The following is a 44,293-nucleotide window of genomic DNA, read 5'->3' on the forward strand; positions in this document are numbered from 1 at the left end:
TCGCGCGTTCGAGTTCGTCGACCAGGTCGTCGCGGACCGTCTCGTGCCACACCCGCATCGTGGGGTGGGTGTCGATGACCAGAACCGCTTCCGTGGGTTCGGGCCCGCCCGGCTGCCCACCGAGCCGGCTCAGGACTTGAGCGGCCTCACGGCGTGCCCGCGCGGACTCTCCCGGTCGCTGGCCATCGTCATCATGCATGCGTGCCCTCAAGGCGTCGTAGTGACGATGAGCGGGTGGCGGAATCCCGCACACCCCCGGCATGCGTGACAGCCACGAGCAAAGCCTTGCAGCGGTTCCGCTCGTGAAGCAAGTGCGCACGGGGGCTCGCGGCGGGTGTACGCGAAAGCATGACGGAAGCACTGGGGCCGACCTGAAACACAGGCGGGCGGTTACGCGCACGCTCGTTCAATTCGGGTCACCCTTCGGCTCGCGGGCGGGGGGTCCGTGCACCTCGGGCCCGGCCGGCCGGTCACCGCGCGCACGGTCGGGCCCCGGGGGCACGGGTCTGCGTTCCGGGTCGTCGAGCAGGATCGCCAGATGGCGCCCCACGTGGTTGTCCCACCCCTCGGGCCCGACGGCCAGCGCTTCCTTGCGCCATCTTCCGGTCCGCTCCATCAGACCGGCCAGCCCGCGGTCCTGCACGATGTCGGCGACGGCCTCCTTGAAGGCCGGGTCGGCGCAGTCGCCGCGGTGCCAGATCATGGCCGGGACACCCGCCCGCAGACCGGCGAGATACGCCTGGCGGCTGGTGGGCGAGTCGGTGCCCGGCGGTTCACTCAGCACCAGGCAGACGGCGTGCTCGTCCTCCTTCAGCTCCCGCTCCAGATGGAAGTGGGAATGGCCGGGCCGGTTCCAGTACGGGTGGGTGTCGGCGGGGCGCTCCTTGAAGTGCCGCCACTTGTTGTGCCAGGGGCGGTGCCAGGAGGCTCTGCGCAGCCGCTCGAAGCTGCGCACCAGGACGGCGTAGTCCATCACCAGCGGGGTCGGGGAGGACGAGTCGGACTCCTTGTGCCACCACTCGACGGGCTCGCCCAGCAGTTCCCACGGGAGGATGAACTCCAGCACCACCGGCTGGCGCAGATCCGACCAGCGTTCCTCCGTCTGCTCGATGAGCTGTTCGACCTCGGCGGGGAGTTCGTCGCGGTGCAGGTGCACGGTCTCACCGGGCACCGGATGCCAGCCCTCGGCGTCCGACTGCCGCCAGTGGGACAGGTAGTAGCGGTCGCGGTCCACGCCGTCCGGCTCGAACTGGATCATCAGATACGCCGGCATCAGCGAGGACGTCACCGGTTCGGCGACGGCGCCGCCGCGCTGCCACTCGGCCATCTTGTCCTCCAGGCCCCACGTGCGGGCCTGCCGGCGGTTCCAGCGGCGCAGCAGCTCGGCGGTGTCCAGCTGCCCGTCCTCGACCAGCTGGTCGGCGGCCAGGGACACGAACGCCATGCTCACCGGCAGCTCCTTGGCCGCCGAGTTGTCACCTGCCAGGCGCAGGAACACCGTCCAGCCCGTGTCGCACCAGGACGGCAGCTCCTGGGTGCGCGAGCGGCTCGCCCGGCGGGCCATCGCGGCCAGCGTGGACGCGGAGCGGATCTCCTGGAGCAGCGGCCGCAGCTGATGCAGATCCGCCCCGTCGAAGAAGTCGACGGCCTCCCACTCGTCCACCAGCCGGTGCAGTGCCGTCACAGTGGCCGACTGCTGCTCGACGTACCCCAGGCAGCGCACCAGGCACGGCATCCCGTCCGGGACGCCCGCGCACTTCTCCACCAGGTGCAGCAGCCAGGGCCGTAACGCCTCGCCGCGAGGCGGCTCCACCGGGGTGCCGAGTTCTTGGCCCAGCATGGTCACCAGCAGGTCCGCGCTGCTCGTGTGCCGCATGGTCGCCGACTCCTGAAGGACGTCCACGACATCCGCCACCAACTCGTTGCGAACCCGCGCAGGGCTGCGCCCTTCCACCCCCGTGACCTCCCGACCGCCACCAGTCCCGCCTGAGTTACCACTGACAGTGCCGACCAGCGTACGGCCAGTCGTCCCCCCACGTCAGGGGGTCGAAACGAGCGTCCTGCGGCTCACCGTTCCCCTTCCGCCTCATCACCCGTGATGAGCACGTCGTGATGCGTGCCGTCCGGTGCCACGAGTTTCGGCTGGAGGGTCAGGCAGATCCGGTGCGTCCGCGACGACTCGACCCGCGCCTCACCACCCGCCTCCACCACCCAGAACCGCACCTTTCCCCCGGCCCCGCCGGTCCGCCCCACCGCGACGGTCGCCTCGATCTCGACCGGCCCCAGCTCGAACCGCACGGGCCCGTCGCCGCCACCGGCCAGGGCGGAGTTCAGCTCGTTCCTCAACTCCCGGATCATTTCGGCTAGTTCGACCATGCCGGGATCCTAGCGGGGCACCGGAGGCGAGGTGCCCGCTTACGGCCCGGTGACCTCAGGCGCCGCCCCGGCCGGCCCGCAGGACGGCGTGGCGGCCGCCGTCGGGGTACTCGACGACGCCGACCTCGTTGCGCAGCGTCGGCAGGGTGCCGGTCTTGCCCACGGGCGATCGCCACCGGTTACCGCGCACTCGTCCTCGGCGACGCCCTGCCCCCTGACCGCCGCGCCCTCCTCAAGGACTGGCTGGTGCGCAACACCACCGGGGACGCCCGCATCCGCGCGGGCGTCCCCCGAGGCTGGACGGTGGCCGACAAGACCGGCACCGGCGACCATCGGCCGCTCCCTGTGTGACTAGGCCAGGTGCACCTCCAGCGCCGCCCGTACCCCCGACTCCAGGGCGCCCTCGATCCAGGACGGCTTCACCGAGGTGTGGTCGCCCGCGAAGTGCAGGGGTCCCTCGGGCGCGCGGATGGCCGCGACGAGTTCGGTGTGCTGGCCGGGGAGGAGGACGGACGCCTCCCCGTACGCGTACGGGTCCCGCAGCCAGCTCTGTGTGCGGCCGGCGCCGGTGTAGAAGACCTCGACGCGCTGGCCGTACACCTGCTGGAGCCCTCGCAGGGCGTGCGGACGGCGGGCGTCGTCGTCGAGGGAGTCCCAGCGGGAGGCGTCGTCGGCCCAGCTGTAGGACGCGAGGACGACACCGCCCGCGCTGCCGGGCACCGGGTGCGAGGGGTTGATCAGGAAGCGGTTGGCGTTGTCCGAGATCGAGCCGCCGCCCACGATCCCCGCCGCCTCGGGCTGCTCACGGGTGGCCCAGCGGTTGGCGGCGTAGTGGGTGCGCTGACCAGGTGTGATGTGCCCGTCCGGCACGGACGGATGGGCGCCGAGCAGGCTGCCGTCGTCGGGCGCCCGGCCCTGCCGGTACTCCTCGTACAGCCCGGGGCGCACCGCGTCGAGCTCCCGCTTCCAGTCGTCCTCGCCGAACTCCCACCAGCGGCGGCTGAATTCGAGCAGCACCTTGGTGGCGCTGTCGTAGTGCAACTCGGCGACCGCCCGCCGCTTGCCGTACGACATCAGCGGCCGGACCTGCGTCTGGCGCAACCCGGAGAACGGCACGGTGACGATCGCGAGGTCGCCGGTGAACTGCTCGCGCACGACCTTGCCGTCGCGCCCCTCGGACACCGTGTCGATCCACACGTGCGGTCCGCCGGGCCGGACGTGGGCGAGGTCGCCCCTGCGGTCCGGGTCCCAGTACTCGATATGAGTGGCCCGGCGGTCCATCCGCACCACGTCGGCGACCTGGCGCAGCAGCGCGTCGGGCAGAGTCGCCGTCCCTCCGGCCAGCTCCCAGAACTCGGTGTCGGGGGTGATCAGCGACTGGCTGATGAAGCTGTGGATGAACGACAGCGGCAGCCGTGAGGTCAGGTTCTCCAGGGTGCCGACGAGGTCGAGGGTGCGCTCGTCGAAGCCGGCCTGTTCGGTCAGGAAGCGGTACATCGACCAGTCGCCGAACCGCTGGATCACCCGCGCCCAGCCCTCGACCCTTTCCGGCAGGGGCTTGTCGACCCGCCTGCCGTCCGGCCCGACCGTGCTGAACTCGTCGCGCACGGGGTCCAGGGCGGTGCGCAGGATCGTGCCGGACGGCGTGTCCCAGTGCTCGCGTGGCACCCCGAACGACCGGTTGATCCTGCGGGGGGACCGCGCGTACTCGGCCCGGCGCATCCGGACGCCGTTGACGTGCAGCCAGGCGCGGTTGACGGGCCGGCCCTCGCCGTCCACGTCGACGAGGTGGAACCGGCGCTTCTCCAGGCCGAGCCGCTCGATGAGTCCCATCACCAGCGGATGACTGCCGGGGATCCGCATCGCCCCGGCCTCGGCGTACTGCCGCGGATCGGCGAACGGCTGCGCCGCGTCCTCGTGCCCGCCGGTGCGGAAGGTCTTGATCCGGCCGCCGACCCGGTTGCCGTTGGCCTCCAGCAGCGTCACGTCGTGCCCGGCCCGCTTCAGCAGCCAGGCGGCCACCAGACCGGCCGGTCCCGCGCCGACCACCAGCACCTTCCTGGCACGCCTGGTCCGCGCACGGGGCAGCCCGTCGTCGAGGATTTTCCGGTACGCCGGCACCAGCGCCTCGTCGTGCTCGTCGACGACCAGCAGCGCACGGGCGACGGCGAGGCAGGTGTCCCAGTCGGCGGTGGAGCGGGGCGGGCAGGGGGCGGCCGGTGCCCGCGGGGGAGCGGCGGGCGTGGCGGCGGCCGGGTCCGCGCCGGCCGCTCCCAGCGCGGTGGCCGTCGCAGTGCTGCCGGCGACGGCGGCCGTGAACTGCCGTCTGGAGAACGGACGATGAGTGGCCGAGGTGGCCGAGGTGGCCGAGGTGGCCGAGGTGGCCGAGGTGGCCGAGGTGGCCGAGGTGGCCGTGATGGCTGTGGTGCCGTGGTCATCCATACGTCACTGGATACGGGGGACGGCACGGGTCCCACAGCGTGATCAGGCGGCGACCACCGGAACGTGCGAGCGCCCCGGAGCGCCGACGGCGAGCGCGGTCCGCCTGAGCGGACAGTTCACTTCCGTGCGCCGGGCGGGTACGGCCACGGGTGCCGGCCGGAAGGTTTGCGGGCCGATCGGGCAATGCGTCGGGGCCCGCACTCCGAAGAGTGCGGGCCCCGAATCTGCAATACGCGTCAGGCGGGAACGATGTTCTCGGCCTGCGGGCCCTTCTGGCCCTGCGTAACGTCGAAGGTCACCTTCTGGCCTTCCTGAAGCTCGCGGAAGCCGCTGGTGGCGATGTTCGAGTAGTGAGCGAACACGTCAGCGCCGCCACCGTCCTGCTCGATAAAGCCGAAGCCCTTTTCCGCGTTGAACCACTTCACGGTGCCAGATGCCATATTCAATCTCCCTTAAAACGAGTGCTCCTATCAAGCTAGCACAGTCCTGGGTATATGGCCTGGGCGATTCTCGTGCCCTCGTATTCTCTTTTGGCTACAGAAATTCTGCGCCCGCCGCGACAGATATTCAGCGGGCTTCGGGGTGGTGTCCTTTTCCCTGGCCCCTCAGCTGCCGTCGGGCCTCCGCGAGCTGGTCCTCCAGGCTGATGATGCGGCAGGCGGCGTCGATCGGGGTGCCCTGGTCGACCAGTTCCCGGGCGCGGGCGGCCATCCGGAGCTGATGGCGGGAGTAGCGGCGGTGGCCGCCCTCCGAGCGCAGGGGGGTGATCAGCCTGGCCTCGCCCAGGGCGCGCAGGAACGCCGGCGTCGTGTCGAGTACGGCGGCCGCCCGGCCCATGGTGTAGGCGGGGTAGTCGTCGTCGTCGAGGTTGTCGACCGAGAGGGCGGGCTCATCGGGCACACGATCAGGGGGCACACAAAAACCCTAGCCTGAGCGAGGGGCGATATCTGCGTCGGCTGCAACAGAATCGCCCCTCACCGGTGGCCCTGCGTTCAGCGAAAGGGCCTGCGCGGGATCAGAGGCCGAACTCCTGCGGAGACAGGCCCAGCACCGAGCACGCCTCCCGCAGCACCTGCTCCTCGGCCGGCGCGATGTAGCCGTCCGCCCCGGCGATGACGAAACCGGTCTGGACGACCGCCCGGGCCTCCGCCGGCTTCTTCGCCGCCTTGGCGATCTCCTGCATGACCTGCGTCTTGCCCTGCGGGAAGTCGAACGACAGCTGGTCGACGTGCTTGCTGAACCGCTGCCGCAGCTGCTCCGGCGGGAAGTTCTGCAGGACGTCGTTGTTCAGGATCAGCGACTCCATCTGCTGCCGCTCGGTCGGGTCGACATGCCCGTCGGCCGCCGCGACCAGGGCGCACATGGCCATGCTGGCGTCCCGGTAGGCACCGCTCTTCAGCTCCGTCTTCAGGGACGTGAGCTGGGACTTGAGCGTGCTCACCAGCTGGGCGCGCGAGCCGCCGGAGGAGCCGGAACCCGGCCGGCCGTGACCGCCGGGAGCACCGAACCCGCCCTGGCCGCCGTGTCCGCCCTGCCCGCCGTGCCCACCCTGTGCGCCGGAGCCGCGCGCCCCCTGGGCCTGCTGCTGCAGGCTCTTGGCCTGGTCCTTGATCCGATCCCACATAGCCATCCCGTGCCACCTCGGCTTCAGCCGTGTCGTTCCGGTCGTCGGTGTGCGTTCGCACACGTCGTCGTGGCAACGCCTGCCCGTTCGCCGAAGTTCCATGGCGGCGCCCGGACGGCCCAAGGCGGAGTGACGCGGATCACCCCGGCGGAACGACCACTTGCCCGCCCTGCGCCGGTCATCACCGACGGCGAACAACAGTGTTCCCCCAGCACAGAAGGACGTGACCGCCATGGCCGCACCCGTGAAGGGCCCCACCGCCTACTTCCCCTCGATCGAGAAGAAGTACGGCCGTCCCATAGCGGAGTGGAAGGAGCTGATCCGCGCCTCGCCCCTGACGAAGCACATGGAGCTCGTCTCCTGGCTGAAGACCGAGCACGGACTGGGCCACGGTCACGCCAACGCGCTCGTGGCGCACACCCTCGCCGAGGACTCCGGCAGGTAGCCGCCCGGCGGGTCAGGCGCGGAGCGGCGGCGCGGGCGAAGGCCAACGACGTTGACAGCAGCCCCCGCCGCCTTCCATCATCATTCCACTAATCAAGTAGTTAAATGGTGGTGGATGACGTGAGTGACGGTCAGTACGCCGGGGACACGGCGTTGGAGGCCTCCGGCGTGGGGGTGCGCTACCGACGGGGCTGGGCCCTGCGGGACTGCTCGTTCCGGCTGCCGGCCGGGCGGATCTGCGGGCTGGTCGGGCCCAACGGGGCGGGCAAGACCACGTTGATGGGCATCGCCGCGAACGTGCTGGAGCCGACCGCGGGCACGCTCCGGGTGTTCGGCGCGGCCCCGGAGTCGGCCGAGGCCGGCCGGCGTACGGCGTTCCTCGCCCAGGAGAAGCCGCTGTACCGCCGCTTCACGGTGGCCGAGATCCTGCGGATGGGCCGCGAGCTGAACCCCGGCTGGGACCAGCGGGCCGCCGAGGACATCGTGCGCGCCGGGAACGTGCCGCTGCACGCCAAGGTGGGGACGCTCTCCGGCGGTCAGCGCACCCGCGTCGCCTTCGCGCTCGCCTTCGGCAAGCGGCCCGACCTGCTGCTCCTCGACGAGCCGATGTCCGACCTCGACCCGGTCGTACGGCACGAGCTCATGGGCACCCTCATGGCCGAGGCCGCCGAGCGCGGCACCACCGTGCTGATGTCCACCCACGTCCTGGCCGAGCTGGAGAACGTGTGCGACTACCTCGTGGTCATCGCCTCGGGCGCGGTGCGCCTCGCCGGTGACGTGGACGAACTGCTCGCCGTGCACTCCCTGGTCACCGGCGTCCGCGAGGACGAGGGCCTGCCCCCCGGCCTCGCGCGACACACCCTCGTCGAAGCCCGCACCACAGGACGGCAGTTCACCGCCCTCGTACGTGCCGACGGGCCGGTCACCGGCCCCTGGGAGACGGCCGCCCCGACCATGGAGGAACTCCTGCTCGCCCATCTGCGCTCCGCCGACGCGCCCACGCTGATCACCCCCACCGCGCAGGTGCACGGCTCCCGGGCGGTGGCCGCATGAGCACCCTCACCGGCACGCCGGTCGCCACCGACGCCCCCGCCTCCCGCCGCCCCCGCCTCTCCGGCATGACCTGGCTGGTCTGGCGCCAGCACCGGGCCGCGTACCTGACCCTGCTCGGCGCGAGCGTGCTCCTGCTGGCGTGGATCGTCTTCCAGCGGCACCGCATGATCGACTTCCTGACCGGTTACGGCTGGCCCGCGAGCGGACTCGACGACCTGGGCACCGAGTTCGCGCCGTACGCCGCCGCTTTCGGCCCCGTCTCCGCCGCGCTGGGCCTGATCCCCGTGGTGCTCGGCGTGTTCGTCGGCGCCCCGCTGCTCGCGGGTGACCTGGAGCACGGCACCGCCAAACTGGTGGCCGCCCAGAGCGCGAGCCGCACCCGCTGGCTGGCCACCAAGCTGGGGCTGACCGCGCTGGTGCTCACGGCGAGCACGGGTGCGCTGTCGGTCGCGTTCGGCTGGTGGTGGGCGCCGGTCAAGGGGCAGACCACGGTGATGGACTGGACGAGCGGTGCCGCCTTCGACACCACCGGCCCGGTGCCGGTCGCCCTCACCCTCTTCACCGTCGTGTGCGGGGTGGCGATCGGCGTGGTCCTGCGCCGCACGCTGACGGCCATGGTGGTCACCTTCGGGTTCGCCGTCGCCGCCCAGCTCGTCTGGGGCGAACTGCGGCTGGCGCTCGGCGACGTGATCACGGTCACCACGAACAAGGGCGTCCTCGCGGAGGACTCGTTCCCGGTCCTGCCCGACGCCGCCCACCAGATCGACCAGTCGTACCTCACCGGCGGCGGGGAGCTGCTCGGCTGGAGCACCTGTGTCGAGTCGGAGACGGAGCAGGCCCGCGAACTGTGCCTGAAGCAGGCCGACGTGGTCGGCTGGTCGGTGGACTATCTGCCGATGTCCCAGATGGCCGGCATGCAGTGGCTCGGCGCGGCGATCCTGTTCGCCCTGACCGCGGCCGTCGTGGCGTTCCTCTTCCTGTGGGGACGCAAGCGCCTCGTCTGACACCCGGCCCGGGCAGGGCGCCTACCGGCGGGTGGCGCCCTGCTTCGGAATCAGCCGGGACGAGGAGTCCCGGTCGCGCGGGGTCCGGGAGGAACCGGCGGAACCCGGGGTCTCCCGGCGGCCCTCCCGCGGCGCGGAACCGCGCGGCTCCTCGGCGCCGGGCGAGGCGGCGGGCGGCCGCGAGCGGTGCCGGGGCAGCGAGCGCCGGGGCGGACGGGTCAGGGTGATCTGCCTTACGAGCTGCTGAAAGCAGGCAAGCGCCGCCAGCCCGGGCAGGGCAGCCGTCACGGTGTCGACGACCGTCCGGGGCGCCTGCGCGACACATAAAAGCATCGCCGCAGTCGAAAAAAGAAGAATCACACACCAGGAGTGCACTGCCCTGCGCTGATGGAGCGCGGCCCGCAGGACGGACAGCGAGGCCACCAGCCAGGGGCCGTAGATCAACAGGGGCCACAAGGAAACAATGCCGTCGTGTGTTCGGGAAACAGAAAGGCGCAGCGGTTCGTAGACGGCCATTCCGCCGAAGAAACTCACGCTGCACGCGATGACCGCCGCCAACGCGGCGAGAAACCGGCTGACCGCGCGCAACGCGTTGCGGCCGACGCGCGCACGGGGCTTGCGGTGACCTTTCGGGGAATCCCTCAGTGGCGGCAGCTCGGCAGTGATCTCCTGGAGGTTTCCGAGCGGCGAGCCGGGGACGGGATCGGTGACCGACGCGTCCGCCGGAGGGATGTAGGGAGGCTCCTCCGCCAGTGCGTCCTGGAGCATGAACGCCAGCTCCTCGGCGGGATCCCAGGCGGAGTCCGGGGGAACCAGGGGCTGTGGGTAGGCGTCGTCGGCCGGACCGCGGTGCCGGCCGGTGCCGTGGGTGCCATGGTCGCCATGAGTGCCATGGCTGTGGGTGTACATGGCGAGTCGCTATTTCGCCGCTGTGAAGCCGGCCGAGCCCTGGGGCCCGAGCCACCTTCGCGCAAGATCGTCTTCCAGTTCGGCCATGACGTCCAGGAAATTGCGGAGAATCGGCTCGGTGGCCCGGAGTGTGACCGGGGGACCGTCTTTGGTGAGTGTTCCGTTGACACTGGCCGAGCAGTGGGCCGGGGCCGGAATATAAGTGTAGGGACCCAGCGTCACCGCATGTCCCGCAGCCTTGCCCCCTCGCTGCTGACTCGCCAACAGGCCGAAAAAACCGTCCCTGGTTGCCTTGGTCATATCCAAACTAACGGCACCCCATTCCGCCGGATGCGCAGCAAACGGGTGAAGGATTAAGGTAATAAAACGGTCGCCGCGAGTGAAATAAAGTGATGACTGGTCTTACATTCCGCGTCGCGGTCGAAGACCGGATCCCCTGTCGATGTGACCCGGATCACCGGCAACGCGTGCATAGGTGTCAGGCGGGGACGATGTTCTCGGCCGTCGGGCCCTTCTGGCCCTGTGCGATGTCGAACGACACCTTCTGGCCTTCCTGCAGCTCGCGGAAGCCCTGGGTGGCGATGTTCGAGTAGTGGGCGAAGACGTCGGCGCCGCCGCCGTCCTGCTCGATGAAGCCGAAGCCCTTTTCCGCGTTGAACCACTTCACGGTGCCAGTAGCCATTTCAATTCTCCTTCGGAGGCGGTTTCAGGAATTAACCGAGTGTCAATTCCTTGTCGCCGTGATGATTACCCCGTCGGAAATGAATTCTTCTGGCAACCACACCTGCAACTGAGATCGACAGTAGCACGGTGCGATCGGCCCTGCACTGTCGATGATTTCGATCAGGCTGACGGCCCGGGAATACTCGCCGGGCCCCGCACCTATTTCTCATGCCGCAAGCACAGATATTGCCCTCCGTCGGCGCGGCCTTCCTGTCACGCACGGCGGTGCACAGCCCTGTGACCTCCGTGGATGGGGGACGCGCCACGGGCCCCGCCGCCGACGCCCGGCACCACGGCGCACACGCCAGGAATCCACCACCGCGACGAAGGTCACATCGCAGCGCGCCCCGGCCCGTGGCCTGTGACAGTGCTTCTGGGCCGGGCGGCGTGCACGTCGTGGGCGGGGCCGGCGCGGAGGCGACCTGCCGGTTCCGTGTGTCAACGACTGGTCGGCCGGCGGCCGCAGCCGCGTGAAGGTCTCCGACTACTGGGGCTCGTCCTACAACGACGTCGTGGGCGTGGGTGACATCACCGGCGACGGCGAGGCCGACTTCGTGGCCCGCGACACCGCCGGCAACGTCTGGCACCGGCACCGGCACCGGCTCCTTCACCGGCCGCACGAGGATCACCGCCGACCGGCAGACGTACAAGGGCTCGTACGGAACGGGTGGTTGCCCCCTCCGCACGCGACGCCACCCCCGGAGTCCATGACCTGGGGGTGGCGTCTCAGCGGCGGACCGGAACCGAACTCGCCCTTTCGGCCTGGGAGGCGACGGCGTGTGCAGGGCCGCGAGGATTCCGACCCGCACCGATCCCTCGTCCCGGACCGGCTACCGCCTCGGTCCCGCCAGGGCGTACGCCGCGGTGCCGGCGACGCAGAGGAGCAGGGCCGTCCAGGTGCCCGCCGGTGTGCCGGGCGGCAGCAGCATCCAGGTCGCCACCAGCATCGGCGTACTCGTGGCGGGCGGGCGGGCGACGAACGAGAGCGAGAGCCAGGCGAACGGCAGCGTCCACGCGTACCGGCCGCCCCGGAGCGCCGCGCCCAGCGCCGCCAGGCCCGTCAGGCCCGCGCTTGTCCCGGACGACGAACGCGGTGGTCGCCATGGACCCGCCACCGCCCATGGCCTGCAGCTCCGGCGCTGACCTGGGTGAAAGGTCAAAGCGCATACTGATTCAGGCTTGGCTGCTTTCACCGCCGTCTCCCCCGTTGTTGGTCGGTGAACTGGGCTGCAGGGGACGGAAACTGAGACGGCCCGTCCCACGCCCGTCGTCAGTGGCCTCGCCCAATCTCCGGCCATGAGCATGATCGGTGAGTACCTGCGTGTCACGGCTGCTGAGCTTGACCGAGCGATCCAGAACGCCGAGGAGGGTGCGGTTGTGGTGCGTCAGCCGCCCACCGGTCTGGACAACAAAGAACCCCCGGGCCGATGACCTGGGGGTTTCGCGTGGAGCGGGTGACGAGAATCGAACTCGCGCTCTCAGCTTGGGAAGCTGATGTTCTACCATTAAACTACACCCGCGTAAGACGCCGACCGAGGTCGGTGTCGGAATGCTCGCTTACTGTACCTCATCGCAGGCCCCCGGTGCTGAGACCGCGGGGCCTGCGGCTGTTCAGGGGGTGGGATACGGGTGCGGGGGGCGGGAGTTGGGGCATACGGTGGGGGTGTGGGAGAGGGGCTGGGCGGGGTCGGAGTGCCGCCTGGAGGGCCGTCCCATTCATCCCGTAATGTGGCCTTCCTCGTCAGGGCGTCAGCCAGACGCGGCTCTTTGGGGAAGGGACTTCAGGACTTGATGGAGCGCACCGTCGTCCGTTGTGCCGATGGGCACGTGTTCACCACCGCTTCGTTCCCGATGCAGAAGGCCGATCGCCTCGGCCCTGGTCGGCTCCTGCGCTGTCCGCGCTGCGCGCGGTTGCGCAGTGTCGTGCCGGTGAGTCTTCAGAAGCGGTAGAGACAAGCGGTAGGGACAAGAGAGATACCGAGAGACACAGGTCTCGCCGTGGGCGCGTGGAGCCGTCGCGATTGTCGTGGCTCCGCGCGCCTTGCGTATCCTCGGGGCGTGCTTCTCTCAGACAAGGACATCCGGGCCGAGATCGACGCCGGGCGGGTACGGATCGATCCCTACGACGAATCCATGGTGCAGCCGTCCAGTGTCGACGTGCGGCTCGATCGGTACTTCCGGGTGTTCGAGAACCACCGGTACCCGCACATCGACCCCTCCATCGAGCAGGCCGACCTGACGCGGCTGGTCGAGCCCGAGGGCGACGAACCGTTCATCCTGCACCCCGGCGAGTTCGTGCTCGCCTCGACGTACGAGGTCATCACGCTCCCCGACGACCTCGCCTCCCGCCTGGAGGGCAAGAGCTCGCTCGGGCGGCTCGGGCTCGTCACCCACTCCACCGCCGGGTTCATCGACCCCGGGTTCTCCGGGCATGTGACCCTGGAGCTGTCCAACCTCGCGACGCTCCCCATCAAGCTCTGGCCCGGCATGAAGATCGGCCAGCTGTGCCTGTTCCGGCTCAGCTCGCCCGCGGAGTTCCCGTACGGGAGCGAGCGGTACGGGTCGCGGTACCAGGGGCAGCGCGGGCCCACCGCCTCCCGGTCCTTCCTCAATTTCCACCGGACCCAGGTCTGAGCCCCGTGGCCGGTCAGTGGCTCCGCAGTACCTGAGTTCCTGAGTCGTGAGTCCCTGAGTGCCGTAGCCCTCTAGCCCTTACCCCGAGCGACAGAGTGACATCAGTTACATGAGTGACCTACGAGAGAACCTCACCTACGAGCAGTTCGGCGTCGCCGTGCGCGAGCTGGCGCAGGTCATCGCGGACGACGGGTACGAGCCCGACATAGTGCTCAGCATCGCCCGCGGCGGGGTGTTCGTGGCCGGCGGGCTGGCCTACGCCCTCGACTGCAAGAACATCCACCTGGTGAACGTCGAGTTCTACACGGGCGTGGGCACCACACTGGAGATGCCGGTCATGCTGGCGCCCGTCCCCAACGTCGTCGACTTCTCGGACAAGAAGGTCCTGATCGCCGACGACGTCGCCGACACCGGCAAGACGCTCAAGCTCGTGCGCGACTTCTGCCTCGACGCCGTCGCGGAGGTGCGCTCCGCCGTCATCTACGAGAAGCCCCACTCCCTGGTGCAGTGCGAGTACGTCTGGAAGCGCACCGATGAGTGGATCAACTTCCCGTGGAGTGTGTTGCCTCCAGTGCATAAGTCTGGCGAGGCACCGAAGCAGAGCAAGGAAGCGCTCTGACTGCTTCATTGCAGCGTGACCCAGTACCTGTTCAGGCGGGTGGGGTGAGCGGGCGTCGGGCAGCCTCACCCTTATCAGGTCGATCATGGAACTTCAGCGACGTCGGTCCACCGTGTTCGGAGCCCCCATTGAGCGTCCGAAGGAGGCCATCTCGCTCCGGAGAGCCTCTTCGTGTTCGGCGCTCAGCGTGAACTCCAGATGCTCTGCTGCGTCCTGAGCAAGGGAGAAGTAGAGCCGACCGCTTTGGTAGCCCGCGTCCCAAAGCGCCTTGCCGTCCAATTCGTAGGTGGAGCGGGCGTGGTTCCTGGCGTCCACGTGGGACGGCGCCCGCTCCATCGAAACCCGTAACAGTAATCCCCAGGTCGAACTGAGGGCTCGTCAGTGGTCGGCGGGTAGCGGTTGGCTGATCATGAATCCCTGCTCCGGGTAGATCATCATTCGCTGCAGCGCACCGACCAGTGTGGAAGCGCTGATGATCTCGACTTCGGGCCAGAGCTTGCGTGCGGTGGCGTGCGCTCGCCGCTCTTCGTACGGCTTGCTGATCAGGACGCGCCGGGCATCTGCCCGATCCTGCGTCGAGATCTCTGCTGCCCCTTCCTGTTTCAGCGTCGCGGAAAGGCCCCCGGCGGGATCGCCGGGGGCCCTTCCTGTGGTGTCGGGGACGCGGGCTACACCGTGCCCAGCTTCACGATCGACAGCAGCGCGATCAGCTGGATCGCCGACGCGCCCAGCGCCTTCGGCCACGGCAGGTCGTGCGACTTGGACACCATCAGCGTCAGCAGGGCGCCGCCCGCGACCCAGGTGGCCCAGCCGAGGATCTGGACGAAGGGGGCGTCGCCGCCCAGGAACATCGCGACGACCAGACGCGGCGCGTCCGTGATGGACATGATCAGCATGGAGAGGCCGACCGTCGGCTGCCACGCCCCGTCGCCGCCGAGCTGGCGGGCCAGGGTGTGGGTGACCACGCCCAGGATGAACGCGCTGAGGACCATCGCGACGGCCGTGGTCAGGACGATCGGGATGGCGTTGGAGAGGGTGGCGTTGATCGCGTCCTCGCGGGCGCCGTCGAAGCCGAAGACCGCGATCAGGCCGTAGAGGAAGGTCACGATGAGGACGGGGCCCCACATCGTGTAGTCGCGCATCTGCAGGAACGTCTGGTTGGGGGCCATGACGATGCCCCTCAGCAGGTCCTTCCAGTGCAGCCGGGGGCCGACCGGGGCGGCCGGGGCCGCGCCTGCTCGGTAGGTGCCGCCCTGGTTGTAGGGGTCCTCGCCGACCGAGAAGGCCTGCGTGTGGCCCGGGTTGTTCGCGGCGTACGGGTCCGGCCCGCCCTGCTGGAACGCGCCGTCGTCGCCGAAGTACTCCGGCTCGCCGCCGCCCGGACCGCCGTACCCGCCGTTCGTCTGCGGCCAGGGGGCGTTCCCGTAGCTCTGCTGCCCCGGGTGCGGGTGCGGCCGCGGGGCCTGGGGGTAGCCGTACGACGGCCCCGGCGCCTGCTGTCCGTGCGGGGGGTGTTGCGGTCGCGTGTGCGGGGAGCGGTCGTTCCGGCCGCCTCGTCCGATCCTGAATCCAGCCACGTCGTCGAACGTACCTGGTCTCGGGAAGCGGTGGGCGGAGCCCGGGGTTTAGGGCCGGGCTTTGCTGCCGAGCTGTGACACCCCTTACGGACCTTTCGTGGAGATCCCTTACGGGCCTCCCCGCGGATTCAACAGAACCCTCCAGGACGTCCCCTACGGGAGCTGTGCCACCGTCGCCGCGCCCGGCCGACCGCCGTGCTCAGCCCGCCGCCTGCCGCGAGGGCGGACACCGGGCAGGATGGAGCCATGAGCGTAGTCAAGATCAATGTGCTGACCGTTCCCGCCGAGCAGCGGGAAGTCCTGGAGAAGCGGTTCGCGTCCCGCGCGCACGCGGTCGAGAATTCCGACGGCTTCGAGTGGTTCGAGCTGCTGCGTCCTGCCGAGGGCACGGACAACTACCTGGTGTACACGCGGTGGCGGGACGAGGAGTCGTTCCAGGCGTGGATGGAGGGGCCGATGAAGGCCGCCCACCAGGGTGGTGGGTCCGGGGAAGGCGGGGAGCGGCCCAAGCCCGCGGCCTCGGGGTCGACGCTGTGGTCGTTCGAGGTGGTGCAGCAGGCCGGGCCCAAGGGCTGACCGGCCGCACGGCTCAGCAGTTTCCCCAGGTCTCCGAAAGGGCCGCGGGGATCTGCGGGATGTCACCGCAGCCCCGGGCCCCACGGGGGAAGTTGTCGCTGGCGACGTAGGTCCAGCCGCCCGTGGAAGTGATGCGGAAGTACTTGGTGACGCTGCCCTCGTCCTGCAGGGCCACGAGTTCGTCGAGCGTGGCGTCGGGGGTGGCCTGGAAGCGGGTCGCGGCGTAACGGACGTCGCCGCACTGACCGTAGAAGAACTGCTGCGGCGCCGGCTGGATGTGGCTGAAGCGGGGGAAGCTGCGCCGGTAGGCGCCGGTGACGGCGGTCTTCACGTCGCTGCCGGCGGTGAGGTTGCGGCAGCCGGGGTCGCTCGCGGGGGTGGGGCGGGTCGCGGGGGGCGTGGGGGATGCGGCCGTGACCGGGGCGGCGGAGGGGCGCGACGGTGCGGGGGTGGGGGCGGCCGGGCTCGTGGAGGTGGGGTCGGCCTGGGTTGCGGGCGAGCCGGTCGCGGCGTGGCCGTCGGCGGAGGTGTCCGCGACCGGGGAGGCGTTCACGGCGGGCGAGGCGGAACGGCCCGGGGCGGACCGGGAGTCGGACGAGCCCGACGACCCCGACGATTCCAGGCATCCGGTCAGCAGCAGGACCCCGCTCATGACCGCCATCACCGACGCACCTCTGGGACCAGGCATCGCGCATCCTCTCCTCGACGGACGAGTCATGGGCCGGCACCTGTCCGAAATGTGGGTACGGGTGCCGCCGGCGTGCGGCCGGCGAGTGACTCGTTCCTAGACACGCGGGGCAGGTGGGGGGTTGTGGGCAGAGGGATGCGGGAGGGTCTCGGTTCCGTCACCTGCGGGTACCGGGGGCGGTGGGATGATCATTTCGGGGTCCAACGAGTGAATCCAGGCGCTGGGTGCGTGGGGGTCCGGCGGGCGGCGGGAAGGGTCATGGGGCACACCCGACCAGCGCCGGCAGGGAGCCCCCATGGCGAAGTTCCTCATCCAGGCCACCTACACGCCCGAGGGCACCAAGGGGCTGCTCAAGGAAGGCGCGAGCGGGCGTCGTGCCGCCGTCGAGCAGGTCGTCACCGGGCTCGGCGGGACGGTCGAGACGATGTACTTCGCCTTCGGGGAGGACGACCTCGTGCTCATCGTCGACTTCCCCGATCCCGTCTCCATGGCCGCCGTCAGCCTCACCGTCAAGGCCAGCGGTGCCCTCCGCACGCGGGCGACCCCTCTCCTCACCCTCGACGAGATCGACGAGGCCACCCGTCGGCCAGTCCCCTTCCGCGCCCCCGGCGGTGCGTGAGCCAGGTCCGGCCCGCCCGCGCGTGAGCCGATCCCGGGTGTGAGCCGACCTGACGCGGGCGCCCTCCTGGCGAGTGCGCCCGCCGTACCGGCGAGGGCCGCCTGCCGTATCGGCGAGGGTGCGCCCGCCGTACCGGTGAGGCCGCCGCCTCTCAGGCCGCCGCCGACGGCACCCGCGCCGCGTCCCCCTGCACCACGCGGCGCCGTCTGCTCGGCATTCCGAGGGTCGGGTTGGCGACGCCCCATGCCGCGCCCTTGCAGACCAGTTCCTTGTAGACGGCGGCGAGCCGTCCGGTCAGGGCCGCCCGCAGGGCGCGGTCGTCGCCGCTGACGTACTGGATCACACCCTCCTTGCGGCCCAGCGAGATGCACTGGTTGAAGTACCGGAGCGGCGTGTGCGGGAGCTTGCCGCCGGTCAGGCGGGCCGCGATGGAGTCGGCGGCCTGCCACGCCGTGGGGATGCCCGACGCGCACGACATCCGCAGCGGCTTGCCGCCGGGGCCCGCGACCTCGGCCGCGTCGCCGATGACGTACACGTCCGGGTGCGAGACCGACCTCATGGTCCCGTCGACCACGATCCGGCCCCTGCCACCGGCCTCCAGGGTGGTGGCCCGCGCGATCGGGTGGACGGCGAAGCCGGTGGTCCACACGGTGACCGCGGCCGGGATGGACGTGCCGTCGGCGGTGACGACGTGGTCGGGCTCGACGCCGGTGACGGCGGTGTGCTCATGGACGGTGATGCCGAGCTTGCCGAAGACCTTCCGCAGATGCCGGCGGCCCTTGGGCGAGAGCCAGTCGCCGAGGCCGCCGCGCGCCGCGAGGGCGATGGCGAGATCCGGGCGGGCCTCGGCGAACTCGGTCGCGGCCTCCAGGCCGGTGAGACCGCCGCCCACCACGACCACGCGCTGTCCGGCGTCCAGCCGGGCCAGGCGCTCGCGCAGCCGCAGGGCTCCGGGGCGACTGGCGATCTCGTGGGCGTGCTCGTCGGCGCCGGGGACGCCCTGGCTGTGCCAGCCGCTGCCGAGGGCGTACACGAGGGTGTCGTACGCCATTTCCTCGGCGCCGTCCGCGCCGGAGACGGCGACGGCCTTGCGGTCGGCGTCGACGCCGGTGACCTTCGCGACCTTCAGGACGACACCGGTGCCCGCGAACATCTCGCTGAAGGGCCGCGGCCTGAGGTGCCGGCCGACCGCGAGCTCGTGCATCCGGACGCGCTCGACGAAGTCGGGTTCGGCGTTGACGAGGGTGATGACCGCGTCTTCGCGGCGCAGCCGCTTGGCGAGGCGTCCGGCAGCGACGGCTCCGGCGTATCCGGCTCCGAGGACGATGATGCGGTGCTGCATCTGCATGCTCCTGTCTTGAGCGGGTTCGCCCCTTGAACCGGGCAGCCCGCCGTTTCCTGACAGCAACGTGCTGTGAAGCAGCTCACATCGGAGCAGCAGGGGTCAGAAGGCGTGGAACAGCGGCTTGCCGTGCTCCTCGGCCGCCCACCGCCTGGTCGCGCGTGCGAGCTTGTCGGGGTTGACCTGGTTGCGGAACGCGGCGATGCCGTCGGCGGTGATCTCCAGGCACATGACGCCGACGACCCGGCCGTCGAGCACCGCCACGATCGCGGGGCCGCCGTTGGCGGTCGTGACGTGGACCTCGGGCGAGCCGCCGACCATGTCGCGCTTGGCCTTGGCCGGTTTGAACAGGCCCCGCATGAACTTCGCGACCGCGAGGGCGCCTTCGAACGCCTTGGCGCGGGCTGGGATCTTCCCGCCGCCGTCGCCGATCGCGACGGCGTCCTGGGTGAGCAGCCGTACGAGCGGCTCGGTCTCGCCGCTGGTGGCCGCCGCGAGGAACTCGTCGACGACCCGCCGGGCGGCGGCCGCGTCGATCTCGCTGCGGGCCCTGCCGTCCGCGACGTGCTTCTTGGCGCGGTGGAAGATCTGCTGGCTGGCGGCCTCGGTGAGGTCGAGGATCTCGGCGATCTCCCGGTGCGGGTAGTCGAACGCCTCCCGCAGCACGTACACCGCGCGCTCGCCGGGCGAGAGGCGCTCCAGCAGGGCGAGGACCGCGTACGAGACCGACTCGCGCTGCTCGGCGGTGTCGGCCGGGCCGAGCATCGGGTCCCCGGCCAGCAACGGCTCGGGCAGCCACTGGCCGACGTAGGTCTCGCGCCGCGCGCGGGCCGAGGTGAGCTGGTTGAGGCACAGGTTGGTGAGCGCCTTCGTCAGCCATGCCTCGGGGACCCTGATCCGGCCGGTGTCGGCGGCCTGCCAGCGCAGGAAGGTCTCCTGCACGGCGTCCTCCGCCTCGCTCGCGGAGCCGAGCAGCCGGTAGGCGATGGCCTCCAGGCGGGGCCTGGAGGCCTCGAACCGGTCGACGTCGTTCACCGTCAGGGCCATGGACCGGATCCTAGCGAGGTGCGTGGCCACGGTCGGGGCGCGGTCGGTCGGTGAAGGGGTACTGCCAGGCGCCGCGGGTGGTGGAGTCGAAGCGGTCGCCGGTGGAGACGGCACCGACGCCCCCGTCCGTCAGGGCGAGGGCGTCGAAGTGAGCGGCACGGGCCTCGGGGGCCGTCACTTCACCGGTTCCGGCTCCGATTCGGTCTCGGCGTCCGCCGTGCCCTCCGGGGTGACCGGGGTCTTGACGGAGTCGAGGAGGAGCTGGGCGACGTCGACGACCTGGATCGACTCCTTGGCGGTGCCTTCGTTCTTCCGGCCGTTCACGGAGTCCGTGAGCATGACCAGGCAGAACGGGCAGGCGGTGGAGACGATGTCCGGGTTCAGCGAGAGGGCTTCGTCCACGCGCTCGTTGTTGATGCGCTTGCCGATCCGCTCCTCCATCCACATCCGCGCGCCGCCGGCGCCGCAGCAGAAGCCGCGTTCCTTGTGGCGGTGCATCTCCTCGTTGCGGATGCCGGGCACGCTGGCGATGATCTCGCGCGGCGGCGTGTAGATCTTGTTGTGGCGGCCCAGGTAGCAGGGGTCGTGGTAGGTGATGATGCCCTCGACCGGGGTGACCGGGATCAGCTTGCCCTCGTCGACCAGGTGCTGGAGCAGCTGGGTGTGGTGGATGACCTCGTAGTCGCCGCCGAGCTGCGGGTACTCGTTGGCGATCGTGTTCAGGCAGTGCGGGCAGGTCGCGACGATCTTCTTGGCGGCCCTGGGCTTGCGGGACTCCTCGGTCACCTTGCCCTCGTCGTCCAGCTCCTCGCCGAACGCCGTGTTGAGGGCCATGACGTTCTCCATGCCGAGTTCCTGGAACAGCGGCTCGTTGCCCAGGCGGCGGGCGGAGTCACCCGTGCACTTCTCGTCGCCGCCCATGATCGCGAACTTCACGCCCGCGATGTGCAGCAGCTCCGCGAAGGCCTTGGTGGTCTTCTTGGCCCGGTCCTCCAGGGCGCCGGCGCAGCCGACCCAGTACAGGTACTCGACCTCGGTGAGGTCCTCGATGTCCTTGCCGACGACCGGGATCTCGAAGTCGACCTCCTTGAGCCACTCCAGGCGCTGCTTCTTCGCCAGACCCCAGGGGTTGCCCTTCTTCTCCAGGTTCTTCAGCATCGTGCCGGCCTCGGACGGGAACGCCGACTCGATCATCACCTGGTAGCGGCGCATGTCGACGATGTGGTCGACGTGCTCGATGTCCACCGGGCACTGCTCGACGCAGGCGCCGCAGGTGGTGCAGGACCACAGCACGTCCGGGTCGATGACGCCGTTCTCCTCGGCGGTGCCGATCAGCGGGCGCTCGGCCTCCGCGAGTGCGGCGGCCGGGACGCCGGCCAGCTGCTCCTCGCTCGCCTTCTCCTCGCCCTCCATCGTCTTGCCGCCACCGGCCAGCAGATAGGGCGCCTTGGCGTGCGCGTGGTCACGGAGCGACATGATCAGGAGCTTGGGGGAGAGCGGCTTGCCGGTGTTCCAGGCGGGGCACTGCGACTGGCAGCGGCCGCACTCGGTGCAGGTGGAGAAGTCCAGCAGGCCCTTCCAGGAGAACTGCTCGACCTGGGAGACGCCGAAGACGTCGTCGTCGCCGGGGTCGGTGAAGTCGATCGGCTTGCCGCCCGACGTCATCGGCTGGAGGCCGCCGAGGGCCGTCCCGCCCGTCGCCTCGCGCTTGAACCAGATGTTCGGGAACGCCAGGAAGCGGTGCCAGGCCACACCCATGTTCGTGTTCAGCGAGACCACGATCATCCAGACGAACGAGGTCCCGATCTTGATCATGGCGACCAGGTAGACCAGGTTCTGCAGCGTGCCGACGCCGAGGCCCTTGAAGGCGAGGACCAGCGGGTACGACGCGAAGTACGACGCCTCGTAGTGGTCCACGTGGTGCAGGGCGCCCTCCAGGCCGCGCAGCACGTAGATCGCCAGGCCGATGGTGAGGATGACGTACTCGACGAAGTACGCCTGGCCCGACTTGGAGCCCGCGAAACGGGACTTGCGGCCGGGCCGCGACGGCAGGCTCAGCAGCCGGATGACGATGAGGACGGCGATGCCCAGGATCGTCATCACACCGATGAACTCGATGTAGAGCTCGAACGGCAGGAAGCCGCCGATGACGGGCAGCATCCAGTCGGCCTGGAAGAGCTGGCCGAACGCCTGGGCGAGGGTCGGCGGCAGCGTCAGGAAGCCCACGGCCACGAACCAGTGGGCGACGCCGACGACGCCCCATCGGTTCATACGGGTGTGGCCGAGGAACTCCCGCACCAGCGTCACACTGCGCTGGTAGGGGTTGTCGGTCCGGGTGCCGGCGGGTACGGGCTGGCCCAGTTTGAAATACCGGACGAACTGACCGATGGCGCGCGCGAGCAGGGCGACGCCGACCACGGTCAGGACCAGCGACACGATGATCGCGGCGAGTTGCATTTGGGGGCTCCTCGGGCCTGCGAGGGAGATTACTAAGCGGTAACTTACCCAGTCCGTCTGAGACTACCCGCATCCCTCGTCGCACTGTAGCCAGGTATGGAGTGATCTGAATCGCTGAGGGTCGCCTCACGAACCGAACGCGTTACCTCGCGAACTGAACGTGTTATTCGTACCAAATTGATAGATTCACGCCTAATTTAAGACCGTGCTCTACGGCATCGCCGCCGCTGTCGCGGCCCTCTTCCTCGCCTCGCTGCTCACGGCCGTCCTGCGCGCCCTCGCGCTGCGCCTCGGGCTGCTCGACCGGCGCCGCCGCACCCGCCCCGTTCCGCTGCTCGGCGGAGTGGCCGTCGTGCTCGCCACCCTCGCCGTCGCGGGCACCGGCGAGTGGACGGGGGTCGCCCCGCTCGGCTCCGGCGTCGGCAGGCTCCTGGTCGCCGCCGGCGCCGTCGCCCTGCTCGGGCTGATGGCGGACCTGTGGCGGCTGCGGGCCCGGCTGCTGCTGTGCGGTACGGCGGGGGCGGCGGCCTGCGTGGTGCCCTACGAGGAGATCGGCGTCGTCGGCGGGGTGCTGGCCGTCGGGTGGATCGCCGCCGTCGCCGTGGCCTTCCGGGCGCTGGATCACGCGGACGCGCTGGTGGGGACCGTCGGAGTGGTGACGGCCTTCGGGGTGGGGGTGTGCGCGGCGGTCGAGGTGATGGACGGGCTCGCGGTGCTGCTGAGCGTGCTCGCGGCCGCGCTGACCGGGTTCCTGATGCACAACTGGCATCCCGCGCGGATCGCGCTCGGCGCGTGCGGGGCACTGTTCACCGGGTTCGTGCTCGCCGCCGCGGTCGTGCTGACCCGGACGGGGTACGCGCCGGGGAGTTCCGCGGGCCCGCTGTTCGCGTTCACGGCCGTCGTGAGCGCCGACGTCCTGCTCGTGGTGCTGGCGCGGCGGCTGACCCGGCGGCCCGGCCCCGACCATCTGGCGCACCGGCTGCGGCGGTTGGGGCTCACTCCGCAGGGTGTGACCGTGGTGCTGGGCACCCTCGCCTTCGCCGGGGTGCTCGTCGGCGTCCTGGTGCACACCGGGTGGGCGGGCGAGGCCGCCGTGCTCGGCGTCGCGGGGGCCGCGCTGCTCCTCGTACTCGGACTGCTGCGGGTGAAGACGCGCGCTCGGCTGACGGGAACCTCCGCACATCCTTCCGCGTCCTTGCAGGTCACAGGGCACCTGCGTGTAAGGAACGGATAAGAGTTGAGTCTGTGTGACTCAGGTCTGTTGACCCCGGCGCGGACGTCATGCACACTTGAGCCTGTTCCACTCAAGTCAGCTGGAGGAATCAACCATGGCACGTGCGGTCGGCATCGACCTGGGCACGACTAACTCCGTCGTCAGCGTTCTGGAGGGCGGCGAGCCCACCGTCATCACCAACGCCGAGGGTGCCAGGACCACGCCGTCCGTCGTCGCCTTCGCCAAGAACGGCGAGGTGCTGGTCGGCGAGGTGGCCAAGCGCCAGGCAGTGACCAACGTCGACCGGACCATCCGGTCGGTCAAGCGTCACATGGGCACGGACTGGAAGATCGAGCTCGACGGAAAGCCCTTCAACCCGCAGCAGATCAGCGCCTTCGTGCTGCAGAAGCTGAAGCGGGACGCGGAGGCCTACCTGGGCGAGAAGGTGACCGACGCGGTCATCACCGTCCCGGCGTACTTCAACGACGCCGAGCGCCAGGCCACCAAGGAGGCCGGTGAGATCGCCGGTCTGAACGTCCTGCGCATCGTCAACGAGCCGACGGCCGCCGCCCTGGCGTACGGCCTCGACAAGGACGACCAGACCATCCTGGTCTTCGACCTCGGTGGCGGTACGTTCGACGTCTCGCTGCTGGAGATCGGTGACGGCGTCGTCGAGGTGAAGGCCACCAACGGTGACAACCACCTCGGTGGTGACGACTGGGACCAGCGCGTCGTCGACTACCTGGTGCAGCAGTTCAAGTCCGGTCACGGCGTGGACCTGGCCAAGGACAAGATGGCGCTGCAGCGCCTGCGTGAGGCCGCCGAGAAGGCGAAGATCGAGCTGTCGTCCTCCACGGAGACCTCGATCAACCTCCCCTACATCACCGCCTCCGCCGAGGGCCCCCTGCACCTCGACGAGAAGCTGACCCGCGCGCAGTTCCAGCAGCTGACCGCGGACCTGCTGGAGCGCTGCAAGACGCCGTTCCACAACGTCATCAAGGACGCCGGCATCCAGCTCGGCGAGATCGACCACGTCGTCCTCGTCGGCGGCTCCACGCGTATGCCCGCCGTCGCCGAGCTCGTCAAGGAGCTGACCGGCGGCAAGGACGCCAACAAGGGCGTGAACCCGGACGAGGTCGTCGCCATCGGCGCCGCGCTCCAGGCCGGTGTCCTCAAGGGCGAGGTCAAGGACGTCCTGCTCCTCGACGTCACCCCGCTGTCCCTCGGTATCGAGACCAAGGGCGGCATCATGACCAAGCTCATCGAGCGGAACACGACGATCCCGACGAAGCGTTCGGAGATCTTCACCACCGCCGAGGACAACCAGCCCTCCGTGCAGATCCAGGTCTACCAGGGCGAGCGCGAGATCGCGGCGTACAACAAGAAGCTCGGGATGTTCGAGCTGACCGGTCTGCCCCCGGCGCCGCGCGGCGTCCCGCAGATCGAGGTCGCCTTCGACATCGACGCCAACGGCATCATGCACGTCACGGCGAAGGACCTCGGCACCGGCAAGGAGCAGAAGATGACCGTCACCGGCGGCTCCTCGCTGCCGAAGGACGAGGTCGACCGGATGCGCCAGGAGGCCGAGCAGTACGCGGAGGAGGACCACCGCCGCCGCGAGGCCGCCGAGTCCCGCAACCAGGGCGAGCAGCTCGTCTACCAGACGGAGAAGTTCCTCAAGGACAACGAGGACAAGGTCCCCGGCGAGATCAAGACCGAGGTCGAGGCCGCCGTCGCCGAGCTGAAGGAGACGCTCAAGGGCGAGGACACCGCCGAGATCCGCACCGCCACGGAGAAGGTCGCGGCCGTCTCCCAGAAGCTGGGCCAGGCCATGTACGCCGACGCCCAGGCGTCGCAGGCCACCGCGGGCGGCGCTTCCGAGCAGCCCAAGGCCGACGACGACGTGGTCGACGCCGAGATCGTGGACGACGAGCGCAAGGACGGTGCCGCGTGACGGAGGAGACCCCGGGCTTCGACGAGAAGCCCGACGTCCCCTCCGGCGCCACTCCTGACGACGCCGAGCCGCAGGCCGCCACCCCCTCCCCGGAGGAGGGGGCGGCCCCGGCCGGGGACGCGAACCAGACAGCGGCTCTGGTGGCCCAGCTGGACCAGGTGCGCACCGCGCTCAACGAGCGCACCGCGGACCTCCAGCGGCTCCAGGCCGAGTTCCAGAACTACCGCCGCCGGGTGGAGCGCGACCGGATCACCGTCAAGGAGATCGCGATCGCGAACCTCCTGACGGAGCTCCTGCCCGTGCTCGACGACATCGGGCGGGCCCGGGAGCACGGCGAGCTGGTCGGCGGCTTCAAGTCCGTCGCCGAGTCGCTGGAGACCGTGGCGGCGAAGATGGGCCTTCAGCAGTTCGGCAAGGAGGGCGAGCCCTTCGACCCGACGATCCACGAGGCCCTGATGCACTCGTACGCGCCGGACGTCACGGAGACGACCTGCGTCGCGATCCTCCAGCCGGGGTATCGCATCGGCGAGCGCACCATCCGCCCCGCGCGGGTGGCCGTCGCCGAGCCCCAGCCGGGCGCGCAGACCGTGAAGCCCGCCGACGAGGGCGACGCGCAGGCCGACGACAAGGAGAGCGGTGGCCCGGACGAGGGCTGACGTTGAACGGATGAGAGAGGAGGGACGTCGAGGATGAGCACCAAGGACTTCATCGAGAAGGACTACTACAAGGTCCTCGGCGTCCCCAAGGACGCCACCGAGGCCGAGATCAAGAAGGCGTACCGCAAGCTCGCCCGCGAGTTCCACCCGGACGCCAACAAGGGCAACGTCAAGGCCGAGGAACGCTTCAAGGAGATCTCCGAGGCGAACGACGTCCTCGGCGACCCCAAGAAGCGCAAGGAGTACGACGAGGCCCGCACCCTGTTCGGCAACGGCGGCTTCCGCCCGGGTCCCGGCGCCGGCGGCGGCTCGTTCAACTTCGACCTGGGTGACCTCTTCGGCGGCGCCCAGGGCCAGGGCGGGGGAGCGGGCGGCGGCTTCGGCGGCGGACTCGGTGACGTCTTCGGGGGCCTGTTCAACCGGGGCGGCCCGACGACCGGCACCCGGACCCAGCCGCGGCGCGGCCAGGACATCGAGTCCGAGGTCACCCTCAGCTTCACCGAGGCGATCGAGGGCGCGACGGTCCCGCTGCGCATGTCCTCGCAGGCGCCGTGCAAGGCCTGCTCCGGCACCGGCGACGCCAACGGCACACCCCGGGTGTGCCCGACGTGCGTCGGCACCGGCCAGGTGGCGCGCGGCTCCGGCGGCGGCTTCTCCCTGACCGACCCGTGCCCCGACTGCAAGGGCCGCGGCCTGATCGCGGAGAACCCCTGCGAGGTCTGCAAGGGCAGCGGCCGCGCCAAGTCCTCACGGACCATGCAGGTGCGCATCCCGGCCGGGGTCTCGGACAGCCAGCGGATCCGGCTGCGCGGCAAGGGCGCGCCCGGCGAGCGGGGTGGTCCTGCGGGTGATCTGTACGTGGTCGTCCACGTCAAGGAGCACCCGGTGTTCGGGCGCAAGGGCGACAACCTCACCGTCACCGTGCCGGTGACGTTCACGGAGGCGGCCCTCGGTGGCGAGGTCAGGGTCCCGACCCTGGGCGGTCCCTCGGTCACCCTGAAGCTGCCACCGGGAACGCCGAACGGCCGTACGATGCGGGCCCGGGGCAAGGGCGCGGTCCGCAAGGACGGCACCCGAGGGGACCTGCTGGTCACCGTCGAGGTGAGTGTCCCCAAGGACCTGACGGGGAAGGCTCGTGACGCACTGGAGGCGTATCGCGAGGCGACCGCGGGTGAGGACCCGCGGGCGGAGCTGTTCCAGTCCGCGAAGGGAGCATGAGTCAGCCATGGACATCAACGGCCGTCGACGCAACCCCTATGAGCTGACCGAGGAGACCCCGGTCTACGTCATCTCGGTGGCGGCACAGTTGTCCGGCCTGCACCCGCAGACGCTGCGTCAGTACGACCGGCTGGGGCTGGTGTCTCCGGACCGCACGGCCGGCCGGGGCCGCCGCTACTCGGCCCGCGACATCGAACTGCTCCGCCAGGTGCAGCAGTTGTCGCAGGACGAGGGCATCAACCTGGCCGGCATCAAACGCATCATCGAACTGGAGAACCAGGTCGCGGCACTCCAGTCCCGCGTCGCGGAGCTCCAGGGCGCGCTGGACGGCGCGGCGGCGGCGATGCAGCAGCGCGAGGCCGCGGTGCACGCCTCCTACCGCCGTGACCTGGTGCCGTACCAGGAGGTGCAGCAGACCAGCGCGTTGGTGGTCTGGCGCCCGAAGCGGCAGCAGCAGGGCGACTGAGGCGCGCGGCGGAAGCCGTACGGCTGGAAGGGGCCGGGAGGAGCCGAGAGGCGAACCTCCCGGCCCCTTTGCATGAGCGGCGACCAGGACGCCGGCGACCGGGACCTGCGGGCGGGCCCGGCTGCCTGTTCTGCTGGCTGGGTTCATTCGGTCGTCTGTCGGGTTCGGGCGAGTCCGGTACGCGCTCGTGATCACGACACGTGACGAAAGGGACTGCTTGTACGGGGCTCCTTCTGTGCCTCAACTCCCCATGAATGGAGGGCTCGTAGAGGGTCTCGGGAGATGGTTTCGCCGCGTGTTCACGGGCTAAGCGGAACGTGATGTTGTCATCTCGTTAAGTGATTTCCCTTGACGCTGAGGGGCGCTGACGCGTTGGCTTTTCAGTCATCCGGGCCGCAGTGCCGCGGCCACCTCCGGAAGCAGCAGAAGTGGGCTCATCCATGCGTCGTCGTATCGCCATATCCGTGGTCGCATCGTCGTTGACCCTGTCGCTGGCAGGCTGTGGCGTACTGGGGGCGACCGGCGACAGCAGCGACGCGAGCCCCACCAAGGGCAACGACATCACCGTCGGTCTGCTGCTGCCGGAGACGGCCAACACGCGGTACGACAAGTTCGACTACCCGATCATCAAGGAGCGGGTGGCCGCGCTCACCAAGAACCAGGGCGAGGTCCAGTACGCCAACGCCGACGCGGACGCCGGCAAGCAGGCGAGCCAGATGCAGCAGATGATCGACGAGCAGGTCGACGTCATCCTGCTGGACGCCGTGGACTCGCACGCCATCGCGGGCGGCGTGGAGAAGGCCAAGGAAGCGGGCATCCCGGTCATCGCCTACGACCGGCTCGCCGAGGGCCCCATCGACGCGTACATCTCCTTCGACAACGAACTCGTCGGCGAGGTCCAGGGCCGGTCCCTGATCGACGCGCTGGGCAGCGAGATCGACAGCGCCGACAAGATCGTCATGATGAACGGGTCGCCGACCGACCCGAACGCCAAGCAGTTCAAGCAGGGCGCGCTGTCGGAGCTGAGCGGCAAGGTGACGATCGCCCAGACCTTCGACACCAAGGACTGGAAGCCGGAGAACGCCGAGGCCAACATGGCCGAGGCGATCGGGAAGATCGGCAAGGACAACATCGCCGCCGTGTACTCCGCCAACGACGGCATGGCCGGCGGCGTCATCAAGGCCCTGGAGGCGGCCGGCGTGACCGATCTGCCGCCCATCACCGGGCAGGACGCGGAACTCGCGGGCGTGCAGCGGATCGTCTCCGGCGAGCAGTACATGAGCGTCTACAAGTCCTACCCGCAGGAGGCCGAGGCCGCCGCGGAGATGGCCGTGGCCAAGGTGCAGAGCAGGGACATCCAGTTCGACGCCCTCGCCCGTGACCGGGTCGACAGCCCGACCCACAAGGGCATCCCGGCCCAGCTGGTGTCGGTGGTCGCGCTGACCCGCGAGAACATCAAGGACACGGTGATCGCGGACGGCATCCACAAGGTCGCCGAGATCTGCACGGCCGAGTACAAGGACGCCTGCGCGGAGCTCGGCCTCAAGTAGCGGGCGGCCGGTGCGGTGCACGGCTGGGTGGAGGGGTGGTTCGCGCTCGGAGCGCACCGCCCCTTCGGTCATTCTTCCGGTCAATTTCCCGGGCGCGGTCCGGGCCGCGCGGCCGGGCGGGGCCGACCACGGCGGGGCCTGAACACGCCACCGTCGGCTTGTTGCAATGCGACGGGCAGGGGTAGGGAGAATTCTGGCCATACCGGTGGTTTCCCGCGGTCGCCCGGGAGGGAGCCGTGTTGCGGTGCAGGTCCGGTCCGCGCATAGTTGCGCTGCGGAAGAGGCTGGAACCGGGGGTGGAATGGGCCATGGCCGGGCACGGGACGGACGAGCATCCGCATGGTGCTGACCGACTGTGCGAGGCCGGGGATCGCGTGTATTCCCGGGCCGTACGGCGGGGCCGTGTGCCGCGCCGCGACGCGGAGCCGGTGCCCTGTCTGCTGGAACTCGCCCTGCTGCACCCCGACCCCGACGACATGGACTGGCTGGTCCCGACCTCCCCGCAGGAGGTCATGACCCGGCTGCTGCGCGGGGTGTACGACGAGATCAGCGTCAGCCAGCGACGGGTGGGCTCGGCGGTCGCGGCCTTCGAGTGGTACGCCGGACTGGGCGGCCAGGCCTCCTCCTCCGAAGGCATGGCCATCCGGGTCCTGGACGGCCCCTCACGCATCCAGGCGGCGCTCGACGAGGCCACGGCGGCGTGCACGACCGAGGTGCTCACCGTGCAGCCCGGGGGCATCCGGCGCGAGCACGAGCTGTCGGAGGGCCTGCACCGGGCGCTGGCGCTGCGGGGGCGGGGCGTGCGGATGCGCGACCTGTACAACCACGTCGCGCGGCACGGCCAGGGTCTGCTGAACTACCTGGAGCTGATGGGCGACGCCGTCGAGGCCCGGACCCTGGACGAGGTCATCGACCGCCTGATCCTCTTCGACCGCACGGTCGCCTTCATCCCGGCGAACGCGGACCGCACGATGGCCCTCGAACTGCGGCACCCGGCGCTGGTGGAGTACCTGGTGACGGTCTTCGAGCGCCTGTGGCGGCTGGCGATCCCGCTCACCGCCCCGCTCCCGGACACGGGTATCGAGGGCATCTCCCACCGTGAGCAGTCGATCGCGGCGCTGCTGGCGGAGGGGCACCAGGACGCGGTGATCGCGGAGCGGCTCGGCATCAGCGTCCGCACCTGCCGGGCCCACATCGCCCGCCTCTCCGAGACGCTCGGGGCGGCGAGCCGGACGCAACTGGGGGTCCGGATAGCGCAGGTCGGCCTGGACGGCCCCGCGCGGCCACTCTCGGCCGCGGAGCTCACCCTCCCCGACCAGGGCTCCCCAACGGCCCGCTGAGACCTCGTGAGCCCCGCTCCCGCTCCACACCGTCCGGGTCACCGATCCCCGACTGGTGCTTCGTGTCCTGGCGCTCGCGGCGCCAGGGCCCCCGGCCCGGTGTTCTCGACCCCGGCGTCGGCGGCCCGAGTGCCCGCGGCCGCGACGCCCTGGCCCCCACGCCCTGGCCCTCACGCCCTCGGCCCCGTGCCCCCGGCCCCGTGCCCCCGGCTCCGGCGCCGCAGGTCTCAGTGCTCGCGCTCCAGCATCCCCGACTGTGCGATGAGATAGCCCAGCTGGGCGCGGCTGCCGCTGCCCAGGGCCGTGGCCAGCTTGGCTATGTGGGCCCGGCAGGTGCGGACGTTCATGCCCAGGCGCCGGGCGATGGCCTCGTCGACGTGGCCCTCGACGAGCAGCTTGGCGATGGAGTACTGGACCTCGGAGATGCCGTCGGGCGCGGTCTCGTAGGGGGCGCCGGCGCTGAGCGGGACCGCGCGGCTCCACATGAACTCGAACACTTTGATCAGGTAGCTCACCAGGCCGGGGTGGCGCAGTTCCAGGGCGACCTGTCGGTCGTCGCGGACCGGGATGAAGGCCACGCTCTCGTCGCAGATGATGAGCCGCTCCACCAGTTCGTCGATGGTGCGGTACTCCGCCTTCCCGTCGGTGAACTGCTCCATGTAGGCGAGCCGTTCGGGGCTGTAGCGGGCGGTGTGCTGGTAGAGCGTCCGGATCCGCACCCCGCGCTCGATGAGCGTGCGGTCGCGTTCCATCGCCTCGATGAGCCGGTTCTCGGGGCGCTTGCCTCGGCTCGGCTGCACCGTGAGCACCTCGGACCGGCACTGCGCGGTGGCCAGGTCGAGCGCGTCGTTGATCCGGTCCAGGCCCTCCAGGACGGTGATCGAGTGCGCGGGCGTGACCTGCTGGGCCCCGATGGACATGAACGGGGCGAAGACGTCCGCCAGTTCGATGGACGTCCGCCGGCGCTCGGTGATCTCGCGCTCAATGGGATTGAGCCGCTGGGCCAGGGCGACGGACGGCGGCAGCGGCAGCAGCCAGTCCGGGTCGTCCGGATCGGGGTGGAGCAGGGCGAACTCCATCAGGCAGGGCGCGGCTTCCACCTCCGTACGGGCGATACGTCCTGTACGGAGGGCGTTGGCATAGAGACGACCACCTTCGTCACACAGCTCGGTCACCGCGTGAGGATGCGTCGCCTTAGTCCCATTTGATGCCAAATCTCCACCCCCCAGGGTCCTGAACATGCAGGAACATGATGCATCGATTGTGTGGCCATGACGTGCCTGAATGAGCCATCGTCTTATCCGACGGGGGAAGAGGGGACCTTCAAGTGAGGACGAAGCCGACTATGCGTAAGAGAATGCTTCGCTCGGTGCTTGTCGCCGCCTTCTCCGCCGTTGTGGCCTTCGGAACGCTGAGTGGCCTCTCTGGTGCGAAGAGTGATGCGGCGACGGACGTTGTGCGGTCAGTATCAGTGGTGTCCGGTGATGGAGACGCTCTGGCGTTCCCGGCTGACACCACGTGGGACTGACCATGACCACTCCACCCGACGATCGCTCCTTCCGTAGAGAGATGGCCACCGCCTATCGATCCGGATGGCACTTCATCGACCTGGCCACCGCCATCCCCCACAGCGGTGACTCGTTGATGGTGACCGTGTTCGGTGAGCCCGTCGTCGTCACCAGGGACGATGACGACGACGTGCGGGCGTATCGGTGTCTGCGGCGGCCTCGGGGGGCGCCGCAGCCGGTGCGGTGCGCCATCCGGTACGGAATGATCTTTGTGAACCTGGACCAGCGGGACCATCGTCTGGCGGAGCCGGAGCCATCCGGCGCCATGACCATCTCGGCCACCCCCCGCAGTGCCTGACGCGATTCCCCCGTCGTAACAGATCGCTCAGGTGCTTCCCCCCGCAGCGGCGTCACCGTGACCTGAACACGGTGACGCCGCTGCAGTTTTTGCGCATTTTTCGCGCTATCCCGGGCTATCCGATGCACGTTCGAGTGTGGCCGAAAAGTGCCGCTCCCTGGCGATGGCGCGTTCAAGGCTTCCTCCGGGTACTCCATAGAGACCCGGGTCGCTCCCACCTACGTCCTTGAGTGGAATAGACTCAACTTTGTGGAAGTTGCCTGAGTCAGTCGCTCACGCAAGGAGGAGAACGGACACGTGGACGCCGAGCTGACCAACCGGAGCCGGGACGCCATCAACGCGGCCGGCAACCGGGCCGTGACCGAGGGACACGCCGACCTCACCCCCGCGCACCTGCTGCTCGCTCTGCTCCAGGGGCGGGAGAACGAGAACGTCACCGACCTGCTGGCCGCGGTTGACGCCGATCAGGCGGCCGTACGCGCCGGCACCGAGAAGGTCCTCGCCCAGCTGCCCAGCGTGACCGGCTCCACGGTCGCGCCCCCGCAGCCCAACCGGGACCTGCTCGCCGTGATCGCCGACGCCCAGGCCAGGGCCCAGGAGCTCGGGGACGAGTACGTCTCGACCGAGCACCTGCTGGTCGGGATCGCCGCGAAGGGCGGCGCGGCGGGCGAGGTGCTGACCCGGCACGGCGCCGACGCGAAGAAGCTGCTGGCGGCCTTCCGCACGGCGCGGGGCGGCCGCCGGGTGACGAACGCCGACCCCGAGGGGTCGTACAAGGCCCTGGAGAAGTTCGGTACCGACTTCACCGCCGCCGCCCGCGAGGGCAAGCTCGACCCCGTCATCGGGCGGGACCAGGAGATCCGGCGGGTCGTGCAGGTGCTGTCCCGGCGGACCAAGAACAACCCCGTGCTGATCGGTGAGCCGGGCGTCGGCAAGACCGCCGTCGTCGAGGGGCTCGCCCAGCGGATCGTCAAGGGCGACGTCCCCGAGTCCCTGCGCAACAAGCGGCTCGTCGCGCTCGACCTCGGCGCCATGGTCGCCGGGGCGAAGTACCGCGGTGAGTTCGAGGAGCGGCTGAAGACCGTGCTCGCCGAGATCAAGGACTCGGACGGGCAGATCATCACCTTCATCGACGAGCTGCACACCGTCGTGGGCGCCGGTGCCGGTGGCGATTCGGCCATGGACGCGGGCAACATGCTCAAACCCATGCTCGCCCGCGGTGAGCTGCGCATGGTCGGTGCCACCACCCTCGACGAGTACCGCGAGCGGATCGAGAAGGACCCGGCGCTGGAGCGCAGGTTCCAGCAGGTGCTGGTCGCCGAGCCCAGTGTCGAGGACACCATCGCCATCCTGCGCGGACTCAAGGGGCGCTACGAGGCCCACCACAAGGTGCAGATCGCGGACAGCGCGCTGGTCGCGGCCGCGACCCTGTCCGACCGCTACATCACCTCACGCTTCCTGCCCGACAAGGCCATCGACCTCGTCGACGAGGCCGCTTCCCGGCTCCGCATGGAGATCGACTCCTCGCCGGTCGAGATCGACGAACTCCAGCGCGCCGTGGACCGGCTGAAGATGGAGGAGCTGGCCCTCAGCAAGGAGACCGACGCCGCCTCCCGCGAGCGCCTGGACAAGCTGCGCCGCGACCTCGCCGACAAGGAGGAGGAGCTGCGCGGCCTGAACGCCCGCTGGGAGAAGGAGAAGCAGTCCCTCAACCGGGTCGGTGAGCTGAAGGAGAAGCTCGACGAACTGCGCGGGCAGGCCGAACGCGCCCAGCGCGACGGCGACTTCGACACCGCCTCGAAGCTGCTGTACGGGGAGATCCCGGGCGTGGAGCGGGACCTGGAGGCCGCTTCGGAGGCCGAGGAGGAGGTCGCCAAGGACACCATGGTCAAGGAGGAGGTCGGCTCCGACGACATCGCGGACGTCGTCGCCTCCTGGACCGGCATCCCGGCCGGCCGGCTGCTGGAGGGCGAGACGCAGAAGCTGCTGCGGATGGAGGACGAGATCGGCAGGCGGCTCATCGGGCAGAGCGAGGCCGTGCGCGCGGTGTCCGACGCCGTACGGCGCTCCCGCGCGGGCATCGCCGACCCGGACCGGCCCACCGGCTCGTTCCTCTTCCTCGGCCCCACCGGTGTCGGCAAGACCGAACTCGCCAAGGCCCTCGCCGACTTCCTCTTCGACGACGAGCGGGCCATGGTCCGCATCGACATGAGCGAGTACAGCGAGAAGCACAGCGTCGCCCGGCTGGTCGGCGCCCCGCCCGGGTACGTCGGCTACGAGGAGGGCGGCCAGCTGACGGAGGCGGTGCGGCGCCGGCCGTACAGCGTCGTCCTGCTCGACGAGGTCGAGAAGGCCCACCCCGAGGTCTTCGACATCCTGCTCCAGGTGCTGGACGACGGGCGGCTGACGGACGGCCAGGGGCGCACCGTCGATTTCCGCAACGCCATCCTGGTGCTGACCTCCAACCTGGGCAGCCAGTTCCTGGTGGACCCGATCAGCAGTGAGCAGGAGAAGAAGGAGCAGGTGCTGGAGGTGGTCCGGGCGTCCTTCAAGCCGGAGTTCCTCAACCGCCTCGACGACCTGGTCGTCTTCTCCGCGCTGAACAAGGACGAGCTGAGCAGGATCGCCCGGCTCCAGATCGACCGGCTGGCCCGGCGCCTCGCCGAACGCCGGCTCACCCTGGAGATCACCGACGCGGCCCTGGCCTGGCTCGCCGACGAGGGCATGGACCCGGCGTACGGGGCCCGCCCGCTGCGCCGTCTCGTCCAGACCGCGATCGGCGACCGGCTCGCCAAGGAGATCCTCTCCGGCGAGATCAAGGACGGCGACACGGTCCGGGTGGACACCTTCGGGGACGGCCTGATCGTGGGACCGGCGACCGGCAAGACGCTCTAGCCCGGCCGGTGCGCTTCTCGTCGTGGGCGTCGCGTCAGATCGTGAACGCCGAGAAGCGCACCAGCGCCGTCCGGGCGTCCGAGTGCTCCACCGTCACCTGCACACCGTGCGCGTCGACGTCCGGGGGCAGGGCGTCCGAGTGGCCGAGGTCGAGACACAGGTCCGCGTCCGCGTCCACGCACCCGCTCCGGGGCGCCGGGGCGGCCGGGTAGGTGCCCGCCAGCCAGCCGCGTACGTCCGCGCGTGGCATCCGGAAGACCGCCGTGTAGCCCGTGTCGATCCCGCGCGCCACCGTGCACGACTCGGTACGGGCGCCCTCGGGCAGCGCCGCCCCGCCGAAGGCCAGCGCCTGGCCGCAGTCCGCCTTCTCGGCGACGTATGCGCCGACGTCCTCCTCGTCGGTCAGGACGAAGGCAACCAGGCCCACCACGAGTGTGCCCACGATCAGCACCGGCGCGGCCGCGAGGGCCGCGAAGATCCCCCACCGGGTGCGCCCCCGGGGCCGGTCCCGCCCCTCCGCCTCGCCGTCCCGCACGTCTGTCATGGCCCCCACCTCGTGCCCCGCACCGGCCGACCGGCCGGATCACGTCCGCCAACGGCGGACAGACTACGGCGGGGCTTGCCACCCCCCTCCCCGCATGGGGGAGGATGGCGGAATCCGTACGAAGGGAAATTCACGGTGACCATCGACCCGTCCTCGATTCCGAACTTCGGGGGCAAGCCCCAGCCCGAGCCCCAAGGACCGGCGGGCCCCGTCGTCCCGGATCAGGACCTTGTGAAGCAGCTCCTCGACCAGATGGAGCTGAAGTACGTCGTCGACGAAGAGGGTGACCTCGCGGCGCCGTGGGAGCAGTTCCGTACGTACTTCATGTTCCGTGGTGAGGACGACCAGCAGGTCTTCTCGGTGCGGACGTTCTACGACCGCCCCCACCCGATCGACGAGAAGCCGCAGCTTCTGGAGTCCATCGACGACTGGAACCGGCGGACCCTGTGGCCGAAGGTCTACAGCCACACCCACGACGACGGCACCGTCCGTCTCATCGGCGAGGCCCAGATGCTGATCGGCACCGGGGTCAACCTGGAGTTCTTCGTCTCGTCGACGGTCAGCTGGGTGCGCGCGGCGATCGAGTTCGACCGCTGGCTGGTCGAGCAGCTCGGCCTGGAGAAGGAGATCAACGACTCGGACGAGCCCGAGGGCGACGAGTAGGACGGCCCAGGGCCCTTCGGGAGCCCGGTCAGGGCACCGGCCGGTACGGCCGGGTGCTCGGGCCGGGCTGTGCTGTGTCCGGGGCCGTGTCAGGGGCCCACCGCGCCCCTGAGCCGCGCGCCCGCCTCACCCCGCGAGCGTCTTCAGGCGCCGCACGGCCTCCTCCAGCACCGCCCGCTGCTTGCAGAACGCGAACCGTACGAAGGGTGCCCCCTGCTCGCGGTGGTCGTAGAAGACGGCGTTCGGGATGGCGACGACGCCCGCGCGCTCGGGCAGGGCGCGGCAGAAGGCGATGCCGTCGCTCTCGCCGAGGGGGCGGATGTCAGTGGTGACGAAGTAGGTGCCGGCCGGCTTGAAGACCTTGAATCCCGCGTCCGTCAGGCCCGCCGCCAGCAGATCCCGCTTGGCCAGCATGTCCTCGCGAAACGCGCTGAAGTACGAGTCCGGCAGCGCGAGGGCCTCCGCCACCGCGTACTGGAACGGCCCCGACGCCACATAGGTCAGGTACTGCTTCGCCGACCGCACCGCCGTCACGAGCCCCGGCGCGGAGGTGATCCAGGCGACGCCTCGTTGGCCTGCCTGTTCCCATATCGTGCGACAGGCCCCACTGCGGACCTCCGGCACCGGCGGTGAGCGAGCGCACAACCTGTCCGGACCGGTCTGCCGGCCGTACCGACGGGCTCGGTGACGCGGCACTGTCCGTCGTATTCTGACCACACACGGGAAGGAGCCGTCCATGAGCGTCGACGCGATCGTGCACACCGAGTTCCCCAAGGGGTACACGGTCCTGTTCGGGGCCGACGGAAAGGTGATCATGACCCCGCAGAGCGAAGAGCACTCCAGCACCATCAGGTCGATGCAGATCGACTCCGCTCTTGCCCTCGGCCGTCACGCGAAGGTCACCTCCAATGTCTACATCGATTTCCCCGCCGACGAGAACTCCGCTCCCGACCTCGCGATCCTGCGCGAGGACGCACGCAAGGAAGGCAAGCGCTACAGCTTCGAGGACGTCCTGCTGATCTCCGAGGTCGTCTCGACGTCCTCCGCGCGCAAGGACTACGACGACTGCACCGCGAAGTACGGCCGCTACGGAATCCCGGTCTACCTGGTCGTGGACCCCTACGCCCAGGAAGTCGTCCTTCACACCCAGCCGACCGCCACCGGTTACATCGCCGCACACACTCACAAGTACGGCACGGGCAAGCTCCCCATCCCCCTGGCCGACGGCCGCACCTTCACGCTCGACCTCGACGAACTCCCGCGCTCGGAGCCCGAGGCGGACGCCCGCTGACGAGGGACTCCCGCCTGGCCAGGCCCGTGCCGTCGGCACCACCGTCGCTGGACGTGGTCGTTCCTGGTCGGGGCAGCCGGCTGGGCTGGGGTGGTCCTGCCTTTCCTCGATCGGGATCGGCCGGGGAGGCGTGCCGTTCTGTGCCGTGCGTCCCTACGGCTCGGCGAAGTCCGGCTCGCCGCAGGAAAGTTCGAAGCCGCATTTGCTGCGGGGACAACCACCACGTACTGCCCTTGAGGTAGTGGGCCGCTCGTCCTCGGCCGATTTGCCGGCCCCGTTCGGCGATAGCGTGGCACGGCAAGGACTGCTGCTGACAGGTTGGACGAATTTCATGCGGATGCGGTTCGAACCCGAGGCCGAGGAGGAGTTCGAGGCGGCGTGTGGGCTGCTGGTCGACCGCCTGGTTCGGTGGGCCGGGGAGCAGGGGCTGCCGGTGGAAGGGTTCATGGCCGAGACGGTGCTGGACTTCCGGCACCTGGCGACTGTCGACGGCCGACTGGGGCTGTGGGAGTCGCGTCATGTGGAGGAGCTACTGCTCTCGTGGCTTCCACCGAGCTTCCCGGGGAGGAACGCGCCGACGCCCCGGGCACACTGCGCACGCTACTGCGCTATCTGCACGCCGCGCAGTTGGCGGACCCGCGCGGCCCCTCACTCCAGGATTCCCTTGCCACGGTCGACAGGGTCGCGGAACAACATCTGGCGGCGATGACGGACCGCACTCGCTGGGGATTGGCGAAGTTCTCGGCGATGACGGCCGCGGAGCAGGGTGTGGACGTCCAGGACGGGGCGGCGTTTCAGAGCTTCGCGGACCGGGCGCAGCGTGGGGAGGTCGCCTACGATCAGCAGGCCCTCGCCGCGATCATGGAACGGCGGCTGACCGACCGCGCGCTGGCCGGCGCTGGTTTGGCCGGGGCCGCGGCGCAGGGCCTGCTGGGGGCTGCGGAGATGGCGGCCTTGTTTCACGGCGCGCTCCAGGAGCGCGGCTTCCGGGGCGACGAGGTGCTGGCGGACCGGTTGCGCGCGGCCACGGGAGACGCGGCGATCCCCCTCCTGCGCCCGCTCGCGGTCGATCTGAAGATGCTAGGCAGGCACGCCACCAGGGAAGGGAAGGGCTCCGAGCTGGAGCAGTGGGAGTACGAGATCACCAGTGGCGGCCGGGTTCGCTACTTGGTCAGCCCGGAGACCTCGACTGTGATCCTGGTGTACGCCTCTCCGCGGCACCCGAAGGACACTGAATAGCCCAACCGCCCGGAGGCCCTATGGGCCCAGTGTCTTGAGGCGGGAGGCGGCCTCCTCCAGCACGCCTGTCCGCTTGCAGAACGCGAAGCGGACAAAGGGTGCGCCCTGCTCGCGGTGGTCGTAGAAGACCGCGTTGGGGATCGCGACCACCCCGCAGCGCTCCGGCAGGGCGCGGCAGAAGGCGATGCCGTCGCCCTCGCCGAGGGGACGGATGTCGGTGGTGACGAAGTAGGTGCCGGCCGGCTTGAACACCCTGAATCCCGCGTCCGTCAGGCCCGCCGCCAGCAGGTCCCGCTTGGCCAGCATGTCGTCGCGGAACCCGGAGAAGTACGCGTCCGGCAGCGCGAGGGCCTCCGCGACCGCGTACTGGAAGGGCCCCGACGCCACGTACGTGAGGTACTGCTTCGCCGACCGCACCGCCGTCACGAGCCCCGGCGCGGAGGTGATCCACCCGACCTTCCAACCGGTGAACGAGAAGGTCTTTCCTGCCGAGCTGATCGTCACCGTCCGCTCCCTCATACCGGGGAAGGCGGCCAGCGGCACATGCTCGGCGTCGCCGAAGACCAGGTGCTCGTACACCTCGTCGGTCACCACCAGCAGATCCCGCTCGACGGCCAGCTCCGCGACGGCGGTCAGCTCCGCGCGCGTCAGCACGGTGCCGGTCGGGTTGTGCGGGGTGTTGATCAGCAGCAGGCGGGTGCGGTCGGTGACGGCGGCGCGCAGTTCGTCGAGGTCCAGCCGGAACGAGGCGCCGCCCTCGCCGTCCGGCCGCAGGGTGACCGGCACCCGGGTGCCGCCCGCCATCGCGATGCACGCCGCGTACGAGTCGTAGTACGGCTCGAGGGCGATCACCTCGTCACCGGGTTCCACCAGCGCCAGCAGCGCGGCGGCGATGGCCTCGGTGGCGCCCGCGGTGACCAGGACCTCGGTGTCCGGGTCGTAGGACAGCCCGTAGCGCCGCCGCTGGTGCGCGGTGACGGCGGCCCGCAGCTCGGGGACGCCGGGGCCGGGCGGGTACTGGTTGCCGCGCCCGTCGCGCAGGGCCCGTACGGCCGCCTCGCGGACCTCCTCGGGGCCGTCGGTGTCGGGGAACCCCTGGCCCAGATTGATCGAGCCCGTGCTCAGGGCCAGCGCGGACATCTCCGCGAAGATCGTCGTCCCGAACTCTGCGAGGCGGCGGTTGAGGAAGGGGCGCTCGATGGAGGTCATGCCGGTCATCCTGCGCGCAAGCTCTGGAGTTCCTCAACTCTGCTTTGGGCCGGGCGGTGGCCGGGCATCTCCTCGGCACGCAAGAGAACGGGGCGCCCACGGGGGGCCGCTTCGGGGGAAACGGAAGGAGGGTGACGCCATGGTCTTCGGCATCATCCTGGCGCTCTTCATCGCTTTCGTGCTCGTGGGCATCGTGGCCTCGGCCCGCAGCGGCCGCAGGACGGTGGGCAACCGGTCCGGACGACGCAGCGGTGCGTCGGACGGCGGCGGCGGCAGCTGGTGGGCCGGCGGCGGAGACGGCGGGTCGGGCGACTCCGGGGGCGGAAGCTCCTGCGGGGGTGGCTCGTCCTGCGGAGGCGGCGGCGGATGCGGGGGAGGCAGCTGACACGGGGCAGCTGAGCTCCGGTAGGGGGAACCGCATCCCTGCCGCGCGGCGCCCGCCGGGCCGCGGTCCGGCGGGCGCCGTCCCTGCGCCGGTCCGGCGCGGTTCGCGCTCCCTCCGGCGTACGCCGAGCTCGCTCAGTCGTACGCCTTGGTTGAACAGTTGAGCTGAGGAGCCCTCTGAGGGATGGAAACCCCACGAAGTTGGGTAAAAACGCTGTGGGGTCGCCACAGTTCATGATTCCCTCTACATCACGAACGCGGCCCTCGGACGTCCTGCGGACCCCGCCACCGACCGGGCTCCTGACAGGACCGCCGGGCCGATCTCCCGGTGTCGACCGGGGTGCGCCGGACCCACCCCGCCTTTCTTTGCGTGCTAGCGGAGCCGACCCATGCTCACGACCCTGAACACCTCCTACACCGACACGCGCGCGGCCGACCTCGCCTGGGCGCTGGGCCGTGAACCACTGCCCGCCCTCGCCACCCTCGACCTCGAACTGGGCGAGGCGAAACTCCAGTTGCGCCTGCTCGGCGCGTCCCACCAGGTGCTCCTGGAGGAGGAGCGGAGCAGCTGCTCGGAGACGGTGGCGTGCATCGCGGGCAGCAGCACACCGCTGCCGCTCGGCGTCGCCAAGCGGGTGGGGGACTGGGAGTACGAGTTCGCCGCGCGCGTCGAGGCGCTGTCACCCGGCTCCTTCGCGGGCCGCGCCCAGGAGTTGCTGGCCCTCGTCTCCGACCACCCCCACGGCCTGGTCGGCGTCTTCCCCGGCAGCCCGCACGCCTTCACGGCCCTGCTCGCCCAGCACCACGAGGGCCAGGTCCACTGGCGCACGTGGCACGCCTATCCCCAGGACGGGCAACTGGTCGCGACGCGGACGCGGGTGGGCGTCCGGGCGACGGGGGGCCGTCGACGCCGGGCTCCCGCCGCAACCGTGTCCGGCGACTGAGGACAAGGCCGTTCGAGCCGAAGGCGGGGTCCGGCATGCCGAAGGCCGAGTTCCGGGGCGCAACCCCCGGCGACGCCCGTTCAAACGTCCCGGCCCTCGACAGCGCACGGTTCCACACGTGTGGGTGACGAATACCTCCGCACCTGTGACGTAACGTCGCGGTTGTGATCGACCCGCACGCGCCGGCCCCACCCGGCACCCCGCCCGCCTGGCGCGCCCCCGCGCGGATCCCCGTGCGGCAGGCGACCGGACGGTTCCTGGTCCTGGCGGGCGTGTTCGTCTGTGCGGCCTGCGGACTGGTGTACGAACTCGAACTGGTCGCCCTCGCCTCGTACTTGAGCGGCGACTCGGTCACCCAGGCCTCCGTCGTGCTGTCCGTCATGGTCTTCGCCATGGGCATCGGCTCGCTCGCCGCCAAGCGGCTGCGCCGCCACGCCGCCGCCGGGTTCGGCGCCGTCGAGGCGACCCTCGCCCTGGTCGGCGGGTGCAGCGCGATGGCCCTGTACGCGGTCTTCGCCTGGACCGGCGACTGGGGCGGCCTGTGGGCCGACGGCCCCCGCTGGCTCCTGGTCGCCTTCTCCCTCGGCATCGGACTGCTGATCGGCGCGGAGATCCCCCTGCTGATGGAGCTGATCCAGCGCGTCCGCCGCCAGGACGCGGGCGGCGCGGTGGCCGATCTCTTCGCCGCGGACTACGTCGGCGCCCTGGTCGGCGGCCTCGCCTTCCCGTTCCTCCTGCTGCCGTTCCTGGGCCAGTTGACCGGCGCACTGCTCACCGGCGCGGTCAACGTCGTCGCCGGCGGCTGCCTGGTGCTCGGTCTGTTCCGGCGCGATCTGACGTGCCGTGCCCGCTGGCTGCTGATCGTCGCCAACGTCGCCGTCCTCGGCGTCCTCGCGTCGGCCGCCGTCCTCGTCGACGACTTCGAACGCGCCGCCCGCGCCGCCGTGTACGGCCGGGACGTACGCGTGGCGCTGCAGACGGACGTCCAGGAGATCGTCCTGACCGGCGGCACCGAGGGCCAGCCCCTCGACCTCTTCATCGACGGCCGGCTGCGCGTCAGCGGCCGCGACGAACGCCGGTACCACGAAGCGCTGGTGCGCCCCGCGATGAACGGCACGCACGCGCGCGTCCTCATCCTCGGGGGCGGCGACGGACTGGCCGCCCGCGAGGTGCTGCGCCACCCGGGCGTACACCGCGTCGACATCGTGGAACTCGACGCGCAGGTCGTGGAGTTGGCGGACCGGGATCCGGCGCTTTCCGAGCTCAACGACCACGCCTACGACGACCCGCGCGTCCACGTCACCACGGCGGACGCGTTCGGCTGGCTGCGGAGTCCGCCGGCCGCCGCGTACGACGTGGTGATCGCGGATCTGCCCGACCCGGGCATCACGGACAGCACCAAGCTGTACTCCCAGGAGTTCTACGGCCTCGCCCGGCGCGTGCTGGCCGACGGTGGCCGGCTGTCCGTGCACGCGGGCCCGGTCCGCTCCCGCCCGGAGGCGTTCTGGACGGTCGAGACGACGATGCGCGCGGCGGGCCTGCACACGGCCCCGCACCGGGTGTCCGGCCAGGACGCCGCGTCCACCGCCGACCGCACACCGGGCCCGGCCCACGACTGGGGCTTCGTCCTGGCCGCCACCGACGGCACACCGTCCCTGGGTACGGCCGGTCACGTCCCGGCGCCCCGGATGACGGGGCTGCCGGCCTCCACGCTGGTCCATCCGAGGTACTGAGGGCACCGGAGAGATAGCGGGCGAGTTGCCGTCGAGGGGAGCGTACTTTCGGTCACCCCGGGTAGGCTCCGTCGGCATGGAGCATGAGGTGTTCGTTCCGGTTCCCCCCGCCCTGCTGGGCGCGGCGCTGGCCGACCCGGCCCGGGTCGCCCGGGCCGTTCCCGGGCTCCAGCAGGAGGCGGGTGCCGAGCCCGTCGCCGGGCGGCTCAAGGTACGGGTCGGCAGTCACTCCATCACCTACCGGGGCACCGTCCGCGTCTCCCCGCAGGACGACGGTTCGTACACCGTCGAGGGCGACGCCACCGAGACCCGCGGCACCGGCGCGGTCAAGCTCGCGCTCACCGTCCGCCTCCGCGACACCGACGGCGGCACCACCCTCACCGTCCAGGGCAGCGCCTCGGCCGACGGCCGCATCACCGAGCTGCCCGCGGACACGGTCCACTCCGCGGTGACCCGCCTGCTCGACCGCACGGCGGAGAAGCTGGCCACCGACGCCGGGCAGGAGCGGGAGGAAGCGCCGCAGCCGCCCGCCGGGAAGCAGCGGGTCACGCCCGTGGCGCCCGCCGAGGAGCGCCAGGCGGAGGCCGCGGCCGGGAAGCAGCAGGGGTCGCCGGAGGCGTCCGCCGAGGAGCGGCAGGCGGGGGACGCGGCAGGGGCCGCCGCCGGGCAGTCGCAGGACGACGCGCCCGAGGCGTCCGCGGGGCAGCAGCAGGACGCGGCGGAGGCGTCCGCGGGGCAGCAGCAGGACGCGGCGGAGGCGCCGGCCGGGCAGCCGCAGGACGTGCCCGAGGCGCCCGCCGAGGAGGCGTCCTCCGTCTTCGGTACCGAGGTCCCGCCACCGTCCCTCGACCGCTCCGCCGACGACCCCGACCTCGCGGACGCCGACGCCGACGCCGGCTCCCAGGGCTTCGCCAACGCCCCCCCCGACCCCCGGGGGCCGGCGGAGGGCCCGCTCGACCTGCCCCCCGAGCGACGCGACCCCGCCCGGGGGGGC

42 protein-coding genes, 1 tRNA gene and 4 pseudogenes are annotated in these 44,293 nt (G+C 70.5%); 25 read left to right on the forward strand and 22 right to left on the reverse strand.

Annotated elements, in window-relative coordinates:
* The 3 genes from AB0O67_RS18480 to AB0O67_RS18490 form a co-directional block, all read right to left on the reverse strand.
* Nucleotides 1–199 (reverse strand): hypothetical protein (locus tag AB0O67_RS18480; RefSeq protein ID WP_365451263.1); only part of this gene is annotated, 199 nt, incomplete at its 3' end.
* A gap of 207 nt (nt 200–406) precedes the next feature.
* Nucleotides 407–1,954 (reverse strand): hypothetical protein, encoded by a 1,548-nt coding sequence (locus tag AB0O67_RS18485; RefSeq protein ID WP_365451265.1) that lies wholly within the window; start codon nt 1,952–1,954, stop codon nt 407–409.
* Nucleotides 1,955–2,067: 113 nt separating this feature from the next.
* Entirely contained in the window at nt 2,068–2,376 is a 309-nt protein-coding gene (locus AB0O67_RS18490; RefSeq protein WP_365451267.1) for a trypco2 family protein, read from the reverse strand.
* 135 nt (nt 2,377–2,511) lie between these two features.
* On the opposite strand from AB0O67_RS18490, the pseudogene AB0O67_RS18495 reads away from it, so the two are divergent.
* Nucleotides 2,512–2,709 (forward strand): annotated as a pseudogene (locus tag AB0O67_RS18495) (serine hydrolase); the annotation flags it as partial.
* A gap of 18 nt (nt 2,710–2,727) precedes the next feature.
* Here AB0O67_RS18495 and AB0O67_RS18500 read toward each other — a convergent pair.
* The 4 genes from AB0O67_RS18500 to AB0O67_RS18515 form a co-directional block, all read right to left on the reverse strand.
* Nucleotides 2,728–4,818 carry an NAD(P)/FAD-dependent oxidoreductase gene (locus AB0O67_RS18500; protein WP_365451269.1) on the reverse strand — a complete coding sequence of 697 codons (2,091 nt, stop codon included), beginning with the start codon at nt 4,816–4,818 and terminating at the stop codon, nt 2,728–2,730.
* A 236-nt stretch (nt 4,819–5,054) separates the two neighbouring features.
* Nucleotides 5,055–5,258: a cold-shock protein gene (locus AB0O67_RS18505; RefSeq protein WP_007383480.1), complete on the reverse strand. Its 204-nt coding sequence runs from the start codon at nt 5,256–5,258 to the stop codon at nt 5,055–5,057.
* 127 nt (nt 5,259–5,385) lie between these two features.
* Nucleotides 5,386–5,655 carry a MerR family transcriptional regulator gene (locus tag AB0O67_RS18510; protein WP_365451337.1) on the reverse strand — a complete coding sequence of 90 codons (270 nt, stop codon included), beginning with the start codon at nt 5,653–5,655 and terminating at the stop codon, nt 5,386–5,388.
* A gap of 178 nt (nt 5,656–5,833) precedes the next feature.
* Nucleotides 5,834–6,448, reverse strand: a complete 615-nt coding sequence (locus AB0O67_RS18515) for a TerB family tellurite resistance protein (RefSeq protein WP_365451272.1) — start codon at nt 6,446–6,448, stop codon at nt 5,834–5,836.
* A 226-nt stretch (nt 6,449–6,674) separates the two neighbouring features.
* Here AB0O67_RS18515 and AB0O67_RS18520 point away from each other — a divergent pair, with 226 nt between their 5' ends.
* From AB0O67_RS18520 to AB0O67_RS18530, 3 genes are all read left to right on the forward strand, one after another.
* On the forward strand, nt 6,675–6,887 hold the full coding sequence (locus tag AB0O67_RS18520) for a DUF4287 domain-containing protein (RefSeq protein WP_365451274.1): 213 nt from the start codon (nt 6,675–6,677) through the stop codon (nt 6,885–6,887).
* A 104-nt stretch (nt 6,888–6,991) separates the two neighbouring features.
* Entirely contained in the window at nt 6,992–7,939 is a 948-nt protein-coding gene (locus AB0O67_RS18525; RefSeq protein WP_365451276.1) for an ABC transporter ATP-binding protein, read from the forward strand.
* Nucleotides 7,936–8,943: an ABC transporter gene (locus AB0O67_RS18530; RefSeq protein WP_365451278.1), complete on the forward strand. Its 1,008-nt coding sequence runs from the start codon at nt 7,936–7,938 to the stop codon at nt 8,941–8,943. The genes AB0O67_RS18525 and AB0O67_RS18530 overlap by 4 nt, the downstream gene beginning before the upstream one ends.
* Before the next feature lie 21 nt (nt 8,944–8,964).
* Here the strand turns inward: AB0O67_RS18530 and AB0O67_RS18535 are convergent, their stop codons facing one another.
* The 3 genes and pseudogenes from AB0O67_RS18535 to AB0O67_RS18545 form a co-directional block, all read right to left on the reverse strand.
* On the reverse strand, nt 8,965–9,852 hold the full coding sequence (locus AB0O67_RS18535) for a hypothetical protein (protein ID WP_365451280.1): 888 nt from the start codon (nt 9,850–9,852) through the stop codon (nt 8,965–8,967).
* Nucleotides 9,853–10,330: 478 nt separating this feature from the next.
* Nucleotides 10,331–10,534, reverse strand: coding sequence for a cold-shock protein (locus AB0O67_RS18540; protein WP_189725621.1), 204 nt, complete (start codon nt 10,532–10,534; stop codon nt 10,331–10,333).
* A gap of 871 nt (nt 10,535–11,405) precedes the next feature.
* Nucleotides 11,406–11,679: pseudogene (locus AB0O67_RS18545) on the reverse strand (hypothetical protein); the annotation flags it as partial.
* Between the two features lie 192 nt (nt 11,680–11,871).
* Between AB0O67_RS18545 and AB0O67_RS18550 the strand changes: the two are divergent.
* Nucleotides 11,872–12,006, forward strand: a complete 135-nt coding sequence (locus AB0O67_RS18550) for a hypothetical protein (RefSeq protein ID WP_365451283.1) — start codon at nt 11,872–11,874, stop codon at nt 12,004–12,006.
* 15 nt (nt 12,007–12,021) lie between these two features.
* Here AB0O67_RS18550 and AB0O67_RS18555 read toward each other — a convergent pair.
* Nucleotides 12,022–12,095: transfer RNA gene (locus AB0O67_RS18555), tRNA-Gly, on the reverse strand.
* A 538-nt stretch (nt 12,096–12,633) separates the two neighbouring features.
* Between AB0O67_RS18555 and dcd the strand changes: the two genes are divergently transcribed.
* Together dcd and AB0O67_RS18565 are read left to right on the forward strand one after the other, a co-directional pair.
* A complete protein-coding gene (gene dcd / locus AB0O67_RS18560; protein WP_067436944.1) occupies nt 12,634–13,209 on the forward strand; it encodes a dCTP deaminase in 576 nt (191 codons plus the stop codon).
* Between the two features lie 109 nt (nt 13,210–13,318).
* Nucleotides 13,319–13,828 (forward strand): phosphoribosyltransferase, encoded by a 510-nt coding sequence (locus AB0O67_RS18565; RefSeq protein WP_365451285.1) that lies wholly within the window; start codon nt 13,319–13,321, stop codon nt 13,826–13,828.
* Between the two features lie 378 nt (nt 13,829–14,206).
* On the opposite strand, the pseudogene AB0O67_RS18570 reads toward AB0O67_RS18565, so the two are convergent.
* Together AB0O67_RS18570 and AB0O67_RS18575 are read right to left on the reverse strand one after the other, a co-directional pair.
* A pseudogene (locus tag AB0O67_RS18570) lies at nt 14,207–14,377 on the reverse strand (YdcF family protein); the annotation flags it as partial.
* Nucleotides 14,378–14,496: 119 nt separating this feature from the next.
* The gene (locus AB0O67_RS18575) at nt 14,497–15,405 is read right to left on the reverse strand and encodes a Yip1 family protein (RefSeq protein WP_365451287.1); all 909 of its coding nucleotides are present in this window, start codon (nt 15,403–15,405) and stop codon (nt 14,497–14,499) included.
* A gap of 246 nt (nt 15,406–15,651) precedes the next feature.
* Between AB0O67_RS18575 and AB0O67_RS18580 the strand changes: the two genes are divergently transcribed.
* On the forward strand, nt 15,652–15,981 hold the full coding sequence (locus AB0O67_RS18580) for an antibiotic biosynthesis monooxygenase (protein ID WP_365451289.1): 330 nt from the start codon (nt 15,652–15,654) through the stop codon (nt 15,979–15,981).
* 13 nt (nt 15,982–15,994) lie between these two features.
* Here the strand turns inward: AB0O67_RS18580 and AB0O67_RS18585 are convergent, their stop codons facing one another.
* Nucleotides 15,995–16,669 (reverse strand): hypothetical protein, encoded by a 675-nt coding sequence (locus AB0O67_RS18585; RefSeq protein ID WP_365451291.1) that lies wholly within the window; start codon nt 16,667–16,669, stop codon nt 15,995–15,997.
* A gap of 295 nt (nt 16,670–16,964) precedes the next feature.
* On the opposite strand from AB0O67_RS18585, the gene AB0O67_RS18590 reads away from it, so the two are divergent.
* Nucleotides 16,965–17,288 (forward strand): GYD domain-containing protein, encoded by a 324-nt coding sequence (locus AB0O67_RS18590; protein WP_365451293.1) that lies wholly within the window; start codon nt 16,965–16,967, stop codon nt 17,286–17,288.
* 151 nt (nt 17,289–17,439) lie between these two features.
* On the opposite strand, the gene AB0O67_RS18595 is transcribed toward AB0O67_RS18590, so the two are convergent.
* From AB0O67_RS18595 to AB0O67_RS18610, 4 genes are all read right to left on the reverse strand, one after another.
* The gene (locus AB0O67_RS18595; protein ID WP_365451295.1) at nt 17,440–18,630 is read right to left on the reverse strand and encodes an FAD-dependent oxidoreductase; all 1,191 of its coding nucleotides are present in this window, start codon (nt 18,628–18,630) and stop codon (nt 17,440–17,442) included.
* A gap of 102 nt (nt 18,631–18,732) precedes the next feature.
* Nucleotides 18,733–19,677 carry an RNA polymerase sigma-70 factor gene (locus tag AB0O67_RS18600; protein ID WP_365451297.1) on the reverse strand — a complete coding sequence of 315 codons (945 nt, stop codon included), beginning with the start codon at nt 19,675–19,677 and terminating at the stop codon, nt 18,733–18,735.
* A gap of 10 nt (nt 19,678–19,687) precedes the next feature.
* Complete coding sequence (locus AB0O67_RS18605) at nt 19,688–19,855, reverse strand: hypothetical protein (RefSeq protein ID WP_365451299.1); 168 nt, start codon at nt 19,853–19,855, stop codon at nt 19,688–19,690.
* Nucleotides 19,852–22,134, reverse strand: coding sequence for a (Fe-S)-binding protein (locus AB0O67_RS18610; protein WP_365451301.1), 2,283 nt, complete (start codon nt 22,132–22,134; stop codon nt 19,852–19,854). The genes AB0O67_RS18605 and AB0O67_RS18610 overlap by 4 nt, the downstream gene beginning before the upstream one ends.
* A gap of 205 nt (nt 22,135–22,339) precedes the next feature.
* Between AB0O67_RS18610 and AB0O67_RS18615 the strand changes: the two genes are divergently transcribed.
* From AB0O67_RS18615 to AB0O67_RS18645, 7 genes are all read left to right on the forward strand, one after another.
* A complete protein-coding gene (locus tag AB0O67_RS18615; RefSeq protein WP_365451303.1) occupies nt 22,340–23,368 on the forward strand; it encodes an MraY family glycosyltransferase in 1,029 nt (342 codons plus the stop codon).
* Between the two features lie 94 nt (nt 23,369–23,462).
* Nucleotides 23,463–25,301, forward strand: coding sequence for a molecular chaperone DnaK (gene dnaK / locus AB0O67_RS18620; protein ID WP_365451305.1), 1,839 nt, complete (start codon nt 23,463–23,465; stop codon nt 25,299–25,301).
* Nucleotides 25,298–25,957: a nucleotide exchange factor GrpE gene (grpE, locus tag AB0O67_RS18625; RefSeq protein ID WP_365451307.1), complete on the forward strand. Its 660-nt coding sequence runs from the start codon at nt 25,298–25,300 to the stop codon at nt 25,955–25,957. Before dnaK ends, grpE begins: the two co-directional genes overlap by 4 nt.
* 33 nt (nt 25,958–25,990) lie before the next feature.
* Entirely contained in the window at nt 25,991–27,175 is a 1,185-nt protein-coding gene (dnaJ, locus tag AB0O67_RS18630; protein WP_365451309.1) for a molecular chaperone DnaJ, read from the forward strand.
* Nucleotides 27,176–27,188: 13 nt separating this feature from the next.
* Nucleotides 27,189–27,641, forward strand: a complete 453-nt coding sequence (locus AB0O67_RS18635; RefSeq protein WP_365451339.1) for a helix-turn-helix domain-containing protein — start codon at nt 27,189–27,191, stop codon at nt 27,639–27,641.
* A 440-nt stretch (nt 27,642–28,081) separates the two neighbouring features.
* Complete coding sequence (locus AB0O67_RS18640) at nt 28,082–29,191, forward strand: substrate-binding domain-containing protein (RefSeq protein WP_365451311.1); 1,110 nt, start codon at nt 28,082–28,084, stop codon at nt 29,189–29,191.
* A 308-nt stretch (nt 29,192–29,499) separates the two neighbouring features.
* Nucleotides 29,500–30,531 carry a LuxR C-terminal-related transcriptional regulator gene (locus AB0O67_RS18645; RefSeq protein WP_365451313.1) on the forward strand — a complete coding sequence of 344 codons (1,032 nt, stop codon included), beginning with the start codon at nt 29,500–29,502 and terminating at the stop codon, nt 30,529–30,531.
* A 227-nt stretch (nt 30,532–30,758) separates the two neighbouring features.
* Here AB0O67_RS18645 and AB0O67_RS18650 read toward each other — a convergent pair whose 3' ends face one another.
* On the reverse strand, nt 30,759–31,772 hold the full coding sequence (locus tag AB0O67_RS18650; protein WP_365451315.1) for a helix-turn-helix transcriptional regulator: 1,014 nt from the start codon (nt 31,770–31,772) through the stop codon (nt 30,759–30,761).
* A 289-nt stretch (nt 31,773–32,061) separates the two neighbouring features.
* On the opposite strand from AB0O67_RS18650, the gene AB0O67_RS18655 reads away from it, so the two are divergent.
* A complete protein-coding gene (locus AB0O67_RS18655; RefSeq protein ID WP_365451317.1) occupies nt 32,062–32,397 on the forward strand; it encodes a hypothetical protein in 336 nt (111 codons plus the stop codon).
* Nucleotides 32,398–32,694: 297 nt separating this feature from the next.
* Complete coding sequence (clpB, locus tag AB0O67_RS18660; RefSeq protein ID WP_365451319.1) at nt 32,695–35,292, forward strand: ATP-dependent chaperone ClpB; 2,598 nt, start codon at nt 32,695–32,697, stop codon at nt 35,290–35,292.
* Between the two features lie 34 nt (nt 35,293–35,326).
* Here clpB and AB0O67_RS18665 read toward each other — a convergent pair whose 3' ends face one another.
* On the reverse strand, nt 35,327–35,836 hold the full coding sequence (locus AB0O67_RS18665) for a hypothetical protein (RefSeq protein WP_365451321.1): 510 nt from the start codon (nt 35,834–35,836) through the stop codon (nt 35,327–35,329).
* A 135-nt stretch (nt 35,837–35,971) separates the two neighbouring features.
* Here AB0O67_RS18665 and AB0O67_RS18670 point away from each other — a divergent pair, with 135 nt between their 5' ends.
* Nucleotides 35,972–36,499, forward strand: a complete 528-nt coding sequence (locus tag AB0O67_RS18670; protein ID WP_365451323.1) for a YbjN domain-containing protein — start codon at nt 35,972–35,974, stop codon at nt 36,497–36,499.
* A 126-nt stretch (nt 36,500–36,625) separates the two neighbouring features.
* Here the strand turns inward: AB0O67_RS18670 and AB0O67_RS18675 are convergent.
* A pseudogene (locus AB0O67_RS18675) lies at nt 36,626–37,057 on the reverse strand (aminotransferase class I/II-fold pyridoxal phosphate-dependent enzyme); the annotation flags it as partial.
* 178 nt (nt 37,058–37,235) lie between these two features.
* On the opposite strand from AB0O67_RS18675, the gene AB0O67_RS18680 reads away from it, so the two are divergent.
* Nucleotides 37,236–37,790 carry a Uma2 family endonuclease gene (locus AB0O67_RS18680; RefSeq protein ID WP_365451325.1) on the forward strand — a complete coding sequence of 185 codons (555 nt, stop codon included), beginning with the start codon at nt 37,236–37,238 and terminating at the stop codon, nt 37,788–37,790.
* 540 nt (nt 37,791–38,330) lie between these two features.
* Nucleotides 38,331–39,029, forward strand: a complete 699-nt coding sequence (locus tag AB0O67_RS18685) for a hypothetical protein (protein WP_365451327.1) — start codon at nt 38,331–38,333, stop codon at nt 39,027–39,029.
* 18 nt (nt 39,030–39,047) lie between these two features.
* Here AB0O67_RS18685 and AB0O67_RS18690 read toward each other — a convergent pair whose 3' ends face one another.
* The gene (locus AB0O67_RS18690) at nt 39,048–40,247 is read right to left on the reverse strand and encodes a pyridoxal phosphate-dependent aminotransferase (RefSeq protein ID WP_365451328.1); all 1,200 of its coding nucleotides are present in this window, start codon (nt 40,245–40,247) and stop codon (nt 39,048–39,050) included.
* Nucleotides 40,248–40,377: 130 nt separating this feature from the next.
* Here AB0O67_RS18690 and AB0O67_RS18695 point away from each other — a divergent pair, with 130 nt between their 5' ends.
* From AB0O67_RS18695 to AB0O67_RS18710, 4 genes are all read left to right on the forward strand, one after another.
* Nucleotides 40,378–40,623, forward strand: coding sequence for a hypothetical protein (locus AB0O67_RS18695; protein WP_365451329.1), 246 nt, complete (start codon nt 40,378–40,380; stop codon nt 40,621–40,623).
* Nucleotides 40,624–41,011: 388 nt separating this feature from the next.
* Entirely contained in the window at nt 41,012–41,566 is a 555-nt protein-coding gene (locus AB0O67_RS18700) for a DUF2617 family protein (RefSeq protein ID WP_365451331.1), read from the forward strand.
* A gap of 164 nt (nt 41,567–41,730) precedes the next feature.
* Entirely contained in the window at nt 41,731–43,299 is a 1,569-nt protein-coding gene (locus AB0O67_RS18705; RefSeq protein WP_365451333.1) for a polyamine aminopropyltransferase, read from the forward strand.
* A 76-nt stretch (nt 43,300–43,375) separates the two neighbouring features.
* On the forward strand, nt 43,376–44,293 hold a 918-nt coding region (locus AB0O67_RS18710; RefSeq protein ID WP_365451335.1), incomplete at its 3' end, for an SRPBCC domain-containing protein.

The organism is Streptomyces sp. NPDC086077, from assembly GCF_040686175.1.
In the GTDB taxonomy this organism is placed as follows: Bacteria; Actinomycetota; Actinomycetes; order Streptomycetales; family Streptomycetaceae; genus Streptomyces.

Excerpts from the sequence above, each read along its gene's own strand:
- AB0O67_RS18700 (WP_365451331.1), top strand. The coding sequence starts at position 41,012 with ATGCTCACGACCCTGAACACCTCCTACACCGACACGCGCGCGGCCGAC.
- AB0O67_RS18655 (WP_365451317.1), top strand. The coding sequence starts at position 32,062 with ATGACCACTCCACCCGACGATCGCTCCTTCCGTAGAGAGATGGCCACC.
- AB0O67_RS18595 (WP_365451295.1), bottom strand. The coding sequence starts at position 18,630 with ATGCAGCACCGCATCATCGTCCTCGGAGCCGGATACGCCGGAGCCGTC.
- AB0O67_RS18535 (WP_365451280.1), bottom strand. The coding sequence starts at position 9,852 with ATGTACACCCACAGCCATGGCACTCATGGCGACCATGGCACCCACGGC.
- AB0O67_RS18510 (WP_365451337.1), bottom strand. The coding sequence starts at position 5,655 with ATGGGCCGGGCGGCCGCCGTACTCGACACGACGCCGGCGTTCCTGCGC.
- AB0O67_RS18645 (WP_365451313.1), top strand. The coding sequence starts at position 29,500 with ATGGCCGGGCACGGGACGGACGAGCATCCGCATGGTGCTGACCGACTG.
- AB0O67_RS18590 (WP_365451293.1), top strand. The coding sequence starts at position 16,965 with ATGGCGAAGTTCCTCATCCAGGCCACCTACACGCCCGAGGGCACCAAG.
- AB0O67_RS18520 (WP_365451274.1), top strand. The coding sequence starts at position 6,675 with ATGGCCGCACCCGTGAAGGGCCCCACCGCCTACTTCCCCTCGATCGAG.
- AB0O67_RS18600 (WP_365451297.1), bottom strand. The coding sequence starts at position 19,677 with ATGGCCCTGACGGTGAACGACGTCGACCGGTTCGAGGCCTCCAGGCCC.
- AB0O67_RS18505 (WP_007383480.1), bottom strand. The coding sequence starts at position 5,258 with ATGGCATCTGGCACCGTGAAGTGGTTCAACGCGGAAAAGGGCTTCGGC.
- AB0O67_RS18515 (WP_365451272.1), bottom strand. The coding sequence starts at position 6,448 with ATGGCTATGTGGGATCGGATCAAGGACCAGGCCAAGAGCCTGCAGCAG.
- AB0O67_RS18525 (WP_365451276.1), top strand. The coding sequence starts at position 6,992 with ATGGTGGTGGATGACGTGAGTGACGGTCAGTACGCCGGGGACACGGCG.
- AB0O67_RS18690 (WP_365451328.1), bottom strand. The coding sequence starts at position 40,247 with ATGACCGGCATGACCTCCATCGAGCGCCCCTTCCTCAACCGCCGCCTC.
- AB0O67_RS18665 (WP_365451321.1), bottom strand. The coding sequence starts at position 35,836 with ATGACAGACGTGCGGGACGGCGAGGCGGAGGGGCGGGACCGGCCCCGG.
- AB0O67_RS18585 (WP_365451291.1), bottom strand. The coding sequence starts at position 16,669 with ATGCCTGGTCCCAGAGGTGCGTCGGTGATGGCGGTCATGAGCGGGGTC.
- AB0O67_RS18640 (WP_365451311.1), top strand. The coding sequence starts at position 28,082 with ATGCGTCGTCGTATCGCCATATCCGTGGTCGCATCGTCGTTGACCCTG.
- AB0O67_RS18490 (WP_365451267.1), bottom strand. The coding sequence starts at position 2,376 with ATGGTCGAACTAGCCGAAATGATCCGGGAGTTGAGGAACGAGCTGAAC.
- AB0O67_RS18500 (WP_365451269.1), bottom strand. The coding sequence starts at position 4,818 with ATGGATGACCACGGCACCACAGCCATCACGGCCACCTCGGCCACCTCG.
- AB0O67_RS18565 (WP_365451285.1), top strand. The coding sequence starts at position 13,319 with ATGAGTGACCTACGAGAGAACCTCACCTACGAGCAGTTCGGCGTCGCC.
- AB0O67_RS18650 (WP_365451315.1), bottom strand. The coding sequence starts at position 31,772 with ATGTTCAGGACCCTGGGGGGTGGAGATTTGGCATCAAATGGGACTAAG.
- AB0O67_RS18580 (WP_365451289.1), top strand. The coding sequence starts at position 15,652 with ATGAGCGTAGTCAAGATCAATGTGCTGACCGTTCCCGCCGAGCAGCGG.
- AB0O67_RS18550 (WP_365451283.1), top strand. The coding sequence starts at position 11,872 with ATGAGCATGATCGGTGAGTACCTGCGTGTCACGGCTGCTGAGCTTGAC.
- AB0O67_RS18610 (WP_365451301.1), bottom strand. The coding sequence starts at position 22,134 with ATGCAACTCGCCGCGATCATCGTGTCGCTGGTCCTGACCGTGGTCGGC.
- AB0O67_RS18695 (WP_365451329.1), top strand. The coding sequence starts at position 40,378 with ATGGTCTTCGGCATCATCCTGGCGCTCTTCATCGCTTTCGTGCTCGTG.
- AB0O67_RS18540 (WP_189725621.1), bottom strand. The coding sequence starts at position 10,534 with ATGGCTACTGGCACCGTGAAGTGGTTCAACGCGGAAAAGGGCTTCGGC.
- dnaK (WP_365451305.1), top strand. The coding sequence starts at position 23,463 with ATGGCACGTGCGGTCGGCATCGACCTGGGCACGACTAACTCCGTCGTC.
- AB0O67_RS18680 (WP_365451325.1), top strand. The coding sequence starts at position 37,236 with ATGAGCGTCGACGCGATCGTGCACACCGAGTTCCCCAAGGGGTACACG.
- dnaJ (WP_365451309.1), top strand. The coding sequence starts at position 25,991 with ATGAGCACCAAGGACTTCATCGAGAAGGACTACTACAAGGTCCTCGGC.
- AB0O67_RS18530 (WP_365451278.1), top strand. The coding sequence starts at position 7,936 with ATGAGCACCCTCACCGGCACGCCGGTCGCCACCGACGCCCCCGCCTCC.